Consider the following 57,671-nt stretch of genomic DNA (forward strand, 5'->3'; position numbering starts at 1 on the left):
CACATAACGAGCTGCTTTCTCGCAAAGGACGCTATGCGGGGCTGTGGCAGGCTCAGCAGGAGAACAACAGAGAAAGTGCACCGCAGGTTGAGACTATCCATTAGCAGGCTGTTGAAAAACGTTATCGAGGCAGCCGAGACAAGGAAAAAACAGGCGAAAAAGCGGAGTTTAGTGAACTAAATGAGCATTTTGAGCCTGTTTTTGACGCGGTATTCGGCAACGCAGATAGATTTTCAACGACCTGTTAAGATAATTCCAGATGAAGCACTGCTGCTGGTAGCGCCCCAGCAGCGGGCATCGATCATCAGCTAAATACGCGCTCGCCCTGCTCGTCGATGGTCCGTTTTGCTTTGCTTATGCTCAATTCGATGCAGTCATCGCGACTGCTCATCTGATCTGAGCGCAACAGCTGATATTGTCTGGACTCACCATCGACTTCCTTACAAATCAGCGCGCCCACACCATATTGGCCACCGATCTTGCGGGGCTGAGGGATAATTTGAAACCCTTTGTATTCCACTGCATCAGCTGTGCTTTCCTGCTCAGCTTCCGCACTGCCACCGCCTTGAAATAATTTACCAATTAGCGAAAACAATCCCATTACAGCTCTCCACCTAGCGACAAAAACACATCAGCGTGCACTCTAGCACAATTACTGTCTGATCAAGCAAAACGCACATTTTCAGCAATGACTTATGTAAATCAGCCACTTGATCGCCAAGAATATGCCTGCCTGGATGATTTATCCCGGCACAAGCTCCCGCCGCGACCAATCGCTAATGATCTTCGCTCGCATAGATGACTTTTCACTTCGAACAACGTGCATGATTGCCCTCGCATCCCGTGAAAAAACAGTTCTTCGAGTTAAGCCGGTGGTTTACCTATGTTGCCCTCATCGAGAGGTACGGCATAATACGCGCTGCGGTCGGTAAAAGTGTGATAATCCAAGCAGTAGAGGGAGACAACATGAACACTGGAATGAAAAAGCAGATTACCGCATTGGTTCTCGCCAGTTTTGTCAGTGGTGGCTTTATTGCGCCAACATTAGCGCATGCCGGGATGGTAAGCCCCGGTCAGATGTATTCTGAACAGCAAGCGAATCCTAAAGCTCGCCTGGAGTCACTGCTCGCGCGTCAGGATGTGCGTCAGCAACTGATCAAACAAGGGGCCAATCCAGCCGATGTCGAACAGCGTGTCGCTAGCCTGAGCGATGAGGAGGCAAGGCTGGTGGCGGATAGAATGGACCAACAGCCTGCTGGGCAAGGGATCGTAGCCGCTGCAGTATTTATTTTCCTGGTACTGCTTGCCACCGATATTCTCGGTCTGACCGACGTATTCACCTTCGTGAAAAAATAGATTGGATTTTGACAGTAATGTCATCCCAACTAGACAGTTCCAAGCGCCAATACAATATCACCGTTCCGGTGCGATTGATGTTGGTGTGCTTGTGCGCAGCGCTGCTCTCAGCCTGCGCTATCACACCCCCACAGACATCCAGTTTTCTTGCGCAACCCGCATCCCAAAAGAGCATCCTGTTGAAAGATGTTCCTTTCTACGCACAGAAAGAATATCAATGTGGCCCTGCTGCCCTAGCCATGGCACTGAATGCAGCCGGGGCTTCGACCAGCCCTGACCAACTGGTGAGCGAGGTATATCTGCCTGACCGGAAAGGTAGTATTCAGGTGGAAATGCTCGGAGCTAGCCGACGGCAGGGCTTTATACCCTTCAAGGTAGAAGGGACAATTGCAGGGCTGATTAAAGAGCTGCAAGCACATCACTCAGTACTGGTATTTCAGAACCTGGCACTGCCCTGGTATCCGCAATGGCATTATGCTGTTGTCGTCGGTTATGACGCCGCTTCCAAGGAGCTGATTCTGCACTCTGCAGAAGATGAGTGGCATCGAACCAACATTGGTACTTTTGAGAGAACCTGGGCTCGCACTGGCTACTGGGGATTCGTTCCACTCAAACCAGGATTACTACCTGCCAATCAAAACCCGGATCAGCTAGCAGACTCCATTGCGCAAAGCGAACAGAGTTTCTCCCCACCACAGTTGCAAAAGGCTTATGCAAGCGTGTTAAAGCAATGGCCTGACAATCTGCAATCCTCTATAGGATTGAGCGTTGCACTCTATTTGCAGAAAAAATATGTCGCGTCAGAGCGTGTACTGCGTAATGCGCTCAAGCATCACCCTGCCTCTGGAGTGCTCTACAACAATCTTGCCGTTGTACTCAAAGCCCTGAATCGCAAAAAAGAAGCAAAGCAAGCAGCCAAGAAAGCGATTCGTCTTGAGCCGAATAATCAAAACTTCGCCGCAACCTTATCCGAGGTGTCATAGGCATACATCCTGCGACACTCCCCCAGGTCTGCTACACTGGCACGGCCTTCGATAGCACCAAAAAATGGCCAGTCCCGGAATTAGTTACAATGCTTGATGCCTCACCTTTGATCTGCCCAATTGATGGCCAGTCACTGCATCTCGATGGGCAGCGCTTATGCTGCCCCTCCAACCACAGTTTTGATATTGCCCGGCAGGGCTATGCGAACTTGCTTCCCGTGCACAAGAAACACTCCAGAGATCCTGGTGACAGCAAGAATATGGTGGAAGCCAGGCAGCGCTTTCTTGATAGCGGCATCTACAACGGAATTAGTGACCAGCTAAACACCCTGGTGCAATCTGTCTGTGGCGCCTACAACAACCTGACAGTTCTGGATGCGGGTTGTGGGGAAGGGTTCTATCTCGATCGCCTTGCAAAGACAGTCAGTAATGGACAGACATCTCTTAAGGCGTATGGCTTGGATATTTCCAAATGGGCAGTACAAGCGGCCTGTCGAAGAAACAAACAAATTAGCTGGCTGGTGGCCAGTAATGCTGCGATCCCCTTCCAACCTCATACATTCGATTTAATTGTCTGCGCTTTTGGCTATCACAAGCTGGAATGGTTTAATCACTTGCTAAAACCAAATGGCCATATTTTGCTGGTTGATGCAGGTCCAGAGCATCTATTGGAACTAAGGGAAGTAATTTACCCCGAGGTAAGGAAAAGTGAGCTTAGCCCCTTTGACCATTCTGGTTTTACTCTGCTTGAACACAGATTACAGATAAAGGATCTGACACTGAACAAGCAGCAGCTTAGCGACTTGCTCCTGATGACACCCCACCTCTATCGTGCGAGCCATGAAGGTAAAGAAAAGGCTGCAAATCTTGAAAGTTTGAATGTTCAGATTGACGTTCAGTTCAGATTGCTGAGCAAAATGCACTAAGCACGCAAGAGCTATTAGGCGCTTCCCTGAGAGCCGGACTCATTCATCCCGCTCTCAGGAGGTACGACACTATAAAGCGAGGCTGGCATCAACCAAGACTAAGATTAATGTCTTTCAGGACAGAAATCGGGTCAGCTGCCCTTGTAATAGGGCGCCCTATCACAAGATAGTCACTACCGGCTGATATAGCCTCAGCTGGCGTCATGATTCGACGCTGATCTCCTTGATCACTACCAGCTGGACGGATACCAGGAGTCACAAGTTTAAACTCGCGATTGATCTGAGCTCTGAGCACAGACACTTCCTGAGCAGAACACACAACCCCGTCCATGCCACTAGCAGCTGCCAGCGATGCCAATCGTAATACCTGTTGCTGCGGATCAAGATCAATACCGATCTCTCTCAAGTCTGCAGACTCCATACTGGTCAGTACAGTCACCGCGATCAATAACGGTTTTGGACCTGCTACCGTTTCCAGCACCTCGCGGGTTGCTTCCATCATCCTACGCCCACCACTGGCATGAACGTTGACCATCCAAACCCCTTGTTGTGCAGCAGCTTTGACAGCCATCGCAGTGGTATTCGGAATATCGTGGAACTTGAGGTCCAGGAATACCTCAAACCCCAGCTCATGCAACTTTTCCAGAATCGCAGGCCCAGCAAGAGTAAATAGCTCCTTGCCTATCTTTACCCTACATTGTTGAGGATCCAAACGTTTGGCCATATCCAGTGCCAAAGATTGATCGGCATAGTCAAGTGCAACAATGATAGGTTTTGAATTCATATAGCTAATACTCATCTACTAACACAACTCTTCAAGGGCAGGCACAGTGCGCTTCACACTGATCTAGTCACCTTCAATTCCTCGAATGGGTTTAATCGCTCCCCACTCCTTACAACGAGGGCATTGCCAATACATCTGACGGCCATGAAACCCACAATGACCACACTGGTAGCATGCCTTGGTATCCAATACCATCTGCAAAGCATTAGCAACCAACCTTGTACTTTGGGGCTGTAACGCACTGTTCTGCTCGAGCTCAAGCTCCGTCAGGTAACGTATCCCTCTTAGGGTCATTCTTTTATTCAGTTGCTCGATCATAAATGCATGTGCTTGCTCGTACCCTTCCTCTGCTTTTATATATCGTGCAATAGCAATTAATAGAGTTGCCGAAGGATTTGTCGAATGCCAATGTACTAACACTTTTACCAGCGCTTTCGGTCGCTCAAGCGCCCGGTATACTTCAACGATAGAAGCCAAGCCTTCACTGAGCATATCTGGATTACTCTTCTGAAAGCGCTTCAGATACCTCAACGCAGGGCGCCATTGACTGTCCTCAATAGCAAGCGTTGTCAGTTTCAACAGGGCGCGCCCACAGCCTGCATCAAAACTCAGTGACTGTTTCAGATAGTCATAAGCCATTTGACGCTGACCACCGCTAAGCGCTTGCTCTGCCAGTTCACAGGCATAGTGTGATAAATGACTACGCAATCTGGGATTCTCTGGCTGCAAGTAGAGTCGCTGCTGTCCAACATACAGCGCATTTTGCCAGTCACGCTCCTGCTGATAGACCTCCATCAGCAATACCAAGGCATCTATCCGCTGCTGAGCACTGCTCTTGGATAGGATGTCCCTTAACAAGGTCTCCGCACGATCTAACAGCCCACTGGAGAGATAGTCTTTAGCTAACCCTGTCTGTACCAGATGCACTTGGGCAGCGCTAAGATCATTTCTATTCAGAAGGCCTTGATGGACTTTGACCGCCCGACCCACATCTCCCTTGCGGCGGAAAAGTTCAGCAAGAGCCAAATGCGTGTCTACTGCATCACTATCGATCTCTAACGCCCGTAGAAAAGTTTCAACAGCCTCGTCAGAATGCTCACTTAATAGATGATTGAGACCGAGGAAGTATTCTCGACGTAATTTTGCAGCGAGATGAGACAGACGTCTCTCTCGCCTTGCCTGAAACCCCAGTAGCCAGCCAATGCCTACTGCAACTACTAATAGCAATAGCAAGAACAAGTCAGACATTTAATAGGCATTAGACACTGGTGCTTGCCTGGCGCAATTTCGTTAACTCTGAATCTAATTGGTTGAGCTTGCGCTTAAGTTGCAATGCACGTGCCTTCATCTGCAACAGCATGACCACACTTAACGCTACGCCAATTACACCACCGAAGAAGAAGCTGAGAATAAGCCAGAAAGACACACTAAATTCAGGAAGGGAGAAAAATACAAAGTTTAAAGCCACTGGCTGCGTATTATGGATAGCAAACATAATGCCGATAAGCAGCAAAACAAGAGTCAGAACTCCGAGCAACAACCCTTTTAGCAATCTCACAACGTCCCCCTGTCAATAATTCAATGCGGTTGGACATTGTAGAGTCTTTAAACCACAGGGCCAATAGACATTATGCTCAAGTGGCGCTCATCCCTTCTAGAGAAGCTGGAGAGCACTAACTTAGATCAATCACAGAAATCCGGATTGGATATTAGTCAATCAACGTTGACCTGATCTCTCAGCTCTTTGCCAGGCTTGAAATGGGGAACAAACTTGGGCCCTAAAGGTACAGACTCGCCGGTTTTGGGATTACGCCCGACACGTGGAGCACGGAAGTGAAGAGAAAAACTACCAAAACCACGGATTTCAATTCGATCACCACGAGCCAGCGCTTCTGACATATGGTCAAGAATGGTTTTTACAGCTGCTTCGACATCTTTAATGGGCATATCCGGATGCCTGGCTACCAGACGCTCAATCAATTCAGACTTAGTCATGACACTCTCCTTTTGCAAAGCGTGCAACCGCTTAGCTGTTTCAGACCTTATCCCATTTCGGGATGGGAAGCTGCTGAGGTCTGCCATTACTGAAGGTCCGCTATCTAGCATGGCGCCAGCATCAGCATTGATCAAAAAACAAACTACACTGTTTTTATATAAAAAAAAAGAGTGAGCAAAATCAATCACTCACTCTTTTTTATCAACAAGTTAGATGCAGGATCTATTGCTTGCCTTTGAGCTGCTCTTTGATCAGATCGCCGATAGTGGTTGGACCTGATGCTTCAGATTGCGCCTGACGCATCTGCTGCATCGCAGCCTTTTCCTCAGCAACATCTTTCGCTTTTACGGACAGCATAATGACGCGATTTTTGCGATCAATATTCTGAATGCGAGCCTCAACCACATCTCCAACATTCAGAACCTGGCGGGGATCGTCAACACTGTCACGGCTTAATTCACTGGCTTTGATTTGCCCCTCGACGCCCTCGATCAACTCCACTGTCGCCCCCTTGGCATCCAGTGCAGTTACTTTGGCGCTAACGACGGCACCTTTATCATTGCTAGCCACGAAGCTCTGGAAAGGATCTTCATCCAGTTGCTTAATGCCCAGAGAGATACGCTCACGCTCAGGATCAACCGCCAGTACGACAGTTTCGATCTCATCACCTTTCTTGAACTGTTTAACGGCCTCTTCACTAGGCTCATTCCACGAAATATCAGAGAGATGAACCAAACCGTCGATGCCACCATCCAGACCAACGAAGATACCAAAGTCAGTGATTGACTTGATCTTGCCGCTGATGCGATCGCCCTTGTTGAATTTAGAGGAGAATGCCTCCCATGGATTCGCAACACATTGCTTCATACCCAAGGAAATACGACGACGCTCTTCATCAATATCCAGGATCATTACATCGACTTCATCACCCACCTGAACAACCTTGGACGGATGAATGTTCTTGTTGGTCCAGTCCATTTCAGACACGTGAACCAAGCCTTCAATACCATCTTCAATCTCTGCAAAGCAGCCATAATCTGTCAGATTGGTGACACGCGCCTTGGTGATACTGTTTTCAGGGAAACGTATTTTGATGTTAACCCAAGGATCTTCACCCAGTTGCTTGATGCCCAGAGAAACACGCTGACGATCACGATCAAACTTCAATACAACGACTCTGATTTCGTCACCGACATTCAGCATTTCACTAGGATGACGAATGCGTTTCCACGCCATGTCGGTAATGTGCAACAAGCCATCTACACCACCCAGGTCAACGAATGCGCCGTAGTCAGTAAGGTTTTTAACAATACCCTTCAGCTCCTGCCCTTCCTGAAGATTTGCAAGAAGAGTTTCACGCTCTGCACTATTCTCAGCCTCAAGGACTGCACGGCGACTAACAACAACGTTGTTTCGCTTCTGGTCCAGTTTGATCAGCTTGAACTCAAGCTCTTTACCTTCAAGATGAGTCGTATCCCGCAACGGACGAACATCAATCAGTGAGCCCGGAAGAAACGCACGAACAGTGTCGATTTCAACGGTAAAACCGCCTTTCACACGGCCAGAAATAACGCCTTTAATAACAGCGTTATCTGCAAAAGCTTTCTCTAGCTCAACCCAGGCCTCAGCACGCTTCGCTTTTTCGCGCGACAGACGAGTAGCACCATAACCATCTTCAAGAGCTTCGACAGCGACTTTAACCACCGCGCCGACCTGCAGGGAGTGTTCGCCGTTCTCATTCAGAAACTGATTGAGCGGGATAACCCCTTCCGATTTCAGCCCTGCGTTAACAGTCACCCATTCTTTATCAATGGCAACAACTGTTCCCTCTATAATGGCACCAACCTGAAGGTCCATTTCCTTCAGGCTTTCTTCAAACAGCTCAGCAAAACTCTCGCTCATCTTCTTTCCTGTGACCTGGGGATATGCAGTGCATATCAGTTTGCCGTATACCAGTCCATACGGGTCAGTTGAGTCTTCCTGCACAACATGACTAACTGGGTCATGCAGCGCACCCCACCATGGGATTGAACATAAACCTCACACCAACTCACGCTCGCGTAAGAGTTGCTCTACCTCATACATTACGGCGTCTATATCCAGCTCACTTGAATCGATCGTTACTGCATCAGCGGCTGGCTTGAGTGGTGCCACACTGCGATTCATATCCTGGGCATCACGCGCCTGAATATCTTGCAAAATCTTAGCAAAACTAGCATCGGCCCCACGCTTTTGCAACTGGAGGAACCGGCGGCGAGCACGCTCTTCAGCACTGGCTACCAAGTATATTTTAAGCGGTGCATCGGGAAATACGACGGTACCCATGTCACGCCCATCCGCAATCAATCCAGGCAGAGCAGCGAAGATACGCTGTCTTTCCAACAGGGCCTGGCGAACGCCAGGGTAGGTCGCGACTTTGGATGCCAGTTTGCCTACTTCTTCCTGACGAATGGTACTGGTTACATCTTCGCCCTCAAGTACGACATGGACTCCATCAGTCTCAGCTGCAGTCTTAAACTGCACATCAAGATGAGCACTCAGTACAGTCAAGGAATCCTCATCATCAACAGCAATCTGGTGACGCATACTGGCCAAAGCCACTAAACGATACAATGCACCGCTATCCAACAAGTGCCATCCCAGCCTTGTTGCAAGCAACTTGCAAATGGTTCCCTTCCCTGAACCGCTTGGACCATCAACGGTAACAACGGGTACGGATTTCAATGCCATGACTTATCCAATTGATTGAAGTTCAAAACCCAATGACTGGGCAATGCTAACAAACTCAGGGAAGTAAGGAATGTCTCCCAAACAATCCTGGATAATTACCGAATTACCTGTTCGCAGTGCCGCCACTGCAAGCGCCATAGATGCAACAGAATTACCTTTGCCATCAAGCTCATGTCCAGCCAATAAAACCTCAGAGCCAACGCCCTTGATCAGCAAACAGTCACCTTGCGACTCAATTTGAATACCAAGTTTTTGCAAACCATTGACAGTGATCTTCAAGGCATCCAATTGAGCAACCCGGTTCCAGTCCAAAAGGACAGACTCCCCCTCTGCAAAGCTCAGTGCAATCAATAATACTGCCAGCTCTTCAACGGAACAGTGTATCTTTGACAAGTCAACACGACATGGTTTGAGCCTTGAGTAGCGAATATGCAAGCACGCATCTGGCTCGTCATTCGACTCTTGCTTAGCACTTTGCTCAATCAATCCTCCCATACCAATCAACAGGTCAAGGAGACTAGTACGAGAAGGGTTAGCCCCCACCCTCTCCAGTCGAAGGTCACTATCTCGCGTAATCAACGCTGCCACCATAAAATAGGCCGCAAGCGATATATCACCGGGGATAATCACACTTACAGGCAACAGTTGCCCCTTGCCAGAAGAACAAACCACGTTATCATCCGCTCGAATCGGCCACCCGAAAGCCGCCATCATTCGTTCTGTGTGATCACGCGTTCTCACACGCTCGGTCAGTCTAGTTTCACCTTCTGCATACATGGATGCTAACAGCAGTGCTGACTTAACTTGCGCACTGGGAGTTTCAATCTGGTGTGTAATAGCCTTCAGCCCATCTATCCCTGAGATTCTGACAGGAAGAAAGGACTCTCTTACCGCATCAATCCTCGCGCCCATCTGCTGCAAAGGCTGAATGATGGTGCTCAGATCACACCCCTCAAGCACTTCATTGCCTGTCAGCTCTGAAGGAAACGACTGCGCAGCCAGCAGACCCGTCAGCAGGCGCAGAGATGTTGAGGATCGTCCGAGATATAACGCTCCAGGCGCCTGACGCAACCCCTGCAAACCAACACCATGAATGGTCACCAGCCCTTCTGCTGGCCCTTCGATGACCACCCCCATGTCACGAAATGCCTGCAGAGTCGCCAGGGTATCCTCATCCTCGTGCATACCCGATACCACCGTCTGACCTTCAGATAATGCACCCAGGATTAATGCACGATGTGATATTGACTTATCTCCCGGCAAACTGGCACGGCCGACACAGCGGGATTTGGCGCCTATTTTAAACGCCTTTTTTGACAGTTTATGCGCAGGGCTAGCATAGGCAGTGCCAGCCAGAATACGAGAGAAATGTTCTCGCGCTGCCTTAGCCCGCGTAAACACACCCAACATCGTTACACCATCACCCTGGTCTACCGCCGTACGCAACTGACTTAGTCCGTCGGTAAATCGATCCAGTACCTCCAGCACAGCATCCCGGTTGGCCAGAAAGACGTCATGCCACATTGTCGGATCACTGGCTGCGATGCGAGTAAAGTCGCGAAAACCGCCAGCAGCATATCGAAAAATATCCCGGTTCTCATGATCCTGGGCCAGGGTATCGACTAAAGAAAACGCCAACAAATGAGGTAGATGGCTGGTGGCTGCCAGCACCTCGTCATGATGATTGACATCCATTGTCAGTACCTCAGCACCTGTAGCGCGCCACATAGAAGAAATAATATCGACGGCTGCCGCAGAGGACTCAGGCAACGGGGTTAGGATTATTTTATGTCTCGCAAACAGTTCTTGCCTGGCAGCGGCCATACCACTGTTTTCAGCACCTGCAATAGGATGCCCAGGCACCCAGCCAGACAGCATGGGATTAAATATTCGGCGAGAAGCCGCAACGACATTGCCTTTCGTCGAACCCACATCAGTCAGTAGGGTATTGGTGCGCAAGTACGGAGCAATTCGTGCGAGCACCCCCTCCATTGCCTTAACTGGCACAGATAAAACCACAATATCGGCTTCGGCAACGGCCAACCCGAGATCGGTTTCCACTCGATCAACAGCATCCAGCGCCAAAGCCAGCTCGCAGTTCTCACCTTTTAAATCGAATCCGATCAACTCGCGGGCAAAGCCGGCTTTACGCAGTGCCAATGCCAATGAGCCACCGATCAGCCCGAGACCAACAATCAGAATTCGATCCGATTTAAAACCATCAATCATCACAGTACTGCCTGCGGGTAAGAGCCAAGCACCTTGAGCTCAACAACCTTACTCGACACTTCACTCAAAGCCTGATTTACAGGCTCTTCATCCTGATGGCCTGCAAGGTCAATATAGAATACGTAACCCCAGGCACCCGCATTGGCAGGACGAGTTTCGATACGAGTTAAGTCCACACCAGCACGATGGAACGGCTCAAGAATGTGATACAACGCACCTGGCTGGTTACGTGCATTCACCAGAATAGAGGTCTTGTCACGCTGACTACTGCCAACAGATTCATGGCCGATGATCAGGAAACGCGTACTGTTGTCTGGATGATCTTCGATATTGTTGAAGGCATGCTCCAGACCATAGAGCTTGGCCGCCATTTCACCTGCGATGGCAGCAACATGCTCACCTTCGGCAGCTGCTCTGCGTGCTGCTTCTGCATTGGAACTGACGGCAATACGCTCAACATTGGGAAAACGTGAATCCAGCCACAGGCGGCACTGAGCCAAGGATTGTTGGTGTGAGTAGATCCGCGTAATGCGCGACGGCTCGGTATCTGGCTTCACCAGCAAATGCTGATGAATACGCAGCTCCACTTCTCCGCTGATCTTTAGCTCAGAGCTGCGGAAGTTATCCAGGGTATGATGCACGACGCCTTCTGTGGAGTTTTCAATAGGCACTACACCGTACTTGACGGCCTTGGCTTCCACTTCACGAAAAACATCATCAATGGTAGGCATCGGTACACACACCGCTGAGTGCCCAAAATGCTTCAATGCAGCCTGCTGGGTAAACGTCCCTTCAGGGCCGAGGAAAGCGACTCGCGTAGGTCTTTCCAGCGCCAGGCATGCAGACATGATCTCCCTGAACAGACGGGCAACTTCTTCACTATCAAGCGGACCCTTGTTGCGCTCCATGACTTTGCGCAAAACCTGCGCCTCACGTTCAGGACGATAAAACACAGGCTCTTCGGTCACATCAGTACGATGGGCCATTTTTACCTCAGCTACTCGCTGAGCACACTGGGCACGCTGATTGATCAGCTCGTGAATATGGCGATCGATCTCATCAATCTCATCACGCAACTTTGCCAGCTGCTCTTGCTCAGTGGCCATGGTTCTCTCCCGTTACAGAATACGTGGAATTATCGAGACATTATCCTGGAAGGAGGGAGGCATCCGCCTCCCTGTATAGCATCAGGCTGGATAATACTTTTTCTCAAAGGCATGCATAAAGTCGATCAGCGCATCGACAGCCGCTTCGGGTACTGCGTTGTAGATACTTGCACGCATGCCGCCTACTGAGCGGTGCCCCTTGAGATTGAGCAGGCCGGCTGCATCGGCCTCTTTGAGGAACGCCTTCTCCAGACCAGTATCAGCCAGAGTGAAAGGCACATTCATCCAGGACCTGTTAGCAACGGCAATGGGGTTTGCATACAGTCGGCTTTCGTCGATGGCCGCGTACAACTTGCTTGCCTTACGCGCGTTAACTTCGCCTATGGCTGCAACACCTCCCTGACGCTTCAACCATTGGAACACCAGTCCAGACAGGTACCAGGCGAAGGTCGGAGGCGTGTTATACATGGAGTCATTTTCCGCTGCGACGCGATAGCTCATCATGGTCGGGATACTGGATACCTCGCGATCCAGCAGCGATTCCTTGATGATTACCAGGCACAGACCGGCAGGGCCAATATTTTTTTGGGCACCGGCATAAATCATGTCGTATTGGGCAACATCAATGGGGCGAGACAGAATAGTTGAGGACATGTCGCAGACCAGCGGCACGCCATTTTCCGTCACAGGTACGTAGTCAAACTCCAATCCACCGATGGTTTCGTTACTGCAATAGTGCACATAGGCCGCATCTTTATTGAACTTCAATTCCTGCTGCTGAGGAACACGGTGGTAGTGCTGATCAGCCGTGCTGGCAATCACATCGATCTTGCCATAGCGGGCGGCTTCTTTCACAGCCTTGTTAGACCAGATACCGGTATCAATATAGTCAGCAGAAGAGTGCGAGCCCAGCAGGTTCAGTGGCACTGAACTGAACTGTAAATTCGCCCCACCTTGCAGAAACAGCACTTTATAGTCCTGAGGTACCGACAGCAGTTCACGAAGCAGCGACTCTGCTTCCTGAGCGATACCCACAAACTCGTCACTACGATGACTCATCTCCATGACAGACAGGCCCTTTCCATGCCAGTCCAGCATTTCTTCACGAGCCTGCAACAATACTTCTTCCGGCAATGCAGCCGGTCCAGCGCAAAAGTTATACGCGCGCGTCATGATATGGATATCCCCGAGATCTACTTGCTTCGTCTTCACATAAGGCCAGGGGCAGGAGAATGCACAGTACCCACCCCCGGTTAGTATCCTGCGATGTTCATGATGTTCTGTCAGGTCAACCGGAAATCACAAACACCTAATAAGCAACAATGCGGCCTTAGCCGCATTGTTGGTGGTATTACTCTTCTTCGCCAGCTCCGTCTGCGGTATCAGCAGCATCTGTAGCCGTATCACCTTCCACAGCGTCTTCAATAGCCTCCGGCTCGTTGATTGGCGCTAGCCCAACCAGCTTTTCGTCTTCAGCCAGTCGAATCAAGGTCACCCCCTGAGTATTACGTCCCAGGCAGGAGATTTCATCAACTCGGGTGCGCACTAACGTACCACGATCACTGATCAGCATGACCTCTTCCCCTGGCAGTACCTGGATAGCAGCAACCAGCTCACCATTGCGCTCAGAAGTCTGTATGGCAATAACACCCTGACCACCGCGACCGTATACAGGGAACTCAGAAACTTCAGTACGTTTACCATAACCGCGCGCACTGGCTGTGAGAATAGACGCCTGATCATCCGGGATCACGAGACTTATCACCACTGCGTCGTCCTGCAGACGCATACCACGAACACCTGTGGCAGTTCGTCCCATGGCGCGCACATCTTCTTCGCTGAAGCGAATAGCCTTGCCATGTGAGTTGAACAGCATCACATCCTGTTTACCGTTGGTGATAGATGCACCTATCAGGGTGTCACCTTCATCAAGGCTCAGCGCTATCAGACCAGTGGAGCGCTGACGCGCGAACTGATCCAGAGGTGTCTTTTTCACCGTTCCATTACGAGTAGCCATGAAGACATAGTGGTCTTCCAGGTACTCAGAAACAGGCAGAATGGTGGTAATGCGCTCATCGGCATCCAGCGACAGCAGGTTAACGATGGGGCGGCCGCGTGCACCGCGGCTTGCCTGCGGAATCTCGAACACGCGCAACCAGTAGACCTTACCCTTGTCGGAAAACAGCATGATGGTCGAGTGACTGTTGGCTACCAGCAAGTGTTCGATGAAGTCTTCATCTTTCACCGCTGTCGCAGCCTTACCACGCCCACCACGACGCTGTGCCTGATAGTCAGAGACAGGCTGGGTCTTGGCATAGCCAGTATGAGAAATGGTGACGACCAGATCTTCTTCGGTGATCAGGTCTGCGATAGTCAGATCTTGCTGGCTTGACTGGATTTCAGTTCGACGAGTGTCGGCATACTGCTCACGAACAGCAACCAGCTCTTCCCGGATGACTTCCATCAAACGCTCAGCGCTGCCCAGAATTTTTAGCAGTTCAGCGATATTGACGATCAGTTCTTCGTACTCATTGAGCAGTTTCTCATGCTCAAGGCCTGTCAAACGGTGTAGACGCAGGTCCAGAATAGCCTGCGCCTGTACAGGCGACAGATAGTAGTGACCATCGCGCAGCCCCATCTCAGCGGGCAGATCATCAGGACGGCATGCATCCTCACCTGCTCGCTCCAGCATCGACAGAACATTGCCCGGCTCCCAGGAGCGGGCCAACAGGCGCTCTTTCGCTTCACTGGCGTTGGCTGACGTACGGATCAGCTCAATGACGGGATCAATATTGGCCAATGCAACAGCCAGACCTTCCAGAATATGACCCCGCTCACGCGCTTTACGCAGCTCATACAATGTACGGCGGGTCACTACTTCACGACGATGACGGATAAAGGCTTCGAGCAGTTCTTTCAGGTTCAGAGTGCGAGGCTGCCCATCCACCAGGGCAACGATATTGATACCGAAGACGCTTTGCATCTGGGTGTTGGCATACAGATTATTCATCACCACTTCAGGCATTTCGCCACGACGCAGTTCGATAACAATACGCATACCTTCTTTGTTCGACTCATCACGCAGCTCGGTGATGCCTTCGACTTTTTTCTCCTTCACCAGATCGGCGATTTTTTCAATCAGGCGGGCCTTGTTGACCTGGTAGGGAATTTCGGTGACGACAATAGCCTGCTTGCCACCACGATCCATGTCTTCAACATGGTAGCGGGCACGCATATAAATACGCCCACGGCCAGTGCGGTAGGCTTCAATGATGCCAGCACGACCATTGATGATACCCGCGGTAGGGAAGTCCGGACCGGGGATATACTCCATCAGCTGATCGACACCCAGCTGGCTGTCATCAATCAGTGCCAAACAGCCATCGACAACTTCGCCCAGATTATGCGGCGGAATGTTAGTCGCCATACCCACAGCAATTCCCGATGAGCCATTAACCAGCAGGTTTGGCACCTTGGTGGGCAACACAACCGGAATCTGCTCGGTGCCGTCGTAGTTGGGGATGTAGTCGACGGTTTCCTTTTCGAGGTCCGCCAACAGCTCATGGGCAATGCGCGCCATGCGGATTTCGGTATAACGCATCGCCGCCGCAGAGTCGCCATCGATGGAGCCGAAGTTACCCTGACCGTCCACCAGCATGTATCGTAGTGAGAAGTCCTGCGCCATACGGACGATGGTGTCATAGACTGCACTGTCACCATGTGGGTGATATTTACCGATGACGTCACCGACCACACGGGCCGACTTTTTGTAGGCTTTGTTCCAGTCGTTACCCAACTCGTGCATGGCAAACAGTACACGCCGATGCACAGGCTTGAGCCCGTCCCTCACATCTGGCAGTGCACGGCCAACGATGACGCTCATCGCATAGTCCAGATAGGACTGCTTCAGCTCGTCTTCGATATTGACGTGCACAATCTCTTTGGCCAGCTCACCCATGGTTTTCTGCTTTCCTTTTTAAACAAGATTGCTATCACCATTTCCGCCCTTTATCTCGACTCAGAGAACAACAGTTACTCGGTCGATATCGGACCTGAAATGGTGGCGTCGGCAAATTGCGCGAGTATACCACAAAAGTCACTCAAGCCATTGATTCGTCTTCACTTAGAGGCTGACCGTCTTTGACAGTAATGTCACAGCCAGTATCATGACTGCTACATCCCTAGCCCCTATTATCTTGCCGCAGACATGGTCAGTCGCAGAACGACTTCCACGTCACCTGCGCAGCACTTAAATCACTAACAGGTACGACAATGCGACACGATTCCGCGCACACAGGTCAGCCAGGCAGCAGCAACCACAGCAATGTTGACCAGGAAGAAGTGGCCAAGTTCGAAGCCCTCGCCTCCCGCTGGTGGGACAAGGAAAGTGAGTTCAAACCCCTGCATGACATTAACCCTCTGCGCGTCAATTACATCGACGAGCGGGTTGGCCTCGCAGGCAAGGTCGTGCTGGATGTCGGCTGTGGCGGTGGCATTCTCAGCGAATCCATGGCCGTGCGTGGCGCGCAGGTGACAGGCATCGACATGGGCGAAGCTCCGCTTAATACAGCTCGTTTACACGCACTGGAGTCAGGAGTGCCGGTCACCTACCATCAAACGACTGCAGAAGATTTCGCAGCCAGATACCCAGCACATTTTGATGTAGTGACCTGTTTGGAGATGCTGGAACACGTTCCCGATCCGGGCTCGGTCATCAGAGCATGTGCAACGATGGTCAAACCGGGTGGCCATGTCGTATTTTCGACCCTCAATCGCAATCCCAAATCCTGGCTGTTTGCTATTGCCGGTGCAGAGTACGTGCTGAACCTGGTACCCAGAGGCACCCATGACTTCAAGAAGTTTATCCAGCCAGCAGAGTTAAGCCGCTGGGTTCGTCAGGCAGGTCTGGAGTCAAAACACATGACAGGCATGACCTACAACCCGGTTACCAAAACCTATCGTCTGGTCGACGGAGATGTAGACGTCAATTACATCATGCACTGCCAAAAGCCCCTTTGTTAAAAGCTGAAGCACTTCCTCAACACCGCCTGAATCGGGACTTATCATGCTTGCTGACGCCATTGCCAAACCTTCTGCCTTGCTGTTTGATCTGGACGGCACGCTGCTGGACACGGCTCCTGACTTCCATGTCGTGGTCAACCGGTTGCTGGCTGAAGAAGGCCGCGATGAACGTGACTACGCCTTCGTCAGAGCACAGGTCTCCAATGGATCACAGGCATTGGTATGCAGTGCGTTCGACATCACTCCCGATGCAGCAGACTTCAGTCGACTGCGTGCACGTCTGCTGGATCTTTATCTGCAACACGTCAGTGTCTACACGTGCCTGTTTGATGGGTTGGAGGACGTACTGGGTCTCGCACGTGCAGCCAGTATTCCCTGGGGAATAGTGACCAACAAGCCACGGCTTTACAGCGAAGCTTTACTTGCTCGTCAGCCAGACCTTCAGGACTGTGCGGTACTGGTTTGCCCTGATGACGTGAGTCGCCGCAAACCTCATCCCGAACCCTTGTACAAGGCCTGTGAAACACTGGCTATTGATCCATCCACAGCAATCTATGTGGGAGACCACCTTCGGGATATTGAATCTGGCAAAGCTGCCGGTATGTTTACCATAGGTGTGGAATACGGCTATCTGGAGGAGACTAGCCCTGCCACTAGCTGGGGCGCTGATCTGGTGGTTGCAACAGGGCCCGAGCTGGCCAGCTGGTTTAGGCATCAACCCTGGACTTGATTGACCATCTGTCATTGCCTGCAAGCATGAATAGTGTAGAAAGAAGCGGTACTCATCAACTCTTCCTCTGCTGATCGTTAATACGCCCCTGAGGAATAGCCATCAGATCATAGGACGGATACAGGAAGATCATATGAACTGTTACTTTGACTACTCAGCCCCAAAGGACCTGTTGAAAGGCCGTGTAATAGTGGTAACCGGCGCGGGGGATGGTATTGGCCGCAGTGCGGCACTCAGCTTCGCCGCGCACGGTGCAACGGTTGTCCTGATGGGAAGAACAACCTCAAAGCTGGAAAAAGTGTACGACGACATCGAACAGGCAGGCCATCCACAACCAGCGATCATCCCTATTCATTTCGAAGGCGCCACCCCTCACGATTACGAGATGATCGCAGGCAAGCTGGAAGAAGAATTTGGCAGACTGGACGGTGTCTTGTTCAATGCCTCCATTCTGGGTTTACGGACACCCATCAGCCAGTATGACACTGACATCTGGGCTCAGGTCATCCAGGTCAACCTGAACAGCCAGTTCTACATGACACGGGCCCTGCTTCCACTGCTGGAAAAGTCGACGGATGCCTCCATCGTCTATACCTCCTCCTCGGTCGGACGCAAAGGCCGTGCGTATTGGGGAGCATATGCCGTGTCCAAATTTGCGACCGAAGGCCTGATGCAAACCCTGGCAGATGAACTGGAAAACACCTCCAGCATCAGAGTAAACAGCATCAACCCAGGCGCTACCCGCACCAGTATGCGAGCCTATGCCTACCCTGCCGAGAACCCGGCTGAAGTAAGAACGCCAGAAGAAATCATGCCTACGTATCTGTATCTTATGGGTGCAGACAGCAAGGGCACCACCGGACAGGCGTTTGATGCCCAACCCCCTAAAATCTAGCACTTAACCAACCGAGCCAAGCAGCTCTGAGATACGCGACTGACTGCTCAGTCAGTCGCGTATCGGGCAATAAGCCAACTATCAATTTCGTAGCCGCTTTCAATTTCATAAACGCTTTATTCAATTTCAAAGCCGTTTCAAATAGTCGTAACCAAGGTTGTTCATCTGTCCCTCGATCCATCGTTGTCGCTGCCTGACATAGCTGGATGGACGGTCTGCAATGAACCGCTTGGGATTAGGCAGCACTGCAGCCAGTCTAGCGGCCTCTGACATGGATAGCTGTGTAGCATGCTTGCGGAAATAGCTTAACGACGCTGCCTCTACGCCATACACCCCATCTCCAAACTCAACAACGTTCAGATAAACTTCGAGAATACGCTGCTTAGACCAGAACGCTTCCAAAGCAAACGTCAAAGGGACTTCCAGACCTTTTCGCAGCCAGTTCTGCCCTGCCCAGAGGAACAGATTCTTGGCCAGTTGCTGACTGATCGTACTTGCACCACGCAAGCGGTCTCCATCCTGCCAGTCCTCGACCGCTTTTTGCATTTGCACCCAGTCAAAACCATGATGATCAGGGAAGCGCTGGTCCTCCGACGCCATAACAGCTAATGGCATGTTACGGCTGATATTACGCCAGTCTACCCAGTCATGATCTTGCGTATAACGCCAGTCCCCTTCCATCCAGGCCTGCACATAGCGCTCAACCATGAATGCCGTGACGGGCGGGTCTAGCCACCGTCCGAGGATAATGAGAGCTAACGGAGAGACGACAACGGTAAGTACAACAACAGCAGCAATGCGCCGAAACTTACCTGAAAACACGTTGAGTTTACCCACAGAATTCCTTGTTCAGTCGAAAATGGTCGCGTAATGCACCCCGTTTCTCTTCACGCCCGTTTTTATTCACGCAAATTATTGACTCATACGTCGCTGATGACGCTCCAGTGTCTCCATACGCTTGCGTTCACTTTTCTGCAGGATCACATACACCGCCCCAAGCCCACCGTGGTGTTTCAATGCAGAGTGATAGCCCTGTACGCTCTCATTTTCTTTCAGCCACTTGGCCACGTAGCTTTTCAGCCATGCCGCATGACTGCCTCGCTCTTTGGCACGCCCGAAAGAAATGGCTACTGTACGAATTTCCAGTTTCAGGCACTCTTTGATAAAGCGGGACACCTCTTTACGAGCATCAGCGACACGCATGCCGAATATCTCCAGCCGCGCCTCATAAGGATATTTCCCGAGACGAAGATTCCTGAATACGCCGGACTGAATACCTGGTCGCTTGAAACTCAGTTCATCGAGAGGTTCCAGTAGCTCCACATACTCGTCATCCCGCCCTAACGCGTCATCTGCTGAGGAAAGCACTTCACGCCGATGCTGTAATCCAGGCGTATCCTTGCTGCCTGTCTGAGTGTCCACCTTGGCCGCTTTCTGCGTCAGGGGAGTCACATCCTGCATTGCCTTCAAAAAGGCAGTGTCATCTCTGGCACCCTGTTCAATCACGCAACTTCTCCACTACCACGACAAACATCTGTGCAGAACGCCTACTCGGGCTTTTCTGCCAGTTTTTGTACTACGCTCTCAATTTTGTCAGCCATCGATTGCTGACGATCTGTACGTGTACCTACCCTCAAAGTCGAGGATATGCGCGGCGCGCCCATGCGATGAACGACCTCATGGCAACGTTTCACAGCCGCCATCACCTCATCCCACTCCCCTTCTATGTTGGTGCCATACGCATGCATCTGATGCGCAAGCCCCGCCTGTTCCAGCACCTGCTGGCACGCAGCCACGTGTTCAGACACCGACACACCCACCCCGAGTGGAATGACACACAGATCAACAATGACTTGCACCTTTTCGCCCTCAACTGACGGTAGAAATGCTTTGTAAGGCAATCCAGCCTTCTATACAAGCATTCGCACCAGGCATTCGAGCACTTCAGCCGTGCGTGAATCGCCGCCGCACTACTGTCTTTGGTCGCAAGGAAAGCGCTGCAGGTAGTATGGAGCTACTACCCCATCACGAAGATTCACGACTACAGTTCACAGAGGGTGCGCAGAAACGCCTGCCATCTGATCTTTTTCCACCCGTCTGTGAGAGGTATCGCTATGTCACACAACAAGAAAATCCTGATCATCTGCGGAGACTTCGTCGAAGACTATGAACTGATGGTGCCTTTCCAGGCGCTACAAGCCATGGGCTATACGGTGGACGCCATTTGCCCGGATAAAAAGGCCGGTGATCAGATAAAAACCGCTATTCACGACTTTGAAGGAGATCAGACTTACTCCGAGAAGCCTGGTCATAACTTCACCCTTAACGCCTCATTCGCCGATATCGATCCAGCCAGTTATGATGCACTGCTGATACCTGGAGGTCGCGCCCCCGAATACTTACGCATGAATAGCCAGGTTCTCGAAATGGTGGACCACTTCGTAAGTAGCGATAAACCTATTGCGGCTATTTGCCATGGCGCTCAACTGCTGGCCCCGACCGGTGCACTCGAAGGCAAGCATGTGTCCGCCTATCCGGCCTGCGCGGCTGAAGTGACCCTCGCTGGGGGTAAATATGCTGACATCGCCGTCACTGATGCCATCACCGACGGCAAGTTGGTTACCGCACCTGCATGGCCTGCACACCCCGCATGGCTGGCACAATTTCACGCGCTTCTGACTGTTTAAGAACATATTCATGAGTTAGGCCCTCTCAATGTCCTGTCCATAGAGAGTAATGCTGTTCGATTAAGGATTGTCACCTTCCTGGAGGTTTAAGAACATCCGGTATTCTTCACTGGATACCGGATTCTCTGTGCCTATTCTGCAGACCTTGCTCAACATGAAAGAGCGGCACTCGTTCACCGATCTCCGCACCTTTACCCGGCATGTCCGCGTCGAGTGCATCGAGTCGGCCCTCCACCTTTTCTGCCAGACCGCCCTTCGGCGCCGCCGACTGCCCAGTGAGCAAGTACTCTGGCTGGTGCTGGGTATGGCGCTGTTCCGGAATGGAGGCAGTTAACACTGGGGCCTTGAACGTTACCCCGAGGATAACCGGCACAGTTTGCAGGTACTGGCCGTCGATGGGTCCTTGCTGCAGCCCCCGATACGTCAGCGCTGCGCGAGCATTTCCGTTCCGGGAATACCTCGACCAACCGCCAGATGCCTCTCTCAATGCAGCGGCTCATTGCGCTGATGTATGTGCGCTCACATGTCATTCTGGATGCGCAACTCAGTCCCCGGCCAAGATGCCCAGAACCTGCTATCCGATGAACCGTAAGGCTGCTTCACTTAAGCGAACAGCATTTTGTTTTGAGGCAGCTTTACGCTCTATTGAGGCGAATAATGGTTCTTTTTAACGTCATAAAGGGTAGAAAATGACCAAAATCGGCCTCACCACAGCAGATCAGAGTTAAGTCCAACAGGCTGCTGGCATCAAGCAATGCTCAGGCGGCCTGCATACAAGCTTGTAACAGCTCAACCTCAACTTCATCTGCTTTGACATTCGCAATCTGGCAGGTGGCCATATAGGCATGGCCGCCTCCACCAAACCCTAAACAAAGCCGACCAAGATCCAGCTCGACCTCAGGTCGAAATACCGACCGGGTGAGCGTAAATACCGTATTTCGCTGACGCAGCCCCCAGATGCGGTGCATACAGATCCTGGCTTGCGGGAACAACAGAAAGACCATGTAGCGGTTGACGGGGTAGATAACCTCTTCATGCTGTAGATCGAGTACCACCACGTGATCTTCAAGCCGGGCACAACGCTGCAGTTGATGGATGGCCTGTTGGTGATACTGATGATAAAGCTGCACTCGCTCCTGCACGTCGGGTAACTGTACTAGCCGATTGATAGGGTAGTAGCGACAACAGTGCACCAGATCCAGCATAAACCGGTAATTCGATACCCTGAACTGTTTGAAACGCCCCATCCCTGTACGGGGATCCACCAAAAAATTCAGTAACATCCAGCCTTCGGGATGCAAAATGTCATCCTGCGTGTACTGCCCCAGCGCACACTGGTCGACAGCCGCGAGCAACTCATCAAAACTGCGCCCAAAACGGCTGGTACCACCAAAATGATTAAAAATAAGACGAGCACAGGAGACAGCCTGAGTATCGAGTATCAGATTGTCAGGGTTGAGCCCCTGATAACGCGTTACCTCACTTGCATGATGATCAAAGGCAATATGGCAGCCAGGCACATAGGGCAGGTTAGCCGTAATATCCTGATCGTTGACAGCGACCTCACCCTCTTGCATGTCTTTGGGATGGACGAACAGGATATCGTCGATGAGATTTAGCTCACGCAGTAACACCGCGCAGGCGAGTCCATCAAAATCACTGCGAGTAATTAATCGGTAGTACCCATAAAACTGCATAGAACGGGCTCTCTTAGTGAGCGTTATTATTGTTTTTCTGCCAATAGAGCGTAGTCAACCTTACGCCCGACTGCCACTACCGCGCTGAGCGGGTAAGGGGTTACCCCCTACCCTCATCAGTCGTAACCAGATTAGTTGTAAAAAGATCAGTGGTAACAATGAACATGCACACGCAACAACAGTCTTCAGTTAAACGCCGCTTAACCTGTTCAGTGCGTCTGCCAGTCGGCGTATTCCTACATCGATGGTTGCTTCATCAACACAGCTGAAACTTAGCCGCAAGGTATGGCTGTCATCACGATCAGTGTAGAAAGGATGCCCAGGTACGAAACAGACATTGTCTTTGATAGCCTCGTTAAACAGTGCCATCGCTGAGACCTGCTCTGGCAGAGTCAGCCACAGGAACATCCCTCCTTCCGGCTGAGTGTAATGCACGTCAGCAGGGAAATAGTTCTGCAGCGCCCTGATCATTGCCGCACGCTGGCGTCCATACACCTCACATATTCGTGCCACATGGGCATCAAGATCATTCTGCTGCAGGTACTCGCACAACACGCGCTGAACGAAACTGTTGGTGTGTAAGTCTGCGGCCTGCTTGGCAACGACCACTTTTGACAGCAACCACTCAGGCAACACCATCCATCCCAAACGGAATGCGGGTACTACTGTTTTCGAGAAGGAACCCAGCAAAACCGTATTCTCTGGCACCAAACTGGCAATCAGCTTTTTATTCTCACCGGTAAAACGCAGATCACCATAAGGATTGTCCTCGACCAGCAACAGATTACGGCTGCGAACCAGTTCAGCCAGACCATGCCGATTGGCCTCTGAATAGCTGATACCTGACGGGTTCTGAAAGTTGGGGATGGTATAGAGCACCCGAGCCTGGCCATCATCGGTGGCCTCTGCCAGCTGTTGCAAATCCAGACCATCTTCATTCAGCCGAATGGCTCGGAACCCCGTTTTGTAAACGGAGAAAGCCTGCAGTGCGCCGAGATAACTGGGGTCTTCTACCAGCACCTCATCACCTTCGTTTAACAACACCTTGCCAATCAGATCCAGCGCCTGTTGCGAGCCGTTGGTGATAATGATCTGTTCTGGCCTGACGACCAGTCCATTCTTTTGCAGGTAACGCTGAGCGATAAACTGCCGCAGCGGCAAATAACCCTCAGTTGCGGCATATTGCAACGCATCACCACCATCACGCATCAACACGGTCTGGCATGCCTGATTGATTGCCTCAACCGGAAAGAAGTCCTTGTTTGGCAGGCCGCCAGCAAAGGAAATCATCTGCGGATCATTGGCCACCTTCAGGATTTCACGGATAAAAGAGGGTTTAACACTACTGATACGGTCTGAGAAAAACGCTTCCATGGACGATTACCCGAAATAAGCAGGAGTTTGTCAGGGCAAACTCGTTAACAAGATCTTTGAGGGAATCTGTTGCAACAAAAAGCGTCGATCAGGCGCTCCTTCAAACCAGTCAGGCTTATGGCGGGGACAGGCGAAACACAACTAACAACAGAGTAAGAGACATTCTGTCGGCACAATGCGCGTTTGTTAAGAGAAGATATTGCGTTGTCGTGAAAAAGCAGGTGTGGTGCTACAAGATAGCTATCCAGCTACAACGTATGACGTCTAGAACGTACAGCAGTAGTAGCAGTAAATGAGCATTCCGAAGGTCGCGTCAGCACCGAGTGACCAACGTGCAGCCGATCATGAACGCACTCTCACAAAACGACATCGGAAGCACAGCTACAATCTGTGCTTCCACGTTATGAGCTGAATACATCAGTTGCACTGATAGCCCTCAGGCATTTCAACACTGAAATCATTTTCGCTGCTTTGCATCTGGGTAAAGCGCAAGGCAGCCTGGGTAATCAGGAAGCGATAAACCTTGTCATCGCTGCACCCTTCCTTGCGACTACTGGTGACCACCTTGAGGATGGGCTCACCGGTACGATTATCAGGCTCGTGCCATGCCAGCGTGACCGTATAGAGCGTGGCGTTACGCAACTCATTGGAGTAACCGACGACATCCCAGGCCATACGCGGACGGCTGACACAACGCTCCTTGTTATCCACTGTTGTACAGGTACGTTCCCAGGTACCCGTATTGACGTAGCCATACTGCGGCTCGCGTACAGTATAGGGCTCACTGCGTTTGCCCAGACCGAGCCGCACATAATAGTCTGGCTTCGCCTTGGCAGGCAGCTCTTCTACCGGGTATACAGCACTGAAACCACGCCCCAGCAGCGTCAGTGACAGGGATTGCAGATAGCCTTTCCCTTCAAGATCAGCATCCAGCGCCAGCACCGTGCCATTGGTGTTCACAGGCTTGTATGGATTGACGTAGGTATTGATCTTGCCATCCATGACGGTGGCGCATCCGGTCAGCAACAGGCTCAGTGCCATCCCCAGAATACGCTTCATAGCTTGCACCTCGGAATTGTTATAAGTGGCAAATGGAAGACTGCAACATAGCGCCAGCCTGAGAGAATGGCCAGCACGCAACACTTACGTCCATGATCAGACAGGCAGAGATTTGAACTGTTTTCGCAGATCGCAAAAAGGGCAGATCACTCTGCCCTTTCCTCTTACTCTTTGAAGCTGTTAGCCCTGACGCTGCCAGGTGGTGCCTTCACGGCTGTCATTGAGGATAATGCCCTGATCCTTCAGGTAGTCACGGATACGATCAGACTCTGCAAAGTTCCTGGCTTTCTTCGCTTCAGCCCGCTGCACGATCAAATCTTCGATTTGTTCGGCGCTGATTCCCGCCTCTTCCATACCACTCTGCAGAAAGGCCTCGGCTGACTGCTGCAGCAAGCCTAGCACACTCCCCAACGCAACCAGCTGACCTGCCAGTTGCTGTGCACGGTCGATATCCTCTTCCTTGCGTGCACGATTGATCTCGCGAACGATATCAAACATCACAGACAGTGCTTCCCGGGTATTGAAGTCGTCATCCATCGACTCGTTGAAACGCTGTAGATAGGCCGCTTCAACTTCAACGCCGCTGCTGGCGTAGTCAAGACCACGCAATGCGTTGTAGAAACGCTCAAGCCCCTGTCGCGCTTCCTGCAGCGAGGCTTCACTGTAGTCAATCTGACTACGATAGTGCGTAGACGTCAGCAGATAACGGATGATCTCCGGGTTATACCGCTCCAGCACATCGCGAATGGTGAAGAAGTTACCCAGTGACTTGGACATCTTCTCGTTATCCACTCGCACAGCACCGGCATGCAGCCAGTAGTTGACGTACTTCTGCCCGGTTGCCGCTTCAGACTGGGCAATTTCGTTCTCATGGTGAGGGAAAGGCAAGTCCGGGCCGCCACCATGGATATCAAAGGTGTTGCCCAGGCAGCAAGTAGACATAGCTGAGCACTCAATATGCCAGCCAGGGCGACCTTGCCCCCAGGGAGAAGACCAACTGACTTCACCGTCTTTGGCCATCTTCCACAGCACGAAGTCCAGTGGGCTTTCCTTGTCTTCCGCCACTTCAACACGCGCACCAGCGCGCATGTCTTCCAGATTGCGGTTAGTCAGCTTGCCGTAGTCAGCAAAACGGTCAACCCGATAGTACACGTCACCTGAGCTGCCCTGATAAGCAAAGCCTTTGTCGATCAGCGTCTGCACCATGTCGACAATGTCATGAATATGACCGGTAGCACGGGGCTCCTGATCAGGACGAAGCACCCACAGAGCATCCTCATCTTCATGCATGGCATGGATAAAGCGCTCGGTCAGACTATCTACACTTTCACCGTTCTCTGCTGCCCGACGAATGATCTTGTCATCGACATCGGTGATGTTACGCACGTAGGTCACATCAAAGCCACGGAAACGCAGGTAACGGGTGATAACGTCGAAAGACACCATGACCCGGGCGTGACCGATATGACAGTAGTCATAGACCGTGATGCCGCATACATACATGCGGATCTTGCCAGGCTCGATGGGTTGGAACTCTTCCTTACGTTTCGTGAGGGTGTTGTATACCTGCAGCACCTTCGTCTCCCCGTGGGATTAAATAAAACCGGGCAGACGCTCATCACCTCTGCCCGCAGGAGGGGTGATAAAACCAGAGCTTCATCACCCAAGATAGATCAGTGGAATGCGATACTTCCCACCTTGTTTACTGGTTTCAGCCTTTCTGCTGAATCTTGGCCCAGGAGTCACGCAGGCCAACAGTGCGGTTGAATACCAGCTTATCAGTGCTGTGATCATAGCGATCACAGACGAAATACCCCAGACGCTCGAACTGGAAACGATCCTCCGAGCTTGCCTGGGTCAGGCTGGGCTCAGCCCAGGCAGTGGTCGTAACGACCAGCGACTCAGGGTTGATCACTTCCAGGAAGGATTTGTCCTTGTCGCCTTCAGGATCTGCCTCGGTGAACAGACGATCATACAGACGTACTTCACACTGCACGCCCTTGCTCGCCGACACCCAGTGAATCACGCCGTTGACCTTGTATTCAGTGCTTGCACCGGCAGATGCTGGATCGTAGCTGCAACGCAGCTCAACCACATTACCCTGCTCGTCTTTGATGACCTCGTCACAACGCACCACATAGCTGCCACGCAGACGTACATATTGCTCTGGCGCCATGCGCTTCCACTTTTTCGGGGCGACTTCGGCAAAATCTTCACGCTCGATGTAGACCTCGCGGGTCAAGGGCGCAACGCGGGTGCCCATACTTTCATCCTTGGGATGATTCGACAGCACCACATCCTCGACCTTATCAGCGTCGAAGTTGGTAATAACCACTTTGACCGGGTCCAGCACACACATGGCACGTGGTGCTTTGGCATCCAGATCCTCACGAATACTGAATTCCAGCGTACCTACATCCACGACGCCATCACTACGGGTGACGCCAATGCGTTCACAGAAGTCACGCAGGGCAGCGGCGGTGTAACCACGACGACGCAGACCGGAAATGGTCGGCATACGAGGATCATCCCAGCCGTTGACGTGCTGCTCATCCACCAGCTGCTTCAGCTTGCGCTTGGAGGTCACGGTGTAGTTCAGGTTCAGGCGGGCGAACTCGTACTGACGTGGTTTGCAGGGTGCGCTGATATTGTCCAGATACCATTCGTACAGGGGGCGATGGTCCTCAAACTCCAGGGTACAGATGGAGTGAGTAATACCCTCAATAGCGTCCGACTGACCGTGAGTGAAGTCGTACGTGGGATAGATGCACCATTTGTCGCCTGTCTGGTGATGATGCACGTGGCGCACACGGTAAATGATCGGATCACGCAGATTGATATTCGGCGATGCCATATCGATCTTGGCGCGCAATACCGCTTCGCCTTCCTTATATTCGCCTGCCCGCATTTTCTCGAATTCAGCAAGGCTTTCTGCGACAGGGCGATCGCGATAAGGACTATGCTTGCCAGGCTCAGTCAGGGAGCCACGATACTCACGCATCTGCTCCGGCGTCAGATGGCAAACGAATGCCTTGCCATTTTCGATCAGCTCAACCGCCCAAGTGTAGAGCTGGTCAAAGTAATCAGAGGCATAACGCACCTCTCCCGCCCAGTTGAAGCCAAGCCAGTGAATATCTTCCTTGATGGAATCAATAAACTCCTGGCTTTCTTTCTCAGGGTTGGTGTCATCAAAACGCAGATTGCATTCGCCCTGAAAGTGTTGTGCCAGACCAAAGTTAAGGCAGATGGACTTGGCATGGCCGATATGCAGATAGCCATTGGGTTCCGGCGGGAATCGGGTAACGATCTTAGTGTGTTTGCCAGAGGCCAGATCGGCATCAATAATCTGACGCAGGAAATGGTTGGGCGCGTTATTGTCGTTGCTGCTCATAGCACCAGAGAATGTGTCCTTTAGGGCGCGGGCGCCTGTCGCCAGCGCTTAGAAAAAGTAGTCGCCTAGTGTACGGTTTCAATCCGCCCTAGACAACACAGGCACCTTCACCGGCAACCCGCAAACTGCGCGCAAACCCACCAACCATGCGCCCTGCGGCGAATTCCACGGATCAGTACCGTTTGCACAAGCCTGAGCCTTGGGCTAAAGTGCCGCACAGATTGTCCCCTGGACATCCTTTTCAGTGCCCTGTTTGGGGCCGTTTCAGGCGTTATCCGCAGAGGTCGTTCGTGCTCTGCCACAGTCCAGACCTGTGTGTCTGAGTAAGTGGAGGCTTGAACAGGTACCTGGCGGAGTAACTTAGGCATTGTCATACAGGACTGCAGCATGAGCATGGTTATTCTGAACACCAACTTCGGTGCCATCAAAATCGAACTGAATCATGAAAAGGCCCCCAAAACCGCGGCCAATTTTGAACAGTACGTGAAAGACGGCTTTTACAACGGCGTCATCTTCCATCGCGTTATCGATGGATTCATGATTCAGGGCGGCGGCTTTGAGCCAGGCATGACCCAGAAATCAACCAATGCTCCGATTGAAAACGAAGCCGACAATGGCCTGTCAAACGACGCTGGCACCATCGCCATGGCGCGTACCATGGACCCACACTCTGCTTCCGCCCAGTTCTTTATCAACGTCAGCAACAACACCTTCCTGAACCACCGTGCCAAGACCATGGATGCATGGGGCTACTGCGTATTTGGTCAGGTAGTGGAAGGCATGGACGTGGTCAACAAAATCAAGGCCGTTGCCACCACTTATAAAGGCGGCCATCAGGACGTACCTGTAGAAGATGTAATTATCGAGAGCGCCGAGATCGCCTGATGAGTATCCTGTTCATTTCCGATTTGCACCTGCAACCGAATCGTCCTGATATCACTCAGGGTCTGCTTGACCTGCTGGAGCAGGAAAAAGCCGCCCTTAAGCAGCTGTATATTCTGGGTGACCTGTTCGAGTACTGGATCGGCGATGACGGGATACAACCCTGGCAGGCACCCGTGCTTCAGGCATTGAAAAGCCTTAGCGACGGTGGCTGCCAGGTATTCTTCCAGCACGGCAACCGTGATTTTCTGATTGGTGAACGCTTTGCTGACTTGACCGGAGTCACGCTACTTCCGGAAGAGTTTCTTACCACGCTGTATGGCGTCCCGACGCTTCTGCTGCACGGCGACAGCCTCTGTACTCGCGATGCGGCCTACATGGCCTTCCGCCAGCAGACGCGGTCACCGGCCTGGATCGGTCAGGTACTGGCTATGCCACTGGCCGACAGGGTCAAACTGGCGCAGTCTCTGCGTGACCAGAGCAAGATGGCCGGACAGAGCAAAAGCGAAAGCATCATGGATGTCACGCCTGAAGAAGTGGACAACGCACTACTTCGCCATCAGGCAACAGTGATGATTCACGGCCATACCCACCGCCCAGACCGCCACCCGATTATTCTTGAGCACCGTCCGCATGAACGCATTGTGCTGGGTGACTGGGACAGCCGCGGCTGGGGGTTGTGGATCGACAGCAGCAACCCCGCTGACTGGCAATTACGTTCATTCCAGCTGCCAGCCCAAACAGCCTGAGCCCTGCTCGTCTGCTGAATCCGACACCATGATTAAATACCCTGTTCGCCTTGATAAGCTGATTGCCCACCTGACCGGAATCACCCGCTCTCAGTGCAAACAGCTGCTCAGGGCAGGCGCAGCCACCATCAATGGTGAACCCTGCCGTGATGGTGCGCACCATGTGAAGGAACAGGACAGCGTTCTCTGGCAAGGAGAGGCACTGCGCAGTTCTTCTCCCCTTTACCTGCTACTGCACAAGCCAGCAGGCTACGTCAGTTCCACGACAGACAGCGAACACCTGTCGGCACTGCACCTCGTTGACGCGTCACTTCGCTCGCGCCTGCATATCGCCGGTCGGCTTGACGTGGATACCACTGGTGCGCTGCTGCTGACTGATGATGGTGACTGGTCCCATCGAGTCACCTCTCCACGCCATCAGAAATCCAAGACCTATCTGGTCACACTGGCCCGCCCGATCCGAGAAGAAGAGCTACTACCTCTGCGACAGGGCATCATGCTCCATGGTGAAGAGAACGCTACCCTGCCTGCTGAGGCCGTGTGGTTGTCAGATCATCAGGTCAGGCTGACTATCTGCGAAGGTCGCTACCACCAGGTCAAGCGCATGTTCGCTGCTATCGGCAACCACGTCTCAGCGCTGCATCGGGAGCAGGTGGGCTCCCTGACACTGGAAGGTTTGCAGGCAGGACAATGGCGACACTTGACGCCGGCAGAGGTTGCCACGTTCTGACAGGTCTGCCGTTTTAACTCCCCTTTACTTTGCCCCCTCACATCTTGCTAACGCATCAGGTACACTGGTTGCCGCTGCTTAGCAGCCTCTCGCCTCTGTGTCTGCATATATCATGCTGACTGGAAAACGAGTGACCTACTTATCTTTGTGGATGGACTAGAAAGACATGAGCCAGTTCTGGAGCGAGGTTGTAAACCGACTGACCCCCTACGTGCCCGGTGAACAGCCCAAGATCACCAATCTTGTCAAACTGAACACCAACGAGAACCCCTACCCGCCGTCACCGGCTGTGCTCGAAGCCATCCATCACGAAACTCATGCCAATCTGCGCCTCTATCCCGACCCCAACAGCAGCCGTCTGAAACAGGCGATTGCCGACTATCACCAGCTGAATCTGGACCAGGTGTTTGTCGGCAACGGCTCTGATGAGGTACTCGCTCTGGTGTTTCAGGCTTTGCTGAAGCATGACAAGCCACTGCTCTACCCTGATATCACCTACAGTTTCTACCCGGTGTACTGTGGGCTGTACGATATCGAGGCTGAGCTGATCCCTCTGGCAGAAGACTTCAGCATTCGTATAGAGGACTATCGGCGCCCCAACGGCGGCATTATTTTCCCTAACCCCAATGCACCCACTGGCTGCTTGTTGCCACTGACGGCGGTGGAACAACTGCTGCAGATGCACCCTGAGTCGGTGGTCGTGGTAGACGAAGCCTACATCGACTTTGGCGGCGAATCTGCGATCAGTCTGGTCAGTCAGTACCCCAACCTGCTGGTCATCCAGACACTGTCCAAGTCTCGGTCACTGGCAGGCTTGCGTGTTGGCTTCGCTGTAGGCCAGGCCGATCTGATTGATGCGCTTGAACGAGTCAAAAACAGCTTCAACTCCTATCCTCTGGATCGACTGGCTGTGGCTGGCGCTACAGCGGCCTTTGCAGATGACGCATACTTCCGTGACACCTGCAGCAAGGTCATTGCCAGCCGTGAATCACTGGCGTCTTCGCTGACCCAGCTAGGTTTTGAAGTACTGCCATCGGCGGCCAACTTCATCTTCGCCCGCCATCCCCAGCGCGATGCGGTGCAGCTGGCAGCCTCGCTGCGCGAGAAAGGCATTATCGTGCGTCATTTCAAACTGCCGCGTATCGATCAGTTCCTGCGTATCTCTATTGGTACCGAAGAGGAATGCAGTGCGCTGGTAACCGAGCTGACCCGTATCCTGCATTCATAACTGGCTAGACCTGCCCTGATGCTGAGACGCCATCGGGAACGTACAACGTTCCCGAGCACTGAAATCTGGCAAGTGAGGAATACCGCGATATGTTCACGAACAGTCCGAAGGTATTTCCCACACTGTACCGGACAGCCAGTGACATGCTCCAGGGTTGGGAACCAGCATCAGGCGGGTTAAATACAAAGAAGCGATCCGGGAAATCACTCCCTCAATTCATAGCCAAATCCGCAGATCATGAAGCTGACCGATCTTACCTCTATTCCCGTTCCGATGATTGCTGTGGCCATCGCAGCCCTGATTGTCATCGCCCTGCTGTGGCGTCTGCTCACTCGTCGCCATCGGCACGCACCGCAGGCACTGGCGCTGAATACCCACCCGCTTGATGCGGAGCATCTGTTCATGCTGCAGGCATTGCAGCAGGCTGTCCCCGATACCTTACTCGTGCTGGCAGATATTCCGGTGGGTCGCGTCGTGGAAGCAGACCAGCGCAGTGCTGTTCAACGCCATACCGCATCGGACATGGAATCGACCCTGTTCGACTTTCTGCTGATCGAAAAAGACAGTGGCAAAGTACGTGCTGCGGTCGAATATCAGGATCAGGACAGTAACCCGGCGCAACTCAGCTGGCTTGAAGAACTCTGCCATCTGGTAGACCTCCCCCTGCTGACGCTGATCAAAGGGGCCAATGACAGTCCACGAGGGCTGAAAGACAAACTGAACGAGGTACTGCAACGGCAGCGTTTCCAGCTTAAGCCGGATGATGTGCCACAGGACGACGTGCTTGCCAGCCTGGCGCAGCTGGAACGTAAAAAGCCCGACAATGATCCTCTGGCAGGCCTGTCTGCCAGCCGAGAAGCAGAGCCAGCTCCTGTGCCTGAGCGTCGTGCGGCAATGCCTCAGCAACCTGTGCGTGTGGTCGCCCCGCGTGAACCGACGTTCAGTGAAGCACGACATTTTGCTCCTGTACCGGCGTCCCGTTTCAAGACACCTCCACCCGACGATATCGAGTGGGATGAACGCAACACCAATCCAGAAGTGCCCATTCTCGAGCAAATGGCTGAGCCACCCGTGCCTCAGGCCGCGCAGATGCCTCGGCACAGACTGCCGCTGGACGAGCTGCAGCTTAACCCGCTGGCGCCTGCTTCAATGGCTGACACCACGACCAGAATGACCACAACCAGAATCGAAGTACCTGTTGCACCAGCGCCCACACGAGCAGTCCCGCAACCCGTCAGCCCGCGCGCCAACGCACCACGCCGAAGCACCAATGCCATCAATGATCTGATTGATGATGACGACCCGCCCATAAGCCTCTGACGGCATACAGCGACTGTCCACCGTGGTTTAAAGCTTCATAAATGACTGTCCCGGCTCAAGGCCGGGACAGTCATTTAATTACGTCAGGTTGCTATTAACGCAGGCGCCGCACCCTGAATGAACGCCCCTTGATCTTGCCTTCACTCAGGCCATCCAGAGCCCGGCGAGACGCATCAAACTCCACCGCCACCAAAGCGTGGAAATCAAAGATGGCAATTTTACCCACCTGACTTCCCTGCAGACCTATCGCCCCCGTCAGCGCTCCCAGAATGTCGCCGGGTCGAACTTTGTTTTTACGACCGCCGTCCAGCTGCAGGCTGACCATCGGTGCCTTGTAGGGCGCCAGTGGAATGGACAGCCATTTGGCACAGGGCTCAACGGTCAGTTCCACGTTCAGCTCTTTCTGAATTCCATCCAGTTTGTGGGCTTCACTGGCAGTCAGCAGGTTAATGACCAGACCTTCACGACCAGCTCGTCCGGTACGGCCACTACGGTGGACATGAACCTCGGCATCACGGGTCATTTCATAGTTGATTACGGCCTCGACATCATCCACATCCAGACCACGGGCAGCTACATCGGTCGCCACCAGAATGGAACAGCTGCGATTGGCAAAGCGGGCAAGTATCAGGTCCCGCTCCTTTTGCTCCTTGTCACCATGCAAGGCCAGCGCTGAAAAACCATAGGCACGCAGAATATCGGTGACCGCCTCACTGCTCTGACGGGTGTTACAGAACACCACGCAGGAGGCTGGCTGATAATGACTCAGCAGCCCCACCAGCACCTCATCACGCTGATCCTTTTCGACCTGGATGACACGTTGCCGTATGACCGTCTGCGTATGCTGGGTATCAATTTCCACCGTCACCGGCTCACGCATGAAGTCATAGCTCAGAGTGGCGATGGAGTCTGGGTAGGTGGCAGAGAACAGCAGGCTTTGGCGACTGCCCGGCGTCTTACTGATGATATTGCTGATACTGTCAAAGAAGCCCATGTCCAGCATACGGTCAGCTTCATCCAGCACCAGAGTATTGACCCGGCTAAGATCCAGCGTCTGTTTACGCAAATGGTCTTCGATACGTCCCGGAGTACCGACCACTATATGCGCACCGTGCTCCAGTGAGCCGATCTGTGGGCCGATAGGCATACCACCACACAGTGTCAGTACTTTGATATTGGGCAGAAAACGCGCCAGTTTGCGCACTTCTTTTGCGACCTGATCGGCCAGCTCGCGCGTTGGACACAACACCAGCCCCTGTACCGCGTACATTGCAGGGTCAAGGCGAGTCAGCATAGGCAGAGCAAACGCCAGGGTCTTACCACTACCGGTTTTCGCCTTGGCAATCACATCCTTGCCGTCCAGCGAGGCTGGCAGGCTGGCTGCCTGCACCGGCGTCATCTGCTCAAAGCCAAGATTGGCCAGGTTATCGAGCATTGAATCCGGCAACGACAGTGAAGCGAATGCCTGGCTTTCGGTCGGTGGCGTAGAGGAAGTCATGGAGAAAAACCTTAAATTGATTGGCCGTGCTGGCCGGGCCGCACAGTTTAGCAGAGATTGCAGCTATCCGCTGTTTGAAGCAGTCAGCAATTTATTTGGCCAGGCCCACAGACGTGGAGTGCGCTATTCAGTGACCTCAGCCCTCAACATTTGCTGAATGAGCTTTTCCAGCTCCAGCAGACGTTTCTGGTGGGTCACTTCTGCCTTCAGATAGGCTTTTCCCAGCTGCCTCAGCTCACTCAGGTTAGTGCAATGAACGCTGAGCAACTCGGCCAGAGAGTCTGAATGATTCTGGTTGGAATCAAACATATGTTTGAGAGCGGTCTCCGCCTGCCCCAGCTGACTGTTCAGATTGAGCAGCTGCTGATCCAGACTGATCAGATGAGTGCTGATATCAGGCAAGTCCTGCCCCAGTGAATAGCTGATGCCCTGCAATGTCTGCTCAAGACGGGTCGCAGCCTCGCGAAAGCGCGACAGAAACAACTCGCCCTCACGATCCATAAACAGATTCAGTAACTCGTCGGGGTAGAGCGCACGGGTTCGCGCATCAGTTCGCGTGGTGTACTCACCTTTCTGGGTGCAGTAAGGCTTGTGCTTGCCGGAGGGAATTTCAATACGCAGGAAGGGCCTGGTTGACAGGTTTTCAACATAAATTTGAATGTCGATGTTAGGTATGCAGTCGGAAGCCTTGTTCAGGATCAGCAGCCGTGCATCATCATCAACCGGGCAGCCAACCACCCGGCCGCGTTGCACACCGCTGGTAGTGGTGTACTCTTCCACGCCCACCAGCAATGCACCACCCTCCGCTGAATTGGCGAATGCCACCAGCAAATGGCTTTTAATTCCACTCAGGTCACGCTTGAAGTCCACACCGCTACCTTCCGGCATGGACAACAGGTGCCTGGCTCTTCGGCTGATGCCGCGAAACTCTTGCCGCGACAGCGGGCGAAGACTGACTTGGTTGCTATCAGGCGCTGTAGTGGACATCGTTGAAGGGGTCCAGCGGGGTACTGCGACGGGCATCTCGCTCGCTGAACAATTGCTGTCCCACTAAATTCAGCCCTTTGCGGTGAAACCACCAGTCAATCTCGGTCTTCCGCTCACGAAGGCGCCCCAGTGCCATCTTTTCGCGGAACAACACAAAGAAATGTACGAAGAAGAAAGCCAGGCTCATTCCCAGAAACACATCAGAATGAAATGCGAACAGCACAGCAATGAAACCCATAATCCACCAGCGCCCTTCGCTGGCATGCTTGTGCGCCGCTTCGGCTTCAGCCAGCCGGTCATTGAACGACACAGCGCGGCGATATTGCTGCTGTAACGCATACTTGTCTTCAGGATTAAGCATAAATTCCATAAAAGGTCCTTATCTACATGGACAGACTTTTTTGCACAGAGCGAGCCGCTCAATTCAGGCTCACCTTACAAACATAGTCCAAGATGAAACCAAAGGAGCACGCTGAAAAGCCTGCTCCTTTACTCATCTCAGGCCAGACTCTTACTTACGATTTCGTATACATCCTTGGATAACGGCTGTGCCGCAATACGCTCCAGCGCTGCACGCATCTGCGCCTGACGTGCAGCCGGATACCGGCGCCAGCGGGTCAATGGCGTCACCATACGTGATGCCAGTTGTGGATTCATCGGGTCAAGATGGATCACCTGATCCGCCAGGAACTCATAGCCAGCACCGTCAGCGCGGTGGAAACCGACCGAACTCTGGCCGTAAGCCCCAAGCACCGAGCGGACCTTGTTAGGGTTACGCCAGTCGAAGGCTGCATGCTGTAACAGACTCTGTACCTTGGCCAGCGTTCCCTCCCCCGCTACCGACGCCTGGAGTGACAACCACTGGTTGACGACCAGCGCATCCTCACTCCAGCGCCCGTAGAACTGCTCCAGCAGTTCATCAGCCACTGTGGTGAACGGACTGTGCACCACAGCGGCCAGGGCTCCCATGCTGTCAGTCATGTTATCAGCTTCAGCGTATTGCTGCCGCACCAGCTCCAGCGCCTCTTCACGCTCGGTCGCCAGCAGGTAACCGAGACACAGATTGTTCAACGCACGCTGACCGATAGACGATCCGTGGAAGGCATAGACACCATCCGGTTCGGTAGCATGGTAACGCTCACGGAAACGCGCACAGAGTGCATCGGCAAGTACTTTCCGTACCCGGCGACGGGCCTGATGAATGGCCTCCACGTCGATAACCTGGGCATTCTCAGCCAGATAAGCCTCGCTAGGCAGTGTCAGCACCTTGGCGGCCACGGCATAGTCCAGATCGGTATCGTCCAGCACCCGCTCAAACGCTGCGATCAGCGCCGGATCAACCTCTAACTCTTCGCCTGCCTGAATCGCGCCAATCTGCTCCTGCAGGATAGCCATAGCCAGACGCTGACCCGCTTCCCAGCGATTGAAGCCATCGGTATCGTGGCTCATCAGGAAGCTCAACTCCTCGCGACTATAGGGATAGTCCAGTTTCACTGGTGCAGAGAATCCGCGCAGCAGGCTGGGAATCGGTCGCTGGGTGATACCTTTGAACATGAAGCGCTGTTCCGCTTCGGTGACATCCAGCACCAGGGTAGAGTCCCCCTGCAGGTGATGCTCGGTGCCATCGGGGTACAGCAGGCCAACAGCCAGTGGAATATGGAATGGCAATTTCTGCTCCTGACCGGGAGTGGCCGGGCAGCTCTGGCGGACATCCAGATAGTAGGTCCCTGTCGCGGCATCATACTCATCAGTCACCTGCAGGCGCGGTGTGCCCGCCTGCGTGTACCAGCGCATGAACTGGGTCAGGTCACGACCACTGACTTCTTCCATGCAGCGCACGAAGTCATCACAGGTAACGGCCTGGCCATCAAAGCGCTCAAAGTACAGATCACTGCCCTGACGGAACAGCTCCGCACCCAGCAGCGTGTGGATCATGCGTACCACTTCTGCGCCTTTCTCATAGATGGTCAGGGTGTAGAAGTTGGAAATTTCCATGTAGTTATCAGGGCGTACAGGATGGGAGGTCGGGCCTGCATCCTCGGCAAACTGTGCCGTACGCAACAGGGTCACATCCTCAATACGTTTGACGGCTGCTGAGCCCATATCGGAAGAAAACTGACTGTCACGGAATACCGTGAAGCCCTCTTTCAGACTGAGCTGGAACCAGTCTCGGCAAGTCACACGGTTGCCGGACCAGTTGTGGAAGTATTCGTGGGCGACGATGGCTTCAATACGCTGAAAACCGGCATCAGTCGTGGTATCGGCACGGGCCAGCACACAGGAAGAGTTGAAGATATTGAGACTTTTGTTCTCCATCGCACCCATGTTGAAGTCATCAACCGCGACGATATTGAACAGGTCCAGATCGTACTCACGACCGTAGGCTTCCTCGTCCCACTTCATTGAGCGCTGCAGCGCGCCCATGGCAAATTCTGTCTTGCTGATGTTCCTGGCTTCGGTGTACAGACGCAGTGTCACCGCACGCCCGCTCATGGTGGTGAAGCTGTCTTCGATGTGTTGCAGATCTCCAGCCACAAGGGCAAACAGATAGCTCGGCTTGCGGAAAGGGTCATGCCATACAGCAAAGTGACGGCCATTTTCCAGCTCACCCTGCTCCACCAGATTACCGTTGGACAGCAACACCGGATACAGCGCCTTGTCGGCCTCGATACGCGTGGTGAACACACTCATGACATCGGGACGGTCGGGATAGAGCGTAATCTGACGGAAGCCTTCCGCCTCACACTGAGTGCAATACATGCTGCTGGATTTGTACAAGCCTTCGAGCGTGGTGTTGTTCTGCGGCTGCAACTGGGTCAGGACAGTCAGGGTCGCTTCATCGGGCACCGCTTCGATAACCCAGTCTTCACCACTCACCCGATAGCCAGACTCATGCAACAGCTCTCCGTTGACCTCAACACGCAACACCTCGGCATGCTGCCCACCATTGAGTACCAGTTGCCCGGGGTGCTGACGTTTTATATGCAGATTGCTGCGAACCTGACACTGCTCCTCGAACAGGGAGAACGTCAGCTCGACACTTTCCACACTGAATGCAGGCGGCTGGTAATCCTTCAGATAAACTGTTTTGGCGTTATCCTGACTCATTATTTACCTCTCCGTAATCCTGATTCTTATTGAATTCGGTATCTTGCAAAAATCGCTCACGCACTGCGTTGCTTGTAACGACATGGCATCTGACTACATAGCAGCACAGCATGTCAGGCCGTTTACCGCCTGATGACCTGAGCAGAAAATGCCCGCGTTATCTGACCGCGATCTGCACCTCGTAGGCAGTGAACTTGCGGATATTGATGACACCGGTATCCAGCAGCCAGTACTGGCCTTTAATGCCCAGCAGGGTGCCGCTGATTTCAGCTGTCTTATCCAGATTCAGCGCTTTGATCTTGTCGGGATACCTTAACACCGGATAGCGAATATGGGCTGTCTGCACATCTGTTACAGGTTGTAAGGACTGCAGCCCGAAACGCTGACTCAGGCCATTCAACTCGGTAGCAAAGCGCTCGAACAGCTCATCTCGCAACACCTGCAGATCAACCTCTTCTGGCTCGCCTTTGAGCATGCGTTGCCAGGCAGTGCGGTCACTCATACAGGTACGCAGCAGTGCCTCTACACATCCGGCCTGATGACGAGTGCGTGTTCGCATGATCGGCAAGGCCCAGGAGGCCCCCTGATCCAGCCATCGGGTAGGCAGCTGACTGTAGCGGGTGATGCCCACTTTGGTGGCTGAGGTATTGGAAAGGTAAACGAAGTGGTCATTCATGCAGACCGACTCCGCCCACTCCGGCTCCCGACAGGTTCCCTGATCGTAGTGACAGGTCACCGGATCCATCATGCAGGTATCACAACTGGCCAGACGGCTAAAACAGGGATAGCAGTACCCCTGATTAAAGCTTTTGCGGGTCAGCCGTCCGCACTCTACGCAGTGAATCGCCCCCGTAAAACGCAGCTTTACTTCGCGGCCCAGCAACGACGACATCAACAGCGGCGTTGCACTGGCATCACCCTGATTGCGCAGATGCAGGCTGTAGGTCACTGCGCCACTGCCGTCTGCTGCCAGCTCGGCAGCCATCTTGCGCAGATTGCCCTGTGCCAGAATAGACCACTCTGGCGATATGGAAACGGCGCTGTGCCCGATGCCATTAGCCTCAGCACCCGCTGGTGCTGCAATAAACAGATCCCCGGTCATCAGTGTTTGATGATTAGGCTAGGATCTTTCTTGCCCAATGCGGCGAGCGGGTCTGAACCATGCTGGGTGCCATCGGCACGAGTGCGGTCGATAAAACCGATACGCTCGCTTTCTGGCAGGTTCACTTCACTCCAGGTAATGATGGCCTCCAGGCACAGGCTGCGCTGCTCTTCAGTAAGGCGCTGACCATTAGGCCACTTGCCCAGTTCAACAGCACGCTTGAGGTTTTCATAGATTTCGGGGGTCATCGACCGCACCAGCGATTCATAATCCATCGATATTACCTTTATTACTCTGGCCAGATCGCCACGAGTTTTGACTACTTTCAAGTAGGTTTGGAACAATACTTCCTCAGCCATACCGGCAAAGGTGGTCAGGCTGTCGTTATCGCACGCTCTGTGGACGGAGCAAGTGAGTGCCGAAGGCTAGTAGCAAGCCACTGCACAGACCTGCCAGATGAGCCTCGTTCCCCACTTGCCCCATCCCCAGTGAAGCGGGAACATCCAGATAGCCTAATACCAGCCAGAAAATCATGAAGCCAAAAAGAGCTGGAGGCATATTCAATGACTGCACAGGGCGCAGACGATCCCACAACCAGATAAAACCCAGCAAGCCATACACGACACCAGACAAACCACCAAACATCACCACACCAGCCCAGTACTGTGCCAGATTCGAGATAACGCCAACGCCAGCTATCGCCAGTAACAGCCAGATACGACCAAAAGCAGGCTCCAGGCGTTTACCCGACTCCCAAATCCACAGACTATTGAAAACGATATGCAGCAAGCTGAAGTGCAGAAACATTGGCGTCAGCAGACGCCACCACTGGCCTGACTCCAGCGTCAGCTGCAACGTCCCTGCGAAAGCCTGATTACCCAAGATGTGAACCGGCACAATGGTGAACCAGAAAAAAGTCTCGGTATAGTCACCCATCCCTGTCAGCAAAGTGATCGCCAGAGCCAGCAACAGCACACTGATGGTAACGGGCAACTGTCTCCACAGACGCAGAAAGCCATTCATAAACTAATGGGAACCTCTTGCAGCTCAGTATCGTTGGGTTTGACATCAACCCAGACAAATTTACCAGGATGAATGCGATGCTCGGTGTCCATACGATACGCCACCAGCTTGCCGTATTTGACGGCACTGTAGTCCAGGCAGGCGATATTGTTGGTCAGCGGTGCAGGGTGCCCTTCCCGCCAGTAGTGGCCGATAAACAGCGGCGGATGTTCTGCTCCGTAATAGAGCAGTCTGGCACGGTCATGACTGCTTATTGGCATGACGGCGATGTCTTCTGGCAGGGGGTCCGGCTGAAACAGCACCTCGCCGTATGTCTGCGGGTTGTCCAGCCAGTAGCTGGTACGAAAGAAGCGGCGATGCACACCGTCGCGGCTGGAGATAAAGCGCCCGTCCGGCAAGCGCAGATCGGTACCACGCATCAGGCGCTCTGCCACGTCAAACTCGAAACTGCCCGGCGTCACTGAGCGCAGCAGAAACTCATGATCCATCACGCCGTTCGGGCAGCGCTCTGCAAAACGTCGTATCAGCGCTTCGTCCCAACAGGCATGCACCACCCGAAAGTGGGTTTCCTCAATGAACAGCGGCAAGGTCATAAACCACTGCAGGAACGTATCCCACTCATGCTGATACAGCGCGAACTGCGCCAGGGTTTCACGAATCATTCGCTCGTGACGAGCATTATGCTCGCGCAGCGGCTGCTTTCCCGGCCCCTTATCAGTATGAGTGCAATAACAGATGGCGTTGTATTCATGGTTACCCATGACCATCCGCGCCTCGCCTGCGTCGACCATATTCTTGACGATATGCAGCGCCTCACGGATACGCGGACCACGGTCAACAATATCACCGAGGAAAATCGCTTTGCGCTGGGGATGCCTGAACACACCGTCACACTGACGGTAGCCCAGTTTTTTTAACAGCCGCACCAGGGTATTGGCACAACCATGTACATCACCGATCAGATCGAAGCCTGAGGAATCCTGCTGTAGCCCCACATCACCCTCCCTGATCGGCAGTCCATCCAAGTTTGTTCCGACAGGTATCATAGAAGTTGTAGTTGACCGGATGAATCAGACGCAGTTTGTGCGGCCGCTTGTGGATACGAATCACGTCGCCCGGTGCACAGTTGATATGAATCTGACCGTCGCAGCTTATATGGGGATAGGTCGCGTTCTTTTCACTGACGACAATTTTCAGCTCGGCGTTACCGTCTACCACGATAGGGCGACTGCTCAGGGTGTGGGGGAACATGGGCACGATGACAATGGCATCCAGCTTGGGATGCATGATGGGCCCACCACCGGAAAGGGAATACGCTGTCGAGCCAGTGGGCGTTGAGATAATCAGGCCATCGGAGCGCTGGTGATAGACAAACTGGCCATCGATATAGAGGTCGAAGGCAATCATACGCGTTGACTTGCCGGGATGCAGAATGACATCGTTCAGGCCAATACCCTCGCCGATGACTTCGTCTTTACGTCGTACCTGCGCACCGATAAGAAAGCGGCTTTCCGAGGTATAGCGACCCGCCAGCACATCCATCATTTTCTCTTCGACTTCATCCGGCGAAATGTCCGTCAGAAAGCCCAGACGCCCGCGGTTGACACCCACTACTGGCACACCGTGTTTGGCCAGCGCACGCGCGGCGCCGAGCAGCGAACCATCACCGCCGACAACGACGACCAGATCAGTGATCTCACCCATGATTTTCATACCCGCCACCTGTTGATTGTGACCGGGCATGACCGAGGCAATACTCTCTTCCAGTATCGGGTTTAATCCCTGCTGCTGCAGAAAGCGCGATAAGCGTCTGACGGTGTCGATCACCTGAGGGCTTCCCAGGCGGCCGATCAGACCTACATTGTGAAACTGTTCCATACCTGCCTCTTACCTGTGCCTGAGGGCATCCACCCTGCCGCGATGAAGCATCAACCCCAGAAAAACCGCCACACACTACTGCCTAAGCGGGTGTTCAGCAACCCCAAAGCCCCCTGCTGCCTGCCCGTAACCAGCAACACTTAATTTAGCAGCCATCCTGCTCATGCTCACGGTTTCCGCAGAGGGATACTGGCTCATATAAGCAAGGTAAAAAGACGTTCGTGACCAATACAGGCTTTATTGATCTGTATCACAGAGGCACTACCCGCTCTGGAGTATCGTCACTTTCGTGCTGAAGATACTTCACCAAAGAGCAATCAGGGACGCATTGCCTGAAGTTCAAGCAGACACCTCTTGCAATCACAGCCTCTTCCTCCCCTGGCAGAGGCTTTTCTTTTTCTCGCCTCGCTCTCCAAACCAACGCAAGCATCATGGTGAATGTAACACGTACTCTCGTCTGCAGAACCTGTACCAACATGGTTGAACCTTCGCTTTGACAGGCACATAGAACACCTGACCAGCAGGTCTATTTTTTGTGCATGTATCAGAATTTTGGCATCATGCGGCCTGCATCCGCCCTAGTCAGTGAGGCTTATACCATGTCGTCCAAAGTTGTTGTGCTGGATATCGATGACGTCCTTACCATCACCCGCGAAAAGGTTTATGAAGCCATGCGTGCTGCGTCAGGCAAAGATATCCACTGGCAGCACTGGAGCGAATACGACCTGCGTCTACGCTTTGAGATGACTCACGAAGACATCATGGATGTGTTCAACAGCCACGACATCATCAATCAGGTCGACCCCGAGCCCGATGCGGCCCCCTTTATCAATCTCTGCCGGGATGCAGGCTACCGCGTTGTCGCCTTGACAGCACGCGGCTGGCACCCTGATGCGGATCTGCATACCTGGGCCTACTTCGAGCGTTATCAATTAAAGGTGGATGAACTGCACATCTGCACGCCTGTGGAATGCAAATCTGACTACATTCGCCAGCTGGGGAATGTTCACCTCTATGTGGATGACCATCTGCGCCACATCATGAATGTCCGTGAGAAAACCGATAACGTGCGCCATCTGGTGCTAATGGACCGTCCCTGGAACCAGACTGAGGAACCCATTGAGCGGGTATTCCAGTTGTCAGAATGCCAACGCTTCCTGTAGTCCGCGTTTAACGATGAAACCGACCCAACATGGCGTCTTTCAGCAGGGTGCGACATTTTGTCTCATCCCGCTGTCTTGCCTTACCACGTACACTGCGGGTCGTTTTACCCATGAGATCATCCAGCGTGATGTCAGGCATGACAGCTGAGAGCAAGGCGCCACTGCCTCGTGCGCTGATCGGTATTACTGGTGCAGCTTTCTTGTTGCTGGTAACGCTGTTTGGCTCACGCTGGCTGTCAACACACAATGGCGACACCACGCTGAATGCACCGGTTTGTCAGCTAGCTGCGGGCGAACAGGAATGTTCATTCCAGCTGAAAGACAGCGCGAAGACGATGAGTTTCAGGCTGGCCTCCTCACATATTGCGCTGACTGAACCGGTTCCCTTTGTCATCCGTGTATCTTCCGGCTGGCCAGTCGACAGGGTTGAAATGGATCTGCAGGGGCGCGATATGTATATGGGCCTCAATCACTCCGAGGCGGTTAGACAAGCAGCGGATGACGAACGGTCCAGTACATCAGGTGGCAGTCTGTTTAGCGGAAATATTGTCGTCCCAGCCTGCACAACAGGCACCATGGTATGGCAGGCACTGATTACCGCCACCAGCGGCAATCAAACGTTCAAGGCAGCAGTTGAATTCAAGGCTCCTCAATGACAGCAAATAACCAGGCACCAGGCAAAATCAACGGATTCTGGGTCGTTTTTCTCATTCTTCTGTGTATAGTTTCTGCCGCCATTGGCTATGAAGCCTATGTCATGAGCCGACCCAAAGGTGAATACGGCAACCTTGGCGGAGATTTCACCTTGCAAGGCATCGATGGCCCAGTATCGTTATCCAACTTCAAAGGTAAGGTCGTTGTGCTTTACTTCGGCTACACCTCCTGCCCTGATGTATGCCCCACCTCTCTGGCAACACTGGGTCAGGCCATCCGCCTTTTGCCCAAGGATGAACAGAACGATGTTCAAGGCATTTTCGTCAGTGTCGATCCTGAACGCGATAACCTGCAGAAACTGGCGGATTACTCACGCTTCTTTTACCCCACCATGATCGGCATTACCGGCCAGGATAATCAGTTACAAGCCCTGGCGCGTCAGTACGGTGCCTTCTATCGCCGGGTTGAGCTGAAAGACTCCGCTATGGGCTACGCCATGGACCACACCTCCAGTCTGTATCTGATCAACAAGGACGGAGTACTCAGCAAGGCCATACACCACGGCAGTACGCCCGACCAGATCAAGAACAGTATTCAGGCATTGTTGTAATGCACCGCCACCCCGGCGCATGACCACACACATTTCACCTCAACGAGAGCACCCCATGAAAGCAAGCACGATCATCTCCCGCCTGTCAGGTATGGCTCTGTTGCTGAGTCTCAGCTCCCTTGCTATGGCAGACGTCACCGTGACGGATGGCTATGCTCGCGCTACGCCGCCCGGCGCCAGTAACAGTGCGGCCTTCATGACGCTGCACAACAGCGCCGATCAGCCGGTCACTGTGACGTCAGTCTCCAGCTCATCGGCAGGGGTAGCGGAGCTGCACAACCACACCAATAACAACGGCATGATGGAAATGCGCCATGTGGAAGGCATCACCATTCCGGCGAAGGGTGAAATACAGCTTAAACCCGGTGGTTATCACGTGATGCTGATGCAGTTGAAACACCCTTTGCAAGAAGGTCAGCAGGTCGAGCTGGAACTGACCATTGAAGGTCAGACACAACCGGTGAAAGTGGAAGTTCCGGTCAAGATGGTGATGGAAGGCATGAACATGGGTGGCTGATCGCCAGCCTGTATTACGCACACTCTGGCAACGTCGCCCAGCGCTTGTGGCGGCGTCTCCCCGACGGCCAATGCACTGCTTCTGACCCTACACTGCTTTTCGCTTCCCCTCTGCCAACGCCCCTGCAATGCTTTCCATAGCCGCTGGTTCCAGCTGTCAGCTACGCCTCTGCCCTCATGCCTTATGAGTGGCATTAAAAACCCTAATCAAGGTTGCGCAATTCTGGTGCATCTAACTGCAGTGCGTAGCAGCTGAGTTAGCTATACTGTGGTCCGCTTGTTTATCCGTGCCTATCCAACCGAGAATGCTTATGGCGTCGTCTGTCACCATTGCTCCTGCTACACCTCCCCTGTCTCGACGAAGCGAACTGAAGGCGCTGATGGTCCTGGCTCTGCCCATTATTGGCGGCCAGCTGGCACAGACCGGCATGTCCTTCGTTGATACGCTGATGGCGGGTGCCGTCAGCCCGCAGGATCTGGCAGCCGTGGCAGTTGGCTCCAGCGTATGGGTACCGATGTTCCTGTTTATTATCGGCACGCTGCTGGCTACTACCGCCAATGTCTCCCATCTGTTCGGCGCAGAACGTCATGACGACATTGCCCCGATGGTCCGGCAGGCACTGTGGTTATCGGTATTGATCGGGGCGTTGGCGATGCTGCTGTTGCTGAATGCCAGCCCCCTGCTTGGTTATTTTATGGAGGGCGATACCGATCTGCAGTACCAGACGCAGGTCTATCTCAATGGTGTAGCCGTCGGAGTACCGGCCATTGCCATGTATCAGGTGCTGCGTTATCTCTGCGAAGGCATGGGCCACACTCGCCCCGCCATGCTTATTGCCATTATCGGGCTGATCTGTAACGCACCACTGAACTACCTGTTTATCTACGGTGGTTTCGGTATTCCAGCCATGGGCGGCGCTGGCTGTGGATGGGCCACGGGTATCGTGATGTGGATCATGCTACTGACAATGCTTGGCTACATCAGTCGCTCGCCACGCTATGGCTACTTCAAACTGCTCAACCATTTCGAGTGGCCCAGAATGCGTACCATTGCTGATCTGATGAAGCTGGGCGTGCCCATCGGGCTGGCCATCTTCATGGAATCCAGCATGTTTGCCACTATCGCCCTGTTGCTGACCCCGCTGGGAGCCACTGTGGTATCTGGCCATCAGATAACGCTCAACTTTACCTCTATGAGCTTTATGTTCCCCCTCAGCATCGCCATGGCCATCACTATTCGGGTGGGGCAGGCTCTGGGTGCTGGTCAGCCGGAGGTGGCCCGTTTTCGCGCCTTCACCGGGCTGATTCTGACACTCAGCTGTGCCCTGATCAGCTGCTTGCTGATGCGCTATTGCGGGGAACAGATTGCCTCGCTGTACAGCAATGATGGTGGTGTTATTCGGGTTGCGACCGAGCTTATGCTGCTTGCTGCACTGTTCCAGTTCTCTGATGCCACTCAGGTCAGCGTGGCCGGGGCTCTGCGTGGGTACAAGGACACACGCATGCCCATGCTACTGACGTGTGTGGCGTACTGGTGCATCGGTTTGCCCCTGGGGTGGCAGCTGGCATTGGGTGACCTCCTGCCACACGCCCCGATGGGTGCTCCCGGTTTCTGGTGGGCGCTGATTGCCGGTCTGACGGTTGCGGCACTACTGCTGTTGCTACGCCTGCAGAAGGTAAGCCATGCGGCGATTCAACGGTCGTTGTCTTAGGCTCCTACCACTGATCAGCATTGCCTTGCTGGGCGGCTGTATTGAGCAGTCGGCCAGCGACCTGTTGACCGACTTCCAGCAGCGCATAGAGCGACCGCTGGAGGTTGACATCGATGACATCACCCCATCATCCGTTACCTTACCCAGCTATCCCCCTCGCCGGGAGCGCCTGCAAACTCACCCTGATATACGTGAAGGCGTGATCGACGTACTCGCCTTCCGACACTGCAATATGCTCGACCTGATTGCCGAGCGAAACTCGATTCTGGGGAAAGTGGCCCCTTTCAGCCAGCGCTATCTGTACGAGTTGCATTTTATCGCCATGGCCAGCCAGTGCCTGCCGTCACTGGACGATACCAACCCTGACCTCACGGACTTCCGCCAGCAGTTGCAGCAGGTGCTCAATACCAAACGGCAAGATCTGCGGCACGGGCTGATTGACCTGATCTACAACAGCGAAGAGACCGAAAAGCAGTTCTCCCGTTCGGCCCTACCTCTGCAGCCCATGGCAAGGACCGGCCAGGACGATGGCAGCGATCAAGGCTTTCAGGCCAGTCTGACGGCACTCGATACCCTGATTTATGCGGCCAGACAGACACAACTAGCTGAAAAAGAAGGGATCTATCTCATGATGCTCAACTCTGCTGAGCTGGAAGAGGCGCTGGCAACCTTACATCACAGCGACTTTGGCGCTCGCCTGCTGCAAAGCCTGCAACTGATCACTAACCAGCTGAATGACAATGCCAGCCTGATTAAAACACGGCTGAATAACCGACCCGTATGCTATCGGCAACAGCCCGGCGAAACCGGCAAGATTGCCCAGAACGTCTTCAACCGCTACTACGCCAGCGGTGTGCAGCCTTATCTGGCACAGGTGTATCAGCAGGCACAAGCATGGCGCCAGCGCTGGATGACGCTTAACCAGCTGGCAGCACCATTACCTGCAGCACTGCAACGCTATCAGGTTCAACTGTGGGAGGGAGCACGAGGTGTGGCAGAGCTGGGACAGGGTGAGATGAGGAGCAACAGGCCCACCAGTCTCTGGCAGGCCTATTTGCTGGCTCAGCAGCGTCATACCAACGCCTGGCAGACATTGCTGAGCCAATGTGGGCTGATGCCCGGTCAGAAGCACTGAGGCAGTAGTTGTGGCAACAGTTGCTCAGGCTCAGCAGCATTGAGACAGTGGGCTGCGGCTTCGGATCGGGTCAAACCCACATCGACGGTGTGCTGCATAAACCCGATCAGACCATCATAGTAGCCCGCAGCATTAAGCAGACCGATTGGCTTCCTGTGCAAATCCAGCTGCCGCCATGACCACACTTCAAACAGCTCTTCCAGCGTGCCCAGACCGCCGGGCAACGCCAGACAGGCATCGCCCAGTGCCAGCATGCGTCGCTTGCGCTCAGTCATGTCGGCCACTTCCTCAAAGGTCGTCAGGCCAGGATGGTTAACTTCCGCATTGAGCAGATGTGTCGGCATGATGCCGTGCACGCTGCCACCCCCCTCGATCAGGGTATCGGCAATCAGCCCCATCAGGCCGATGCGTGAACCGCCGTAGACCAGACCAATGTTGCGCTCCAACATTAGCGTTGCCAAACGTCGAGTGGCTTCGGCATAGGCCTCATGCTTACCCAGACGAGAAGCACAATAGACCGTCAGCCAGGCCGTGGGGGCAGCGTTTTCCCTCATGAGAGATGTTTCCCAACCAGTTGATGAAGTTTCTCTTCCAGTCGCGCGGCTGAACGGTTTTGAGCCACCTCATCAGCATTGCGATTTACTCTGGCAGGCTTTCGCCCCTGATCCTGCCTGTTATTCCGGCGCTCATTCTGGCCTTCAGGACGGCGATTGCCATAGAGACTGTTGTATTGTTCACGCGCGTGCTGAGCATCACGCTCTTCAACAATGCCAGCTTCCTTACCATCGATATCCACCCGTGACTTGCCCGCCTGCACGCAGCGCAAATAAGCCGGTGAACGCGTGTAAGATGCCAGACCACGCTTGATCTTGCCTTCCATGCCAGGCATCCGCTCCATCATCGACTGCTGTATACCAATTTGCAGAGGCTTGGGATGCTGGCGACTGAACGCCAGAGGGAAGGAATCCATCAACCATTGCACTGCCGCCCGGTTGGCGGCCTTGTTCTTGCGCTGGTTACGGCTGTTACCAGAAGTGGCATCCTGAGCAGGCGCCGGCTCTGCAGGGGCCGCCTTTTCAATATCACTGGCTGACGACGCTTCCGATAACGACTCTTCTTCCTCTTCTGGGAGTGCAGCGGCCTGATCATCGATAGAGAAATGCGAGTCCGCCTCGGGTAACTCAACCATCTCATCCTGAGCGACTAAAGACTCCTCAGCCTGATTCTCATCCGCAGATGCCACATCACTTTCTTCACTCAGCTCCCATGTGGCAGCCACAGACTGAGAGGGTTCACTGAGAGGTTCTGACGGGGGCACTGCTACCTTTTCTGCTTTCGCACTACTGGCAACCTCTAACGCTGCCTGCAACCGCTGATTTTCAGCCTCTAACTCGCGAATACGTTCTCTTGCCTGCTCCAGGCTGGCCAGTTGCCTTTCAAACTTGGCCTCCAACGAGGTGAGCAGTTGCACTAGGTTGGTGGGGGCTGTATCCAATCCAGCCATGGGAAAATTCTCCTGGTCAGAACTTATGCCTGCATCCAGTTATGTGGACCCAGGAACTACATCTAGCAAGCGTATTACTGCAACCGGTCAACACTCAGACCCAGCGGGTTGTGAAAATTGATCCGTGTTGCGGTTCCGCTGTCAGCCTTTGCGAATCACATAGCAGTACAGATCATCCTGCTGCGACTGATCAATCAACTCATGACCTAAAAACTGGCAGAACTTGGGAATATCACGCGTCGTAGAGGGATCAGTGGCCTCGACCTTTACCAGCTGGCCAGCCTCCATGCCCCGTACCGTCTTGTGCAACAACATCACCGGCTCTGGACAATTAAGGCCTTTGGTATCCAAAAAGTGATCGTAATCAGACACGGACTTCACAACTCCTGGTGCCAAGTGCACCCACTTCGATAACACTACAACAACGCCGGCAGACGTTAAAAACTGTTCGGGCCCGGCTCGCTGACACTCTGCAAGGTATAAAGAACGAAGGTAGCAGTGTTTACCTCAGGTAAACACATAAACCAAACGATCTTTTCACTCCAGAGTGTCCAATGCGCAGCAAATCAGGAGCCCCATATCAGGCCGGGCATTCTAGCATGACTGACCGGATGGCACAGTGTACAAGCCACCGCTGTCGTCAGCTGAGGCCATTCACACGCCGCCAGTCTTCGTCACGACAGACGAACAACGTGATTTCTTCACGATCATGATAAAGATGGCGAGCCTCGATATGCACATTCAGCTCAGCCTCCGCACACCCGGTCTGCAACACTTCCAGGCACTGCTGGTAGGTAGTGTAGCGTTTCTGCATAGGCAGCTTGAGGTTGAATACGGTGTAGCGACACCAGCCACGGGTGATCCATTTAGTCATCAGATCGATGACCCGGGCAGGCTTGTCGGCGATATCACAGACCATCCAGTCAACCGGGCGCTCAGGCACATAGGTGAAGCCATCCCCTTCAACGTGGGTAACCATGCCACCTGCCATCAAAGCGTCATCCATAGGGCCGTTATCGACCGACGTGGTTTTCATATATCGATTGGCCAGCTGCCATGTCCAGCCACCCGGAGAAGCCCCCAGATCGACGGCTTTCATACCCGGTTTTAGCATGGCCGTTCTGGCCTCCTCTGAGAGGAAGAACAGCCAGGCTTCTTCAAGCTTCAAAGTTGAACGACTCGGCGCAGCAGGAGGAAACTTCAGACGCATGACTCCCTGAGGCCAGGGTGAAGCCAGATGGGGATCAGCCAGACCGATGAACACCTGGCTCTCATTCATCCAGCCGATATACAGCCGCTCAAGCTGTGTGTCGCGCTTTGCAGTCAACACACCCGCCTTGCGCAAAGCGGCTGCCAGCGGCGGCACCAGTTTGCGGCACAGCCCCTGCAGACCGGAACCCACTTCACTGTCAGCAGCCTCTATCCACACTTCACCACACTGCGGGAAGCCATCCAGATGCTGCAGGAAAAAACCGACCCGGTCGTTGCGTGGAATATCGGTCAACGGCGCAATGCAGGCTGCCCACTGGCGAGTGAAAACCAGCGAGCGCCAGTCAATGCGCTGCATGATTTGCACGGCACCATTGGCTTGCTGACAGACGAACTCGACATAGCCGCTTTCGCCTTTGAAGCGGGGAAAACCGTAGACACCAACAACGGCTGCACGTTCCTGTATTTCCACAGCACATTCGCGCTCGAAACCAGCACGACAAAGCAGCAGTAAATGATTCAATTCCAAAGCCATTCAACCAGCCTGACAGTCATTAATAACAAAAAGGTTTATTTCAGTGTTGCCATCCATTGCAGCATTGCACTGGTGGCTGTCTCCAGCACCTGATGCTGTGACTGACCAAACGACTTGAGGGTCGTGAAATCATGATCCGCCCCTGCCAGCCATTGCACGCTTACCCACGAAGGCATGGTGTACGCCTGCACTTCGGCTACTTTACCGAAAGGGTCACGCTCGCCCTGCAGGATCAAACCCGGTGCGCTGCATTCTACCAGCGGAGCCATACGAACCTGCAAGGGTTTGGCGGGTGGATGGAAGGGATAGCCAAAAGCAACGGCCCCTTTTACCCTTGCCAGATCACGACAGGCCATGGCGACACGCCCACCAAGCGACTTCCCCGCCAGCAGCAGAGGCTCATTGGCATTAGCCAGCTCATGAATATGCTCTTCGACAACGTCACACAGGACATTGAACCGCTCTGGTGGCCGTTTACGACCACTGCGCTCAATCGCCTGCATATAAGGGAAGGTCACCCGATGGACTTTCACGCCAGCCGCTTCCAGTAACTGCGCCCAATCACTCATAAAACGGCTACTGTGGCCGGCACCAGAGCCATGCATTAACAAAATTGAATACTGCATTGCCAATTCTTTGTGTCCGCGAATGGAAAACCTGATTGATTTTCAAAAAAATTTCAGCGTAGAAACAAAATTGACCCAAATCAAATAGATAGCAAATCCATCCTCACCCCGAAAGAAGCCAAGGTGCACATTTTAGCCATGCTGATGGCAAAACGCCCTGTAAAAAAGCCCAAGAAAATAACAAATAATTCTTTAATATCAATCGATTACAATCTTTAAAGCTTATTATCAGCATCTCAACTGCAATCAAGTCCGGTCCTTCATATAAATACTTAAATGCGCCTTATTTGATCTGTGTCGGTTTGAAAAAACCCATTTCCTTTCTAATAATTACCGACAATTTCTATCAATTCCTTTCCATTAATTAGCAAGCTGCTGATGAGAGTCTGACATGAACACAGCAACTGAACACACTACTTATAACTATAAGGTAGTGCGCCAGTTCGCCATTATGACGGTGGTGTGGGGTATCGTCGGTATGGCAATCGGGGTGCTGATCGCATCCCAACTGGTCTGGCCACAATTGAACTTCAACCTGCCCTGGACCAGTTTTGGTCGCTTACGACCGTTACACACAAACGCTGTGATCTTCGCCTTCGGTGGCTCCGCCCTCTTTGCCACGTCCTACTATGTTGTTCAGCGTACCTGCCAGACTCGCCTGTTCTCTGACACGCTGGCCACTTTCACCTTCTGGGGCTGGCAGGCCATTATCGTCGCTGCTGCCATCACCCTGCCGCTCGGGCTGACCAGCTCCAAGGAATACGCTGAGCTGGAGTGGCCCATCGATATTGCCATCACCATCGTCTGGGTCTGCTATGCCATCGTTTTCCTCGGCACTGTCGCCACCCGCAAAACCAGCCACATTTATGTAGGTAACTGGTTTTTTATGGCCTTTATCATCACCGTAGCCGTGCTGCATATCGTCAACAGCATGGAAATCCCCGTCACCATGTGGAAGTCCTACTCCCTCTACGCCGGTACCATTGATGCCATGGTGCAGTGGTGGTATGGCCACAACGCCGTAGGCTTCTTCCTGACAGCCGGCTTCCTCGGCATGATGTATTACTTCGTCCCCAAACAGGCGGGGCGACCCATCTACTCCTACCGCCTGTCCATCGTTCACTTCTGGGCACTGATCGCCACCTACATCTGGGCGGGTGGCCACCATCTGCACTACACCGCCTTACCAGACTGGACACAGTCAGTCGCAATGATCATGTCACTGATTCTGATCGCGCCCTCCTGGGGAGGCATGATCAACGGCATGATGACGCTCTCCGGTGCCTGGCACAAACTGCGCACAGACCCGATTCTGCGCTTCCTGGTGGTGTCACTGTCCTTCTATGGCATGTCCACCTTCGAAGGACCGATGATGTCAATCAAGACCGTCAACGCCCTGTCTCACTACACTGACTGGACCATCGGCCACGTACATGCAGGCGCCCTAGGCTGGGTCGCCATGATCTCCATCGGTTCGCTCTACCACCTGATTCCCAAGGTATTTGGTCGCGCCCAGATGTGGAGCACCAACCTGATCAATACCCACTTCTGGCTGGCAACAATAGGCACCGTGCTCTACATCTGCGCCATGTGGGTGAACGGCATCATGCAGGGGTTGATGTGGCGTGCAGTCAATGAAGACGGCACCCTCACCTACAGTTTTGTGGAAGCCGTCAGCGCCAGCCATGGGGGTTACATGGTACGTGCACTGGGCGGAGCTTTCTTCCTCGCTGGTATGTTGCTGATGGCCTACAACGTCTGGCAAACCGCACGACGCAACAGCACCGTACCGCTGGCCACCGCCGCGCAGATCGCCTAAGGAGCCGGCATCATGATCAAGCACGATACGATAGAACGTAATATTGGCCTGATGGCGCTGCTCATCATTCTGGTCATCAGCGGCGGCACCCTGGTAGAGAACGTACCGCTGTTCTTCCTCAAGGAAACCACCCAGCCCGGCCCAGGTATCAAGCCACTGCCACCGCTGGCATTGGAAGGTCGTGACATTTATATCCGTGAAGGCTGCAACAACTGCCATTCACAGATGATCCGCCCGCTGCGTGCAGAGACTGAACGCTATGGCGCTTTCAGTGAAGCCAATGAGTTTGTCTACGACCACCCTTTCCTATGGGGTTCAAAACGCACCGGCCCGGACCTCGCCCGGGTTGGTAAGCGCTACAGTGATGACTGGCACCGCGCGCACCTGTACAACCCGCGTGACGTCGTGCCTGAGTCAGTCATGCCGGCCTACCCCTGGCTGTTTGAGAATGAGCTGACTGGCCGTGATACCGAAGCCAAGATGGACGCTCTGCGCAAACTCGGCGTGCCTTACACCGATGACCAGATTGCAACCGCCCGTGATGAAGTCAAAGGTCACAAGGAAATCGACGCCGTCGTCGCTTATCTGCAGCAGTTGGGCACCACCAAGTCCAACAAGCGATAGCACCATGGAATATTTACTAGCGTTTCGGCCCTGGGTATCCGTGATCATGCTGATCACCTTTATCGGCCTCTTCATCTGGGTAGCCAATCCCAAGCGCAGCAAGGGCTTCAATGAAGCTGCCAACCTGCCTTTTGCTGAGGATGATGAAGAGCAGCCTTCATCACAGGTCGATACTGCACAACCCCACAAGCGGGAGAACAAACAATGAATCTGGTACTGAGCGTAGGGGTCACGTTAATTACCCTGGCGGTCATCCTCGGCTGTTTCGCCCTGGTGATCCAAACCCGCAAGAGTGAGAAGTACAAGGAAGCCACCGAGCAAACGCTGGGGCACGAATTTGATGGCATCGAAGAGTATGACAACCCCCTGCCGCGCTGGTGGTTCAACCTGTTCGTCATCACCATCGTGTTCGGTCTGGTGTATCTGATGCTCTACCCCGGTCTGGGTAACTTTCAGGGTTTGCTGGGCTGGTCTTCCAAAGGCCAGTACAACACCGAAATGGCCTATGCCGATGAGCACTACAAGCCTGTCTTTGAAAAATATGCAGCGCTTCCCATAGAGGAAGCGGCAAAGAATCCGGTCGCTGTACAAATGGGACAGCGGCTGTTTCTCAACAACTGCGCCGTCTGCCATGGCTCACAGGCACAGGGTGGCCATGGCTTCCCGAACCTGGGTGACAATGACTGGCTGTATGGTGGCGCCCCTGACACTATTCTGGCGACCATCACCAACGGTCGTACCGGTGGTATGCCCGCCTGGGGAGATGCACTGGGTGAAGACGGTATTGAGGATGTGGCCAACTATGTGCTGAGTCTCTCTGGCCAGCCACACAATACCGATGCGGCCGCACGTGGTCAGGCTAATTTCCAGGCGCTCTGTACAGCCTGTCATGGACCAGATGGTAAAGGCCAGCAGGCGCTGGGAGCACCAAACCTGACCGACAACATCTGGCTGTATGGCGGCAGCTTTGCCGATATTACGCAAACGCTGCGTAACGGTCGTGCAGGTGCCATGCCTGCACACAAAGACCTGCTGTCAGCCGACAAGATCAAACTGCTGACCGCCTACGTGTACAGCCTGTCGCACAAATGACATCTGGTACATAGCCTGAGCCCAGATGTAAAGGCGGCATGACGCAGATCATGCCGCCTTTACTTTATGCTCTGGAGACAGCCAACTCCCCCGCCAGATCAAGGCTTTACCACTATAATTCACGCATCATTCCAAGATGACCGCAGACGCCCAACAAACCGCAACACCATCGGGCGCACTGTGCACACACTGTCAATGGTGAGCAGCTGATGAGCAAGATCCCCGTCAAAGACATCTCTCCCCAGCCCGACGTCGAGATCGTCGACCTGTACGCCAAACGCACGCATATCTACACCAAAGCTTTTACCGGGTTGTTCCGTAATTTGCGTATGGTAGCAGGATGGGCACTGCTGATCGGTTTTTTCGGGGTATCGTGGCTGACCTGGGACGGACAGCAGGCTGTCCACTTTGATCTGCCCAATCGCCAGTTTCATATTTTTGGCGTCACCCTGTTTCCACAGGACTTTATTCTGCTGTCGTGGCTACTGATCATCCTCGCCTTCACCCTGTTCTTCGTCACCGTCTTTGCCGGCCGTCTCTGGTGTGGCTACTCCTGCCCTCAGAGCGTCTGGACGTGGATGTTCATGTGGGTGGAGAAAGTCACTGAAGGCGATCGCAATCAGCGCATGAAGCTGGATAAGCAGCATTGGTCACTCAACAAGTTCCGCAAAAAACTGGCCAAGCATGTACTTTGGCTGCTGATTTCCCTGGGTACGGCTTTTGCTTTTCTTGGTTACTTCACCCCTGTTCGCGAACTGTTACCCAATATCCTGCATTTTCACCTCGGCCCCTGGGAAAGCTGGTGGCTGCTGTTTTTCACCCTCGCTACCTACGGCAATGCTGGCTGGCTCCGTGAGCAGGTATGCATCTACATGTGCCCCTATGCCCGCTTCCAGAGTGTGATGTTTGACCGTGACACGCTGATCGTTTCCTATGATGCAGCCCGCGGAGAGCCGCGAGGTAGCCGCAAGCGTAATATTGACCCCAAAAGCGTCAACCTTG

At 53.3% G+C, this 57,671-nt stretch carries 56 protein-coding genes and 1 pseudogene (1 of these 57 running past the window's edge); 24 read left to right on the forward strand and 33 right to left on the reverse strand.

The genetic code is table 11. The features are described 5' to 3' along the window. Positions 1–304 precede the first annotated feature (304 nt). Complete coding sequence (locus WH50_RS10350; RefSeq protein ID WP_104154046.1) at positions 305–601, reverse strand: HlyU family transcriptional regulator; 297 nt, start codon at positions 599–601, stop codon at positions 305–307. A 242-nt stretch (positions 602–843) separates the two neighbouring features. On the opposite strand from WH50_RS10350, the gene WH50_RS10355 reads away from it, so the two are divergent. The 3 genes from WH50_RS10355 (at position 844) to WH50_RS10365 (ending at position 3,265) form a co-directional block, all read left to right on the forward strand. After that, positions 844–1,356: a PA2779 family protein gene (locus WH50_RS10355; protein ID WP_165838382.1), complete on the forward strand. Its 513-nt coding sequence runs from the start codon at positions 844–846 to the stop codon at positions 1,354–1,356. Between the two features lie 179 nt (positions 1,357–1,535). After that, positions 1,536–2,339 (forward strand): PA2778 family cysteine peptidase, encoded by an 804-nt coding sequence (locus WH50_RS10360; protein WP_165838383.1) that lies wholly within the window; start codon positions 1,536–1,538, stop codon positions 2,337–2,339. Between the two features lie 89 nt (positions 2,340–2,428). Continuing rightward, a complete protein-coding gene (locus WH50_RS10365; RefSeq protein WP_110187234.1) occupies positions 2,429–3,265 on the forward strand; it encodes a putative RNA methyltransferase in 837 nt (278 codons plus the stop codon). 88 nt (positions 3,266–3,353) lie between these two features. On the opposite strand, the gene pyrF is transcribed toward WH50_RS10365, so the two are convergent. The 10 genes from pyrF to gyrA form a co-directional block, all read right to left on the reverse strand. After that, positions 3,354–4,064, reverse strand: a complete 711-nt coding sequence (gene pyrF, locus WH50_RS10370) for an orotidine-5'-phosphate decarboxylase (protein ID WP_243410069.1) — start codon at positions 4,062–4,064, stop codon at positions 3,354–3,356. Between the two features lie 48 nt (positions 4,065–4,112). After that, on the reverse strand, positions 4,113–5,297 hold the full coding sequence (gene lapB / locus WH50_RS10375) for a lipopolysaccharide assembly protein LapB (protein ID WP_110187236.1): 1,185 nt from the start codon (positions 5,295–5,297) through the stop codon (positions 4,113–4,115). A gap of 10 nt (positions 5,298–5,307) precedes the next feature. Then, positions 5,308–5,607: a lipopolysaccharide assembly protein LapA domain-containing protein gene (locus tag WH50_RS10380; RefSeq protein ID WP_110187237.1), complete on the reverse strand. Its 300-nt coding sequence runs from the start codon at positions 5,605–5,607 to the stop codon at positions 5,308–5,310. A gap of 155 nt (positions 5,608–5,762) precedes the next feature. Beyond that, positions 5,763–6,155 (reverse strand): integration host factor subunit beta, encoded by a 393-nt coding sequence (gene ihfB / locus WH50_RS10385; RefSeq protein WP_341476832.1) that lies wholly within the window; start codon positions 6,153–6,155, stop codon positions 5,763–5,765. A 112-nt stretch (positions 6,156–6,267) separates the two neighbouring features. Next, positions 6,268–7,947: a 30S ribosomal protein S1 gene (gene rpsA / locus WH50_RS10390; protein WP_110187238.1), complete on the reverse strand. Its 1,680-nt coding sequence runs from the start codon at positions 7,945–7,947 to the stop codon at positions 6,268–6,270. Positions 7,948–8,085: 138 nt separating this feature from the next. Then, complete coding sequence (gene cmk / locus WH50_RS10395; RefSeq protein WP_110187239.1) at positions 8,086–8,775, reverse strand: (d)CMP kinase; 690 nt, start codon at positions 8,773–8,775, stop codon at positions 8,086–8,088. Positions 8,776–8,778: 3 nt separating this feature from the next. Further along, a complete protein-coding gene (locus tag WH50_RS10400) occupies positions 8,779–11,004 on the reverse strand; it encodes a prephenate dehydrogenase/arogenate dehydrogenase family protein (protein WP_110187240.1) in 2,226 nt (741 codons plus the stop codon). Continuing rightward, positions 11,004–12,110 (reverse strand): prephenate dehydratase, encoded by a 1,107-nt coding sequence (pheA, locus tag WH50_RS10405; RefSeq protein WP_110187241.1) that lies wholly within the window; start codon positions 12,108–12,110, stop codon positions 11,004–11,006. The genes WH50_RS10400 and pheA overlap by 1 nt, the downstream gene beginning before the upstream one ends. A gap of 81 nt (positions 12,111–12,191) precedes the next feature. Next, positions 12,192–13,283 (reverse strand): 3-phosphoserine/phosphohydroxythreonine transaminase, encoded by a 1,092-nt coding sequence (serC, locus tag WH50_RS10410; protein ID WP_110187242.1) that lies wholly within the window; start codon positions 13,281–13,283, stop codon positions 12,192–12,194. Positions 13,284–13,461: 178 nt separating this feature from the next. Further along, complete coding sequence (gene gyrA / locus WH50_RS10415; protein WP_110187243.1) at positions 13,462–16,068, reverse strand: DNA gyrase subunit A; 2,607 nt, start codon at positions 16,066–16,068, stop codon at positions 13,462–13,464. Positions 16,069–16,382: 314 nt separating this feature from the next. On the opposite strand from gyrA, the gene ubiG reads away from it, so the two are divergent. The 3 genes from ubiG (at position 16,383) to WH50_RS10430 (ending at position 18,757) form a co-directional block, all read left to right on the forward strand. Beyond that, the gene (gene ubiG / locus WH50_RS10420) at positions 16,383–17,132 is read left to right on the forward strand and encodes a bifunctional 2-polyprenyl-6-hydroxyphenol methylase/3-demethylubiquinol 3-O-methyltransferase UbiG (protein WP_110187244.1); all 750 of its coding nucleotides are present in this window, start codon (positions 16,383–16,385) and stop codon (positions 17,130–17,132) included. Between the two features lie 43 nt (positions 17,133–17,175). Further along, on the forward strand, positions 17,176–17,862 hold the full coding sequence (locus WH50_RS10425; RefSeq protein ID WP_207780255.1) for an HAD-IA family hydrolase: 687 nt from the start codon (positions 17,176–17,178) through the stop codon (positions 17,860–17,862). A gap of 133 nt (positions 17,863–17,995) precedes the next feature. Beyond that, on the forward strand, positions 17,996–18,757 hold the full coding sequence (locus tag WH50_RS10430; protein ID WP_110187245.1) for a YciK family oxidoreductase: 762 nt from the start codon (positions 17,996–17,998) through the stop codon (positions 18,755–18,757). A 126-nt stretch (positions 18,758–18,883) separates the two neighbouring features. On the opposite strand, the gene mtgA is transcribed toward WH50_RS10430, so the two are convergent. The 3 genes from mtgA to WH50_RS10445 all read right to left on the reverse strand — a co-directional run bounded on the left by mtgA (position 18,884) and on the right by WH50_RS10445 (position 20,616). After that, positions 18,884–19,594 (reverse strand): monofunctional biosynthetic peptidoglycan transglycosylase, encoded by a 711-nt coding sequence (gene mtgA / locus WH50_RS10435; RefSeq protein WP_110187246.1) that lies wholly within the window; start codon positions 19,592–19,594, stop codon positions 18,884–18,886. A 75-nt stretch (positions 19,595–19,669) separates the two neighbouring features. Then, on the reverse strand, positions 19,670–20,263 hold the full coding sequence (smrA, locus tag WH50_RS10440) for a DNA endonuclease SmrA (RefSeq protein WP_110187247.1): 594 nt from the start codon (positions 20,261–20,263) through the stop codon (positions 19,670–19,672). A gap of 41 nt (positions 20,264–20,304) precedes the next feature. Beyond that, positions 20,305–20,616: an MTH1187 family thiamine-binding protein gene (locus tag WH50_RS10445; protein ID WP_104154063.1), complete on the reverse strand. Its 312-nt coding sequence runs from the start codon at positions 20,614–20,616 to the stop codon at positions 20,305–20,307. Positions 20,617–20,871: 255 nt separating this feature from the next. Between WH50_RS10445 and WH50_RS10450 the strand changes: the two genes are divergently transcribed. Both WH50_RS10450 and WH50_RS26935 read left to right on the forward strand, forming a co-directional pair. Next, positions 20,872–21,444: a DJ-1/PfpI family protein gene (locus tag WH50_RS10450; RefSeq protein WP_110187248.1), complete on the forward strand. Its 573-nt coding sequence runs from the start codon at positions 20,872–20,874 to the stop codon at positions 21,442–21,444. Between the two features lie 133 nt (positions 21,445–21,577). Next, a pseudogene (locus WH50_RS26935) lies at positions 21,578–21,996 on the forward strand (transposase domain-containing protein); the annotation flags it as partial. A gap of 206 nt (positions 21,997–22,202) precedes the next feature. On the opposite strand, the gene WH50_RS10460 reads toward WH50_RS26935, so the two are convergent. The 5 genes from WH50_RS10460 to WH50_RS10480 form a co-directional block, all read right to left on the reverse strand. After that, positions 22,203–23,141 (reverse strand): exopolyphosphatase, encoded by a 939-nt coding sequence (locus WH50_RS10460; RefSeq protein WP_110187250.1) that lies wholly within the window; start codon positions 23,139–23,141, stop codon positions 22,203–22,205. 189 nt (positions 23,142–23,330) lie between these two features. Continuing rightward, entirely contained in the window at positions 23,331–24,515 is a 1,185-nt protein-coding gene (locus WH50_RS10465; protein ID WP_110187251.1) for an aminotransferase-like domain-containing protein, read from the reverse strand. Between the two features lie 417 nt (positions 24,516–24,932). Beyond that, positions 24,933–25,574: a hypothetical protein gene (locus tag WH50_RS10470; protein WP_110187252.1), complete on the reverse strand. Its 642-nt coding sequence runs from the start codon at positions 25,572–25,574 to the stop codon at positions 24,933–24,935. A gap of 180 nt (positions 25,575–25,754) precedes the next feature. Beyond that, on the reverse strand, positions 25,755–27,146 hold the full coding sequence (gene cysS, locus WH50_RS10475; RefSeq protein ID WP_110187280.1) for a cysteine--tRNA ligase: 1,392 nt from the start codon (positions 27,144–27,146) through the stop codon (positions 25,755–25,757). Positions 27,147–27,285: 139 nt separating this feature from the next. Further along, complete coding sequence (locus WH50_RS10480) at positions 27,286–28,965, reverse strand: glutamine--tRNA ligase/YqeY domain fusion protein (RefSeq protein WP_110187253.1); 1,680 nt, start codon at positions 28,963–28,965, stop codon at positions 27,286–27,288. Between the two features lie 393 nt (positions 28,966–29,358). Between WH50_RS10480 and WH50_RS10485 the strand changes: the two genes are divergently transcribed. The 5 genes from WH50_RS10485 to WH50_RS10505 all read left to right on the forward strand — a co-directional run bounded on the left by WH50_RS10485 (position 29,359) and on the right by WH50_RS10505 (position 33,874). Then, positions 29,359–29,850, forward strand: a complete 492-nt coding sequence (locus WH50_RS10485; protein WP_110187281.1) for a peptidylprolyl isomerase — start codon at positions 29,359–29,361, stop codon at positions 29,848–29,850. Beyond that, positions 29,850–30,596 (forward strand): UDP-2,3-diacylglucosamine diphosphatase, encoded by a 747-nt coding sequence (locus WH50_RS10490; protein WP_110187254.1) that lies wholly within the window; start codon positions 29,850–29,852, stop codon positions 30,594–30,596. The genes WH50_RS10485 and WH50_RS10490 overlap by 1 nt, the downstream gene beginning before the upstream one ends. A gap of 28 nt (positions 30,597–30,624) precedes the next feature. After that, a complete protein-coding gene (locus WH50_RS10495; protein WP_110187255.1) occupies positions 30,625–31,326 on the forward strand; it encodes a pseudouridine synthase in 702 nt (233 codons plus the stop codon). Between the two features lie 166 nt (positions 31,327–31,492). After that, the gene (hisC, locus tag WH50_RS10500; protein ID WP_110187256.1) at positions 31,493–32,554 is read left to right on the forward strand and encodes a histidinol-phosphate transaminase; all 1,062 of its coding nucleotides are present in this window, start codon (positions 31,493–31,495) and stop codon (positions 32,552–32,554) included. 237 nt (positions 32,555–32,791) lie between these two features. Continuing rightward, positions 32,792–33,874, forward strand: a complete 1,083-nt coding sequence (locus WH50_RS10505; protein WP_110187257.1) for a DUF2726 domain-containing protein — start codon at positions 32,792–32,794, stop codon at positions 33,872–33,874. A 94-nt stretch (positions 33,875–33,968) separates the two neighbouring features. Here WH50_RS10505 and dbpA read toward each other — a convergent pair whose 3' ends face one another. The 9 genes from dbpA to WH50_RS10550 form a co-directional block, all read right to left on the reverse strand. After that, a complete protein-coding gene (dbpA, locus tag WH50_RS10510) occupies positions 33,969–35,372 on the reverse strand; it encodes an ATP-dependent RNA helicase DbpA (protein WP_110187258.1) in 1,404 nt (467 codons plus the stop codon). Between the two features lie 123 nt (positions 35,373–35,495). Continuing rightward, positions 35,496–36,359, reverse strand: coding sequence for an AlbA family DNA-binding domain-containing protein (locus WH50_RS10515; RefSeq protein WP_165838384.1), 864 nt, complete (start codon positions 36,357–36,359; stop codon positions 35,496–35,498). After that, on the reverse strand, positions 36,340–36,729 hold the full coding sequence (locus tag WH50_RS10520; protein WP_110187260.1) for a hypothetical protein: 390 nt from the start codon (positions 36,727–36,729) through the stop codon (positions 36,340–36,342). Before WH50_RS10520 ends, WH50_RS10515 begins: the two co-directional genes overlap by 20 nt. Before the next feature lie 128 nt (positions 36,730–36,857). Then, complete coding sequence (pepN, locus tag WH50_RS10525; protein WP_110187261.1) at positions 36,858–39,467, reverse strand: aminopeptidase N; 2,610 nt, start codon at positions 39,465–39,467, stop codon at positions 36,858–36,860. Between the two features lie 157 nt (positions 39,468–39,624). Further along, positions 39,625–40,569, reverse strand: a complete 945-nt coding sequence (locus tag WH50_RS10530; RefSeq protein ID WP_165838385.1) for a DUF2797 domain-containing protein — start codon at positions 40,567–40,569, stop codon at positions 39,625–39,627. Beyond that, the gene (locus WH50_RS10535) at positions 40,569–40,844 is read right to left on the reverse strand and encodes a YeaC family protein (protein ID WP_110187262.1); all 276 of its coding nucleotides are present in this window, start codon (positions 40,842–40,844) and stop codon (positions 40,569–40,571) included. Before WH50_RS10535 ends, WH50_RS10530 begins: the two co-directional genes overlap by 1 nt. Positions 40,845–40,953: 109 nt before the next feature. Then, complete coding sequence (locus WH50_RS10540) at positions 40,954–41,592, reverse strand: rhomboid family intramembrane serine protease (protein ID WP_110187263.1); 639 nt, start codon at positions 41,590–41,592, stop codon at positions 40,954–40,956. Further along, positions 41,589–42,617, reverse strand: coding sequence for a metallophosphoesterase (locus WH50_RS10545; protein ID WP_243410072.1), 1,029 nt, complete (start codon positions 42,615–42,617; stop codon positions 41,589–41,591). Before WH50_RS10545 ends, WH50_RS10540 begins: the two co-directional genes overlap by 4 nt. Further along, positions 42,589–43,470: an NAD(+) kinase gene (locus WH50_RS10550; RefSeq protein ID WP_110187265.1), complete on the reverse strand. Its 882-nt coding sequence runs from the start codon at positions 43,468–43,470 to the stop codon at positions 42,589–42,591. The genes WH50_RS10545 and WH50_RS10550 overlap by 29 nt, the downstream gene beginning before the upstream one ends. Positions 43,471–44,069: 599 nt before the next feature. Between WH50_RS10550 and WH50_RS10560 the strand changes: the two genes are divergently transcribed. The 6 genes from WH50_RS10560 (at position 44,070) to WH50_RS10585 (ending at position 49,260) form a co-directional block, all read left to right on the forward strand. Beyond that, entirely contained in the window at positions 44,070–44,633 is a 564-nt protein-coding gene (locus WH50_RS10560; RefSeq protein WP_133251299.1) for an HAD family hydrolase, read from the forward strand. Positions 44,634–44,743: 110 nt separating this feature from the next. Then, the gene (locus WH50_RS10565) at positions 44,744–45,289 is read left to right on the forward strand and encodes a hypothetical protein (RefSeq protein WP_133251300.1); all 546 of its coding nucleotides are present in this window, start codon (positions 44,744–44,746) and stop codon (positions 45,287–45,289) included. Positions 45,290–45,390: 101 nt separating this feature from the next. Beyond that, positions 45,391–45,897 (forward strand): SCO family protein, encoded by a 507-nt coding sequence (locus WH50_RS10570; protein WP_165838386.1) that lies wholly within the window; start codon positions 45,391–45,393, stop codon positions 45,895–45,897. A gap of 55 nt (positions 45,898–45,952) precedes the next feature. Next, complete coding sequence (locus tag WH50_RS10575; RefSeq protein ID WP_243410074.1) at positions 45,953–46,414, forward strand: copper chaperone PCu(A)C; 462 nt, start codon at positions 45,953–45,955, stop codon at positions 46,412–46,414. 310 nt (positions 46,415–46,724) lie between these two features. Continuing rightward, the gene (locus WH50_RS10580) at positions 46,725–48,125 is read left to right on the forward strand and encodes an MATE family efflux transporter (RefSeq protein ID WP_110187270.1); all 1,401 of its coding nucleotides are present in this window, start codon (positions 46,725–46,727) and stop codon (positions 48,123–48,125) included. Continuing rightward, positions 48,097–49,260, forward strand: coding sequence for a DUF3080 family protein (locus WH50_RS10585; RefSeq protein ID WP_110187271.1), 1,164 nt, complete (start codon positions 48,097–48,099; stop codon positions 49,258–49,260). The genes WH50_RS10580 and WH50_RS10585 overlap by 29 nt, the downstream gene beginning before the upstream one ends. Here WH50_RS10585 and WH50_RS10590 read toward each other — a convergent pair. The 5 genes from WH50_RS10590 to WH50_RS10610 form a co-directional block, all read right to left on the reverse strand. After that, the gene (locus WH50_RS10590; protein WP_110187272.1) at positions 49,248–49,814 is read right to left on the reverse strand and encodes an LOG family protein; all 567 of its coding nucleotides are present in this window, start codon (positions 49,812–49,814) and stop codon (positions 49,248–49,250) included. The genes WH50_RS10585 and WH50_RS10590 overlap by 13 nt on opposite strands. Then, positions 49,811–50,764, reverse strand: coding sequence for a ProQ/FINO family protein (locus WH50_RS10595; protein WP_110187273.1), 954 nt, complete (start codon positions 50,762–50,764; stop codon positions 49,811–49,813). The genes WH50_RS10590 and WH50_RS10595 overlap by 4 nt, the downstream gene beginning before the upstream one ends. A gap of 141 nt (positions 50,765–50,905) precedes the next feature. Then, positions 50,906–51,145, reverse strand: a complete 240-nt coding sequence (gene tusA / locus WH50_RS10600) for a sulfurtransferase TusA (RefSeq protein WP_412053325.1) — start codon at positions 51,143–51,145, stop codon at positions 50,906–50,908. A 259-nt stretch (positions 51,146–51,404) separates the two neighbouring features. After that, positions 51,405–52,508, reverse strand: a complete 1,104-nt coding sequence (gene rlmM, locus WH50_RS10605; protein WP_110187274.1) for a 23S rRNA (cytidine(2498)-2'-O)-methyltransferase RlmM — start codon at positions 52,506–52,508, stop codon at positions 51,405–51,407. 35 nt (positions 52,509–52,543) lie between these two features. Further along, complete coding sequence (locus WH50_RS10610; protein WP_110187275.1) at positions 52,544–53,134, reverse strand: alpha/beta fold hydrolase; 591 nt, start codon at positions 53,132–53,134, stop codon at positions 52,544–52,546. A gap of 391 nt (positions 53,135–53,525) precedes the next feature. Between WH50_RS10610 and ccoN the strand changes: the two genes are divergently transcribed. The 5 genes from ccoN to ccoG form a co-directional block, all read left to right on the forward strand. After that, a complete protein-coding gene (gene ccoN / locus WH50_RS10615) occupies positions 53,526–54,953 on the forward strand; it encodes a cytochrome-c oxidase, cbb3-type subunit I (RefSeq protein ID WP_110187276.1) in 1,428 nt (475 codons plus the stop codon). 12 nt (positions 54,954–54,965) lie between these two features. After that, complete coding sequence (gene ccoO / locus WH50_RS10620) at positions 54,966–55,577, forward strand: cytochrome-c oxidase, cbb3-type subunit II (RefSeq protein WP_412053227.1); 612 nt, start codon at positions 54,966–54,968, stop codon at positions 55,575–55,577. A gap of 4 nt (positions 55,578–55,581) precedes the next feature. Further along, on the forward strand, positions 55,582–55,785 hold the full coding sequence (locus tag WH50_RS10625; RefSeq protein ID WP_104154191.1) for a cbb3-type cytochrome oxidase subunit 3: 204 nt from the start codon (positions 55,582–55,584) through the stop codon (positions 55,783–55,785). Further along, positions 55,782–56,669: a cytochrome-c oxidase, cbb3-type subunit III gene (ccoP, locus tag WH50_RS10630; protein ID WP_110187277.1), complete on the forward strand. Its 888-nt coding sequence runs from the start codon at positions 55,782–55,784 to the stop codon at positions 56,667–56,669. The genes WH50_RS10625 and ccoP overlap by 4 nt, the downstream gene beginning before the upstream one ends. Positions 56,670–56,878: 209 nt before the next feature. Beyond that, a protein-coding gene (gene ccoG, locus WH50_RS10635; RefSeq protein WP_110187278.1) for a cytochrome c oxidase accessory protein CcoG crosses the window boundary here: on the forward strand, positions 56,879–57,671 show its 5' portion. 611 nt of this gene lie beyond the right edge of the window; the window shows 793 of its 1,404 coding nt (coding positions 1–793); the start codon lies at positions 56,879–56,881; the stop codon falls past the right edge of the window.

This window comes from Pokkaliibacter plantistimulans, assembly GCF_003194385.1.
GTDB lineage: Bacteria > Pseudomonadota > Gammaproteobacteria > Pseudomonadales > Balneatricaceae > Pokkaliibacter > Pokkaliibacter plantistimulans.

Bases quoted from the DNA above. Each gene is read 5' to 3' on its own strand.
- WH50_RS10460 (WP_110187250.1), bottom strand. From the start codon at position 23,141: ATGCAGTTTTATGGGTACTACCGATTAATTACTCGCAGTGATTTTGAT.
- rlmM (WP_110187274.1), bottom strand. From the start codon at position 52,508: ATGGCTTTGGAATTGAATCATTTACTGCTGCTTTGTCGTGCTGGTTTC.
- WH50_RS10490 (WP_110187254.1), top strand. From the start codon at position 29,850: ATGAGTATCCTGTTCATTTCCGATTTGCACCTGCAACCGAATCGTCCT.
- pheA (WP_110187241.1), bottom strand. From the start codon at position 12,110: ATGGCCACTGAGCAAGAGCAGCTGGCAAAGTTGCGTGATGAGATTGAT.
- WH50_RS10430 (WP_110187245.1), top strand. From the start codon at position 17,996: ATGAACTGTTACTTTGACTACTCAGCCCCAAAGGACCTGTTGAAAGGC.
- pepN (WP_110187261.1), bottom strand. From the start codon at position 39,467: ATGAGTCAGGATAACGCCAAAACAGTTTATCTGAAGGATTACCAGCCG.
- WH50_RS10590 (WP_110187272.1), bottom strand. From the start codon at position 49,814: ATGAGGGAAAACGCTGCCCCCACGGCCTGGCTGACGGTCTATTGTGCT.
- WH50_RS10625 (WP_104154191.1), top strand. From the start codon at position 55,582: ATGGAATATTTACTAGCGTTTCGGCCCTGGGTATCCGTGATCATGCTG.
- ccoO (WP_412053227.1), top strand. From the start codon at position 54,966: ATGATCAAGCACGATACGATAGAACGTAATATTGGCCTGATGGCGCTG.
- WH50_RS10585 (WP_110187271.1), top strand. From the start codon at position 48,097: ATGCGGCGATTCAACGGTCGTTGTCTTAGGCTCCTACCACTGATCAGC.
- WH50_RS10465 (WP_110187251.1), bottom strand. From the start codon at position 24,515: ATGGAAGCGTTTTTCTCAGACCGTATCAGTAGTGTTAAACCCTCTTTT.
- WH50_RS10550 (WP_110187265.1), bottom strand. From the start codon at position 43,470: ATGGAACAGTTTCACAATGTAGGTCTGATCGGCCGCCTGGGAAGCCCT.
- ubiG (WP_110187244.1), top strand. From the start codon at position 16,383: ATGCGACACGATTCCGCGCACACAGGTCAGCCAGGCAGCAGCAACCAC.
- WH50_RS10485 (WP_110187281.1), top strand. From the start codon at position 29,359: ATGGTTATTCTGAACACCAACTTCGGTGCCATCAAAATCGAACTGAAT.
- WH50_RS10560 (WP_133251299.1), top strand. From the start codon at position 44,070: ATGTCGTCCAAAGTTGTTGTGCTGGATATCGATGACGTCCTTACCATC.
- WH50_RS10530 (WP_165838385.1), bottom strand. From the start codon at position 40,569: ATGACCGGGGATCTGTTTATTGCAGCACCAGCGGGTGCTGAGGCTAAT.
- WH50_RS10480 (WP_110187253.1), bottom strand. From the start codon at position 28,965: ATGAGCAGCAACGACAATAACGCGCCCAACCATTTCCTGCGTCAGATT.
- WH50_RS10540 (WP_110187263.1), bottom strand. From the start codon at position 41,592: ATGAATGGCTTTCTGCGTCTGTGGAGACAGTTGCCCGTTACCATCAGT.
- WH50_RS10350 (WP_104154046.1), bottom strand. From the start codon at position 601: ATGGGATTGTTTTCGCTAATTGGTAAATTATTTCAAGGCGGTGGCAGT.
- WH50_RS10570 (WP_165838386.1), top strand. From the start codon at position 45,391: ATGAGCCGACCCAAAGGTGAATACGGCAACCTTGGCGGAGATTTCACC.
- WH50_RS10595 (WP_110187273.1), bottom strand. From the start codon at position 50,764: ATGGCTGGATTGGATACAGCCCCCACCAACCTAGTGCAACTGCTCACC.
- WH50_RS10535 (WP_110187262.1), bottom strand. From the start codon at position 40,844: ATGGATTATGAATCGCTGGTGCGGTCGATGACCCCCGAAATCTATGAA.
- ccoN (WP_110187276.1), top strand. From the start codon at position 53,526: ATGAACACAGCAACTGAACACACTACTTATAACTATAAGGTAGTGCGC.
- hisC (WP_110187256.1), top strand. From the start codon at position 31,493: ATGAGCCAGTTCTGGAGCGAGGTTGTAAACCGACTGACCCCCTACGTG.
- rpsA (WP_110187238.1), bottom strand. From the start codon at position 7,947: ATGAGCGAGAGTTTTGCTGAGCTGTTTGAAGAAAGCCTGAAGGAAATG.
- WH50_RS10425 (WP_207780255.1), top strand. From the start codon at position 17,176: ATGCTTGCTGACGCCATTGCCAAACCTTCTGCCTTGCTGTTTGATCTG.
- WH50_RS10520 (WP_110187260.1), bottom strand. From the start codon at position 36,729: ATGGAATTTATGCTTAATCCTGAAGACAAGTATGCGTTACAGCAGCAA.
- WH50_RS10565 (WP_133251300.1), top strand. From the start codon at position 44,744: ATGAGATCATCCAGCGTGATGTCAGGCATGACAGCTGAGAGCAAGGCG.
- WH50_RS10495 (WP_110187255.1), top strand. From the start codon at position 30,625: ATGATTAAATACCCTGTTCGCCTTGATAAGCTGATTGCCCACCTGACC.
- WH50_RS10400 (WP_110187240.1), bottom strand. From the start codon at position 11,004: ATGATTGATGGTTTTAAATCGGATCGAATTCTGATTGTTGGTCTCGGG.
- serC (WP_110187242.1), bottom strand. From the start codon at position 13,283: ATGACGCGCGCGTATAACTTTTGCGCTGGACCGGCTGCATTGCCGGAA.
- ihfB (WP_341476832.1), bottom strand. From the start codon at position 6,155: ATGCTAGATAGCGGACCTTCAGTAATGGCAGACCTCAGCAGCTTCCCA.
- WH50_RS10365 (WP_110187234.1), top strand. From the start codon at position 2,429: ATGCTTGATGCCTCACCTTTGATCTGCCCAATTGATGGCCAGTCACTG.
- WH50_RS10515 (WP_165838384.1), bottom strand. From the start codon at position 36,359: ATGTCCACTACAGCGCCTGATAGCAACCAAGTCAGTCTTCGCCCGCTG.
- WH50_RS10580 (WP_110187270.1), top strand. From the start codon at position 46,725: ATGGCGTCGTCTGTCACCATTGCTCCTGCTACACCTCCCCTGTCTCGA.
- WH50_RS10575 (WP_243410074.1), top strand. From the start codon at position 45,953: ATGAAAGCAAGCACGATCATCTCCCGCCTGTCAGGTATGGCTCTGTTG.
- ccoP (WP_110187277.1), top strand. From the start codon at position 55,782: ATGAATCTGGTACTGAGCGTAGGGGTCACGTTAATTACCCTGGCGGTC.
- pyrF (WP_243410069.1), bottom strand. From the start codon at position 4,064: ATGAGTATTAGCTATATGAATTCAAAACCTATCATTGTTGCACTTGAC.
- WH50_RS10470 (WP_110187252.1), bottom strand. From the start codon at position 25,574: ATGAAGCGTATTCTGGGGATGGCACTGAGCCTGTTGCTGACCGGATGC.
- WH50_RS10610 (WP_110187275.1), bottom strand. From the start codon at position 53,134: ATGCAGTATTCAATTTTGTTAATGCATGGCTCTGGTGCCGGCCACAGT.
- lapB (WP_110187236.1), bottom strand. From the start codon at position 5,297: ATGTCTGACTTGTTCTTGCTATTGCTATTAGTAGTTGCAGTAGGCATT.
- WH50_RS10450 (WP_110187248.1), top strand. From the start codon at position 20,872: ATGTCACACAACAAGAAAATCCTGATCATCTGCGGAGACTTCGTCGAA.
- gyrA (WP_110187243.1), bottom strand. From the start codon at position 16,068: ATGGGTGAGCTGGCCAAAGAGATTGTGCACGTCAATATCGAAGACGAG.
- WH50_RS10505 (WP_110187257.1), top strand. From the start codon at position 32,792: ATGAAGCTGACCGATCTTACCTCTATTCCCGTTCCGATGATTGCTGTG.
- dbpA (WP_110187258.1), bottom strand. From the start codon at position 35,372: ATGACTTCCTCTACGCCACCGACCGAAAGCCAGGCATTCGCTTCACTG.
- cmk (WP_110187239.1), bottom strand. From the start codon at position 8,775: ATGGCATTGAAATCCGTACCCGTTGTTACCGTTGATGGTCCAAGCGGT.